This is a genomic window from Gilliamella sp. B2717 (assembly GCF_026536675.1).
Lineage (GTDB): Bacteria > Pseudomonadota > Gammaproteobacteria > Enterobacterales > Orbaceae > Gilliamella > Gilliamella apicola_I.
Genome location: NZ_JAFNNQ010000002.1, coordinates 196,216 through 241,650, shown reverse-complemented (window position 1 = coordinate 241,650; position 45,435 = coordinate 196,216). Strand labels below are relative to the sequence as shown.

At 36.9% G+C, this 45,435-nt stretch carries 38 protein-coding genes; 18 read left to right on the top strand and 20 right to left on the bottom strand.

From position 1 onward, the window contains the following. Positions 1–451 precede the first annotated feature (451 nt). A complete protein-coding gene (carB, locus tag J3U35_RS01145; protein ID WP_267358995.1) occupies positions 452–3,667 on the bottom strand; it encodes a carbamoyl-phosphate synthase large subunit in 3,216 nt (1,071 codons plus the stop codon). A gap of 1 nt (position 3,668) precedes the next feature. Further along, positions 3,669–4,829: a glutamine-hydrolyzing carbamoyl-phosphate synthase small subunit gene (gene carA / locus J3U35_RS01140; RefSeq protein ID WP_267358993.1), complete on the bottom strand. Its 1,161-nt coding sequence runs from the start codon at positions 4,827–4,829 to the stop codon at positions 3,669–3,671. A 268-nt stretch (positions 4,830–5,097) separates the two neighbouring features. Between carA and argF the strand changes: the two genes are divergently transcribed. After that, a complete protein-coding gene (gene argF / locus J3U35_RS01135) occupies positions 5,098–6,108 on the top strand; it encodes an ornithine carbamoyltransferase (RefSeq protein ID WP_267358991.1) in 1,011 nt (336 codons plus the stop codon). A 97-nt stretch (positions 6,109–6,205) separates the two neighbouring features. Further along, positions 6,206–6,709: a phosphatidylglycerophosphatase A gene (locus J3U35_RS01130; RefSeq protein WP_267358989.1), complete on the top strand. Its 504-nt coding sequence runs from the start codon at positions 6,206–6,208 to the stop codon at positions 6,707–6,709. A 109-nt stretch (positions 6,710–6,818) separates the two neighbouring features. On the opposite strand, the gene nadK is transcribed toward J3U35_RS01130, so the two are convergent. Next, on the bottom strand, positions 6,819–7,697 hold the full coding sequence (gene nadK / locus J3U35_RS01125) for an NAD(+) kinase (RefSeq protein WP_220216258.1): 879 nt from the start codon (positions 7,695–7,697) through the stop codon (positions 6,819–6,821). Positions 7,698–7,854: 157 nt separating this feature from the next. On the opposite strand from nadK, the gene grpE reads away from it, so the two are divergent. Beyond that, the gene (gene grpE, locus J3U35_RS01120; protein ID WP_065558494.1) at positions 7,855–8,439 is read left to right on the top strand and encodes a nucleotide exchange factor GrpE; all 585 of its coding nucleotides are present in this window, start codon (positions 7,855–7,857) and stop codon (positions 8,437–8,439) included. A gap of 93 nt (positions 8,440–8,532) precedes the next feature. On the opposite strand, the gene mobB is transcribed toward grpE, so the two are convergent. Further along, positions 8,533–9,039, bottom strand: a complete 507-nt coding sequence (gene mobB / locus J3U35_RS01115; RefSeq protein WP_267358986.1) for a molybdopterin-guanine dinucleotide biosynthesis protein B — start codon at positions 9,037–9,039, stop codon at positions 8,533–8,535. An 85-nt stretch (positions 9,040–9,124) separates the two neighbouring features. Between mobB and J3U35_RS01110 the strand changes: the two genes are divergently transcribed. Continuing rightward, the gene (locus J3U35_RS01110; protein ID WP_220216259.1) at positions 9,125–10,153 is read left to right on the top strand and encodes a threonine aldolase family protein; all 1,029 of its coding nucleotides are present in this window, start codon (positions 9,125–9,127) and stop codon (positions 10,151–10,153) included. Between the two features lie 24 nt (positions 10,154–10,177). On the opposite strand, the gene mobA is transcribed toward J3U35_RS01110, so the two are convergent. Then, on the bottom strand, positions 10,178–10,762 hold the full coding sequence (gene mobA / locus J3U35_RS01105; protein WP_267358983.1) for a molybdenum cofactor guanylyltransferase MobA: 585 nt from the start codon (positions 10,760–10,762) through the stop codon (positions 10,178–10,180). A 286-nt stretch (positions 10,763–11,048) separates the two neighbouring features. Here mobA and J3U35_RS01100 point away from each other — a divergent pair, with 286 nt between their 5' ends. Continuing rightward, the gene (locus J3U35_RS01100; protein WP_065558498.1) at positions 11,049–11,315 is read left to right on the top strand and encodes a YihD family protein; all 267 of its coding nucleotides are present in this window, start codon (positions 11,049–11,051) and stop codon (positions 11,313–11,315) included. A gap of 16 nt (positions 11,316–11,331) precedes the next feature. After that, positions 11,332–12,033 carry a DsbA family protein gene (locus J3U35_RS01095; RefSeq protein WP_267358981.1) on the top strand — a complete coding sequence of 234 codons (702 nt, stop codon included), beginning with the start codon at positions 11,332–11,334 and terminating at the stop codon, positions 12,031–12,033. Between the two features lie 156 nt (positions 12,034–12,189). Here J3U35_RS01095 and J3U35_RS01090 read toward each other — a convergent pair whose 3' ends face one another. Both J3U35_RS01090 and J3U35_RS01085 read right to left on the bottom strand, forming a co-directional pair. Next, complete coding sequence (locus tag J3U35_RS01090; protein WP_267358979.1) at positions 12,190–14,160, bottom strand: MacB family efflux pump subunit; 1,971 nt, start codon at positions 14,158–14,160, stop codon at positions 12,190–12,192. Position 14,161: 1 nt separating this feature from the next. Continuing rightward, entirely contained in the window at positions 14,162–15,358 is a 1,197-nt protein-coding gene (locus tag J3U35_RS01085; RefSeq protein ID WP_220216263.1) for an efflux RND transporter periplasmic adaptor subunit, read from the bottom strand. Between the two features lie 265 nt (positions 15,359–15,623). Between J3U35_RS01085 and J3U35_RS01080 the strand changes: the two genes are divergently transcribed. Continuing rightward, positions 15,624–15,878, top strand: coding sequence for a YfhL family 4Fe-4S dicluster ferredoxin (locus tag J3U35_RS01080; protein WP_065558501.1), 255 nt, complete (start codon positions 15,624–15,626; stop codon positions 15,876–15,878). 4 nt (positions 15,879–15,882) lie between these two features. On the opposite strand, the gene ispH is transcribed toward J3U35_RS01080, so the two are convergent. The 6 genes from ispH to folE all read right to left on the bottom strand — a co-directional run bounded on the left by ispH (position 15,883) and on the right by folE (position 22,578). Then, the gene (ispH, locus tag J3U35_RS01075; protein WP_267358976.1) at positions 15,883–16,830 is read right to left on the bottom strand and encodes a 4-hydroxy-3-methylbut-2-enyl diphosphate reductase; all 948 of its coding nucleotides are present in this window, start codon (positions 16,828–16,830) and stop codon (positions 15,883–15,885) included. A 1-nt stretch (position 16,831) separates the two neighbouring features. Beyond that, positions 16,832–17,302, bottom strand: coding sequence for a signal peptidase II (gene lspA / locus J3U35_RS01070; protein ID WP_267358974.1), 471 nt, complete (start codon positions 17,300–17,302; stop codon positions 16,832–16,834). Positions 17,303–17,407: 105 nt separating this feature from the next. Next, positions 17,408–20,215: an isoleucine--tRNA ligase gene (ileS, locus tag J3U35_RS01065; protein WP_267358972.1), complete on the bottom strand. Its 2,808-nt coding sequence runs from the start codon at positions 20,213–20,215 to the stop codon at positions 17,408–17,410. Positions 20,216–20,253: 38 nt separating this feature from the next. Next, a complete protein-coding gene (gene ribF, locus J3U35_RS01060) occupies positions 20,254–21,192 on the bottom strand; it encodes a bifunctional riboflavin kinase/FAD synthetase (RefSeq protein WP_267358970.1) in 939 nt (312 codons plus the stop codon). A gap of 199 nt (positions 21,193–21,391) precedes the next feature. Continuing rightward, entirely contained in the window at positions 21,392–21,904 is a 513-nt protein-coding gene (locus tag J3U35_RS01055) for a hypothetical protein (protein WP_267358968.1), read from the bottom strand. Between the two features lie 14 nt (positions 21,905–21,918). Continuing rightward, complete coding sequence (gene folE, locus J3U35_RS01050) at positions 21,919–22,578, bottom strand: GTP cyclohydrolase I FolE (protein ID WP_220216270.1); 660 nt, start codon at positions 22,576–22,578, stop codon at positions 21,919–21,921. 203 nt (positions 22,579–22,781) lie between these two features. Here folE and polA point away from each other — a divergent pair, with 203 nt between their 5' ends. The 6 genes from polA to asnB all read left to right on the top strand — a co-directional run bounded on the left by polA (position 22,782) and on the right by asnB (position 31,489). Next, positions 22,782–25,556 (top strand): DNA polymerase I, encoded by a 2,775-nt coding sequence (polA, locus tag J3U35_RS01045; RefSeq protein ID WP_267358966.1) that lies wholly within the window; start codon positions 22,782–22,784, stop codon positions 25,554–25,556. Positions 25,557–25,825: 269 nt separating this feature from the next. Continuing rightward, positions 25,826–27,256, top strand: a complete 1,431-nt coding sequence (gene gltX / locus J3U35_RS01040; RefSeq protein ID WP_065558509.1) for a glutamate--tRNA ligase — start codon at positions 25,826–25,828, stop codon at positions 27,254–27,256. A gap of 59 nt (positions 27,257–27,315) precedes the next feature. Further along, positions 27,316–28,926 carry an intermembrane phospholipid transport protein YdbH family protein gene (locus J3U35_RS01035; protein ID WP_267358964.1) on the top strand — a complete coding sequence of 537 codons (1,611 nt, stop codon included), beginning with the start codon at positions 27,316–27,318 and terminating at the stop codon, positions 28,924–28,926. Between the two features lie 14 nt (positions 28,927–28,940). Continuing rightward, entirely contained in the window at positions 28,941–29,126 is a 186-nt protein-coding gene (locus J3U35_RS01030; protein WP_065558684.1) for a YnbE family lipoprotein, read from the top strand. A gap of 112 nt (positions 29,127–29,238) precedes the next feature. Further along, positions 29,239–29,583 carry a YdbL family protein gene (locus J3U35_RS01025; protein ID WP_267358962.1) on the top strand — a complete coding sequence of 115 codons (345 nt, stop codon included), beginning with the start codon at positions 29,239–29,241 and terminating at the stop codon, positions 29,581–29,583. 232 nt (positions 29,584–29,815) lie between these two features. Beyond that, on the top strand, positions 29,816–31,489 hold the full coding sequence (asnB, locus tag J3U35_RS01020) for an asparagine synthase B (RefSeq protein WP_220216275.1): 1,674 nt from the start codon (positions 29,816–29,818) through the stop codon (positions 31,487–31,489). Between the two features lie 91 nt (positions 31,490–31,580). Here the strand turns inward: asnB and satP are convergent, their stop codons facing one another. Then, the gene (gene satP / locus J3U35_RS01015) at positions 31,581–32,159 is read right to left on the bottom strand and encodes an acetate uptake transporter (RefSeq protein WP_065558513.1); all 579 of its coding nucleotides are present in this window, start codon (positions 32,157–32,159) and stop codon (positions 31,581–31,583) included. 233 nt (positions 32,160–32,392) lie between these two features. Here satP and dnaK point away from each other — a divergent pair, with 233 nt between their 5' ends. After that, a complete protein-coding gene (gene dnaK / locus J3U35_RS01010) occupies positions 32,393–34,312 on the top strand; it encodes a molecular chaperone DnaK (protein WP_267358961.1) in 1,920 nt (639 codons plus the stop codon). Positions 34,313–34,435: 123 nt separating this feature from the next. Then, on the top strand, positions 34,436–35,572 hold the full coding sequence (dnaJ, locus tag J3U35_RS01005; RefSeq protein WP_220216276.1) for a molecular chaperone DnaJ: 1,137 nt from the start codon (positions 34,436–34,438) through the stop codon (positions 35,570–35,572). A 520-nt stretch (positions 35,573–36,092) separates the two neighbouring features. On the opposite strand, the gene grcA is transcribed toward dnaJ, so the two are convergent. Continuing rightward, positions 36,093–36,476, bottom strand: a complete 384-nt coding sequence (gene grcA / locus J3U35_RS01000; RefSeq protein ID WP_220216278.1) for an autonomous glycyl radical cofactor GrcA — start codon at positions 36,474–36,476, stop codon at positions 36,093–36,095. 203 nt (positions 36,477–36,679) lie between these two features. On the opposite strand from grcA, the gene ung reads away from it, so the two are divergent. Continuing rightward, positions 36,680–37,357 (top strand): uracil-DNA glycosylase, encoded by a 678-nt coding sequence (gene ung / locus J3U35_RS00995; RefSeq protein ID WP_267350237.1) that lies wholly within the window; start codon positions 36,680–36,682, stop codon positions 37,355–37,357. Between the two features lie 130 nt (positions 37,358–37,487). Here ung and J3U35_RS00990 read toward each other — a convergent pair whose 3' ends face one another. Continuing rightward, a complete protein-coding gene (locus tag J3U35_RS00990) occupies positions 37,488–37,847 on the bottom strand; it encodes a DUF805 domain-containing protein (RefSeq protein ID WP_267350239.1) in 360 nt (119 codons plus the stop codon). A 260-nt stretch (positions 37,848–38,107) separates the two neighbouring features. Here J3U35_RS00990 and upp point away from each other — a divergent pair, with 260 nt between their 5' ends. Continuing rightward, entirely contained in the window at positions 38,108–38,734 is a 627-nt protein-coding gene (gene upp, locus J3U35_RS00985; protein WP_065558519.1) for a uracil phosphoribosyltransferase, read from the top strand. 86 nt (positions 38,735–38,820) lie between these two features. Beyond that, complete coding sequence (locus tag J3U35_RS00980; protein WP_267358959.1) at positions 38,821–40,089, top strand: uracil-xanthine permease family protein; 1,269 nt, start codon at positions 38,821–38,823, stop codon at positions 40,087–40,089. A gap of 616 nt (positions 40,090–40,705) precedes the next feature. On the opposite strand, the gene lysS is transcribed toward J3U35_RS00980, so the two are convergent. The 4 genes from lysS to J3U35_RS00960 all read right to left on the bottom strand — a co-directional run bounded on the left by lysS (position 40,706) and on the right by J3U35_RS00960 (position 45,228). Beyond that, positions 40,706–42,220, bottom strand: coding sequence for a lysine--tRNA ligase (lysS, locus tag J3U35_RS00975; RefSeq protein ID WP_267358958.1), 1,515 nt, complete (start codon positions 42,218–42,220; stop codon positions 40,706–40,708). Between the two features lie 30 nt (positions 42,221–42,250). Continuing rightward, a protein-coding gene (gene prfB, locus J3U35_RS00970; RefSeq protein WP_324123825.1) for a peptide chain release factor 2 occupies positions 42,251–43,349 on the bottom strand; the annotation gives its coding sequence in 2 pieces (ribosomal slippage) (positions 42,251–43,273 and positions 43,275–43,349; 1,098 coding nt in all). 168 nt (positions 43,350–43,517) lie between these two features. Then, a complete protein-coding gene (locus tag J3U35_RS00965) occupies positions 43,518–44,144 on the bottom strand; it encodes a Fe-Mn family superoxide dismutase (RefSeq protein ID WP_267358957.1) in 627 nt (208 codons plus the stop codon). Between the two features lie 355 nt (positions 44,145–44,499). Beyond that, the gene (locus J3U35_RS00960; protein ID WP_267358956.1) at positions 44,500–45,228 is read right to left on the bottom strand and encodes a type 1 glutamine amidotransferase; all 729 of its coding nucleotides are present in this window, start codon (positions 45,226–45,228) and stop codon (positions 44,500–44,502) included. Positions 45,229–45,435 lie beyond the last annotated feature (207 nt).

Sequence of the window (45,435 nt, the reverse complement as noted above, 5' to 3'; positions counted from 1 at the left end):
ATTTGAACCAACGACCTTCGGGTTATGAGCCCGACGAGCTACCAAGCTGCTCCACCCCGCGTCAAAGAGGTCGCTATATTATAGTATTAAAATAATAAAGCAATACCTTTTTCGCGTAACTGCCCCATTTTTGAACACATTATCTATAAATAGACACTTTCTTTACTAAAATGTACACCTTCTCTTAAATTTTTTAGACAAAAATCACTTTGTTTTTTTAATTAAAAGCTAGGCTGCTATTTATTGCATATTAGAGTAATTGTTATTTATTCAAGCAAAAAAGGAAAAAAATGTCTAATCAATATCATGGATCATATTTGCGTGGAAAGGTTAAATTAACGCTACCATTTAAAAATACCCTTAATACTATATTTTAATAGTATTAAGGTTCTTGTTCTCAGCACATCTGTTAGCCACTATTTATTTTACAGGCTTACTTTTTACCCAATATTTATGCGTAAAGTGTTTGCAATGAAACAACATATTGTGCTGGATCGCAGTCTAATGCAACCGTTGTGGCGTAAGCGGCGTTCATCGTTGTATCATAGTGAACTTTGTACTGTATTGCACTACGACGCAGAATTTTCGATGCTTCAATGGCTGCTCGCCCTGATGTAGTATTAAGAATATAGCTATATTCGCCATTTTTAATATGGTCATGAATATTCGGGCGTCCTTCGTTTTCTTTTTTGACTATTTGGCATGGTATGCCAGCTTGTTGTAATGCCTTAGCGGTGCCAAAAGTCGCATCAATACTAAACCCATGCGCAATGAGTCGTTTAGCGATCGCTAACAAGCGAGTTTTGTCCTGATCACGAACTGATAAAAGCGCTTTCCCCGATTTTTTCATATTCGATAAACTACCTAATTGTGCTTTAGCAAAAGCTTCGGCAAAGGTTTTACCGATTCCCATTACTTCACCGGTTGAACGCATTTCTGGCCCTAAAATAGGGTCAACACCACTAAATTTATTAAATGGTAAAACCACTTCTTTTACTGAGTAATAAGGTGGAATAAGCTCACTGGTCATATTTTGTTTAGCAAGTGTTTGACCTGTCATGACCCTAGCGGCAATTTTGGCAAGTGGCAGTCCTGTTGCTTTCGACACGAATGGCACGGTGCGAGCAGCTCGAGGGTTGATTTCAATCAAATAAATTTGATTATCTTTGACGGCAAATTGCCCATTCATCAAACCTTTAACATTAAGTTCCAAGGCTAACTGTTTGGCTTGTTTGCGCAATTTGTCTAAAATGTCCGGACTTAATGTATAAGTGGGTAATGAACAAGCGGAATCGCCTGAATGAATACCCGCTTGCTCAATGTGCTCCATAATGCCGCCGATCATAATTTGTTCGCCGTCGGCAATCACATCAATATCAACTTCAATTGCGTCATCTAGAAAGTGATCAAGCAATACAGGCGCATTGTTAGATTCGCTGATAGCAGTTTTAAAATATCGCCTTAAATCGGATTCATTATAAACAATCTCCATTGCCCGACCGCCAAGCACGTAAGAGGGTCTGACCACTAATGGATAGCCAATCTGTTCGGCTTTAATGACGGCTTCTTCAATATCAGTTACAGTAGCATTAACCGGCTGTTTCAACTTTAATTTTTCAACAATGGCTTGAAAGCGTTGACGATCTTCAGCCTGATCGATTGCATCAGGTGAAGTACCAATAATTGGTAATCCTGCTGCTTCCAGTGCTCGAGCCAATTTAAGTGGTGTTTGTCCACCATATTGGACGATTATACCGTTTGGCTTTTCAACGTAGGCAATTTCTAGCACATCTTCCAATGTGACAGGCTCGAAATAGAGTCGATCTGAAATATCATAATCAGTTGATACCGTTTCAGGATTACAGTTAACCATAATGGTTTCATAACCATCTTCACGTAATGCTAGTGCTGCATGCACGCAACAGTAATCAAACTCAATACCTTGCCCAATCCGATTAGGTCCACCGCCTAATATCATAATTTTGGGGCGATGAAATTGTGGTTTGGCTTCGCACTCTTGTTCATAGGTTGAGTAAAGATAAGCCGTATCGGTTGAGAATTCTGCTGCACAAGTATCAACCCGTTTATAAACCGGATGAATATGGTATTGGTTTCGTCGATCACGAACGTCTTGCTCTTTAACATTCAGCAGTTTAGCGATTCGTAAATCTGAAAAACCTTTACGCTTAAGTTGCCGTAATGATTCTGAATTAAAGCTAGCGAATGATTGCGATTTTAGTTGGTTTTCAAGGCTGATAAGTTCTTCAATCTGCACTAAAAACCAGCGATCAATATTGGTTAATGTGAAGACGTCGTCTAAACTGAAACCGGCTCTAAAGGCATCCGCAATATACCAAATTCGTTCAGAACCGGCTTCTTGTAGCTCATAACGTATTTTATTGAGGTTTTTTTCATCATCATAATTGTCAATTTTCGGATCAAAACCACACGCACCGACTTCAAGTCCTCGTAGCGCTTTTTGCAATGATTCTTGAAAAGTGCGCCCAATCGCCATGACTTCACCTACTGATTTCATTTGTGTGGTTAAGCGATCATTACAACCGGCAAATTTTTCAAAGTTAAAACGTGGAATTTTAGTGACGACATAGTCGATCGAAGGCTCAAATGATGCCGGTGTTCTACCGCCTGTAATATCATTGGCGAGTTCATCAAGAGTATAACCGACTGCCAGTTTTGCGGCGATTTTAGCGATAGGAAAACCAGTTGCTTTTGACGCTAATGCGGATGAGCGTGATACCCGTGGGTTCATTTCAATGACAATCAAGCGTCCAGTTTTGGGATCGACCGAAAATTGAACATTTGATCCGCCTGTTTCTACCCCAATTTCACGAAGTACCGCTATCGAGGCATTACGCATGATTTGATACTCTTTATCTGTCAAGGTTTGAGCAGGGGCAACAGTAATGGAATCGCCGGTATGAATGCCCATAGGGTCAACATTTTCAATTGAACAGACAATGATGCAGTTATCATTTTTATCTCGCACAACTTCCATTTCGTACTCTTTCCAACCGATCAATGACTCATCAATCAGTAGTTCTTTCGTTGGTGATAAATCTAATCCTCGAGTACAAATTTCATCAAATTCTTGAGTATTATAAGCAATTCCACCACCGGTACCGCCCATCGTAAATGAAGGACGAATAATGCAAGGAAAGCCTACTTGTTCGAGTACGGTGTAAGCTTCTGTCAGTGAATGGGCAATACCCGAACGAGCCGTATCAAGACCAATTTTTTTCATGGCTTGATCAAAACGTTTGCGATCTTCGGCTTTATCAATGGCGTCAGCGGTGGCACCGATCATCTCAACATTAAATTGTTTTAAAATACCGCGTTTTTCAAGTTCCAGAGCACAGTTAAGGGCAGTTTGTCCTCCCATTGTGGGTAAAATCGCATCGGGTCTTTCTTGTTCGATAATTTTGCTCACCGTTGTCCAATGAATAGGTTCAACGTAGGTTGCATCTGCCAGTTCAGGATCGGTCATAATGGTGGCAGGATTGGAATTCACTAAAATAACCCGATAGCCTTCTTCACGTAGTGCTTTGCAGGCTTGTGCGCCTGAATAATCAAATTCACATGCTTGACCAATAACAATCGGGCCTGCGCCAATAATTAAAATAGTGTTGATGTCTGTTCGCTTAGCCATGTTATTGCTCCTGCTGGTAAAATTTAATTAACTCTATAAAGTGATCAAAAAGCGGGGCGGCATCATGTGGTCCAGGACTGGCTTCGGGATGTCCTTGAAAACTAAAAGCGGGTTTTTGATTATGATGAATACCTTGTAATGAGCCGTCGAATAGGGATTGATGCGTAACACGTAAGTGAGCCGGTAAACTGTGTTCATCAACGGCAAAACCATGATTTTGCGCGGTAATCATAACACGATCATGCTCAAGATCTTTAACCGGATGATTTCCACCATGGTGACCAAATTTCATTTTTATGGTTTTCGCACCACATGCTAGCGCTAACAGCTGATGTCCAAGACAGATGCCAAATATCGGAATATTGGTGGTTAAAAACTGCTTAATGGCATCTATGGCATACGTACACGGTGCTGGATCGCCAGGCCCATTAGATAAAAAGATACCATCAGGATGTAATGCTAAAACTTGTTCGGCACTCGTTTTAGCCGGCACAATGGTTAATTTGCAACCCCGTTCAACTAACATTCGTAAAATAGTTTGTTTAACACCAAAATCATAGGCAACAACATGATAGGGTAAAGCACTTTCAGGTTTTGGTGTTGGATGCTCATTTTGTCTTGTCCAAATGCCTTGCGTCCAACAATAACTTTTAGCACACGTTACTTCTTTAGCTAAATCAAGTCCGGTTAATCCTTTAAAATTGAGAGCTATTTGTTTGGTTGCTTCTGCATTTTCGAGTAAAGTCTGTTTATCTTTGTTCGTTACAATAACGCCATGTTGTGCGCCTTTTTCACGTAAAATACGGGTTAAACGGCGGGTATCAATATCGGCAATAGCAACAACATTGTGTTTTTTTAGATAACTGGAGAGATCTTTTTCACAGCGATAATTACTGGCTAATAGTGGCAAATCACGAACAATAAGTCCTTTTGCGTAAACTTGATTTGATTCAGCATCTGCATCATTAGTGCCCACATTACCAATATGTGGATAAGTTAAAGTAACTAATTGTTCACAGTAAGAGGGATCGGTCAATATTTCTTGATAGCCAGTCATTGAGGTATTAAAAACAACTTCGCCAACAGTTTGACCTTCAGCGCCGATAGATGTACCGATAAATTGTGAACCGTCTTGTAATATAAGGAGGGCATAAGTTTGCATGATTAAAAAGACCTTTAAGAATAAAAAATCATTATATATGAATAAAAATTCATTGCTATTAATCTTGAGAAGATAATATTTAGCCATTTTATTACACTTTTTTATACAAAAAAAGCAATATTATTAAAATTAATTGAATAATAATGTCTCATTTTTGAGACTTGTAACGAATCACATAAATTATCAAAGATATTATTATGTTTAGCTTGAAAGTGAATAATTATTCAAATAGAATGGCGTGAATAATAATCTCGATTAGGAGCTCGTCATGCACGGTTTTTATCAGCGCCACTTTTTACGTTTACTCGATTTCACCCCAAGCGAAATTAATCAATTAATCGATCTTTCTATTCAATTAAAGCACGCTAAGCAACAAGGCACTGAAAAAAAACATCTGGTGGGTAAAAATATTGCCTTAATTTTCGAAAAAGACTCAACCCGTACGCGCTGTGCTTTTGAAGTGGGCGCATTTGATCAGGGTGCCCAAGTGACCTATTTAGGTCCAAGTGGGAGCCAAATAGGCCATAAAGAATCTATTGCAGATACAGCCCGTGTATTAGGACGGATGTATGACGGTATTGAGTATCGAGGTTATGGACAAGATATTGTCGAAACTTTAGCGAAGTATGCCGGTGTCCCAGTTTGGAATGGATTAACCACCGAAGCACACCCTACACAGATTTTAGCTGACTTTATGACCATGAAAGAACATATCGGCAATCGGGCATTAAGCAGTGTCAAATTCGCCTATCTAGGTGATGCGCGTAATAATATGGGGAATTCGTTAATGGAAGGCGCAGCTTTAATGGGTATGGAGATTCGTTTAGTGGCGCCTAAAGCGTGCCAACCCGAATCGGAACTGGTCAAACAGTGCCAAGATATAGCAAAAACGACAGGCGCTAAAATCCTTTTAACAGAAGATGTTGCTGATGGTGTTAACGGCGTTGATTTTCTCTATACCGATGTGTGGGTTTCCATGGGAGAACCTAAAGACGTTTGGGATGAACGGGTCAAACTGTTAGCGCCTTATCAAATTAATCAAAATGTGATTAATCTTACTCATAATCCCGATGTGAAATTTATGCACTGTTTGCCCGCTTTTCACGATATGAATACCACCGTCGGCAAGCAAATGGCAGCGCAATATGGTTTAACAGATGGTTTAGAAGTGACTAACGATGTATTTGAATCTCGACACAGTATTGTTTTTGATGAAGCAGAAAATCGTTTACATACCATTAAAGCCGTAATGGTTGCAACGTTAACCAAAGACGAATAATATAATACTCATCAATAAAAATGCTAATTAACTATCAGCATTTTGCTATGTTTGCCGACGTTAAGTCGGCATCATTTTATCAAATTTAAAAGCAAACATGACAAAACAAGCACGTAATAAAGATTTTAAAAAACACTTAAAACTTACTAATCCGATCCATTTTTTAGCGGTGGGATTAGGAAGTGGCTTATCCCCAATTATGCCTGGCACAATGGGGTCATTAATGGCGATTCCGCTGTGGTTGTTATTTAACGAGTTACAACCGATTTTATATTGGATCTTTATTTTTGTGACATTTATGTTTGGCTGTTTTCTTTGTCAAAAGACATCAGATGATACACATACACATGACTCAGGGCATATCGTTTGGGATGAATTTGTTGGTATGTGGATAACGCTATTTTTTATCCCACAATATTCACTACTATGGATTGCGATTGCTTTTGTTGCTTTTCGAGTATTTGATATGGCAAAACCTTGGCCTATTCGTTGGTTTGATAAGCGTGTGCCCGGTGGTTTTGGTATTATGGTGGATGATGTGATTGCAGCGATTTTTTCATCCCTGACTGTTTATGTGTTGGCTTATGTGATTCCCTACTGATTTAAAATAACAGCATTTTTACCTTCTTGGTATGCTCGCAGGTTAAAATGATTCCCTGCGAGCCATGATCGATAATGATTTTCTGTCTAAAATTGGTTAGCTAAATGATTTAATACATTTTTTGTGACCAACCCAATTTACTGGAAAGGTTATTAAAATAATCATAATCTTTAGAATGAATTAAATTAAATTCATATCCAGAACGGCGAATAATAACATCATAGCTTGGTTTGACCGGTAAAATAATTTGGCTATCGCAAGCAATATTCAAATCTAATGCAGTGGTTGGAAACTTAAGATGGATAGGGTTATCACTTTTGATGACTAATGGCCTTACCGCCAATGAGTGTGGAAACATTGGTGTAATAATGAGTGCATCTAAGTGAGGCGCTAAAATTGGTCCACCAGCAGACAAGGAGTAGGCGGTAGAGCCGGTTGGGGTTGCAATAATTAAACCATCCGCACGCTGTGAGAATGCATTGCGTTCATTGATATACACATCGTAATCAATCATATGCGCAACCGTGTTGGGCGTAACGACAATTTCATTAACAGCAAAACCAGAATTGATGAGATTGCCATTATCATAAATTGAAACTTCAAGTAAAAAGCGAGGGTCATCGTCATATTCTCCGGCAATAACTGGACTTAACTGTTCCACGACTTGCTCATGCGAAATGTCGGTTAAAAAGCCCAAATTACCCCGATTCACGCCGATTACTCTAATTTTATAGTGTGATAAATAGCGAGCCGAACGCAACATATTGCCATCGCCACCAACAACAATAGCCAGATCAGCTTGTTCTCCAATCGTATCCAAATTGGCATAGACATTGGCTGGAAATTTAATAAATTCCGCTAATCGGTCTTCAACTAAAACACGAATACCTAATTTGATTAACCAATCATAAAGCACTCTGTGGGTTTCGATAGCGTCTAATTTGCGTGGAATGCCAACTAAACCAATACATTTAAATGGTGCACCCATAAAATATCCTTGTCATTTTTTTATTTAAGTATCATTGATTTTTTTAATTAAAAATAAAAAAATATATATTAACCTATAGAGATAACCTTGCAATAACAAAAATCGTCCCCATAATAACCTTAATTCACTAAGTTTTCGACTATATTTGGAGTACCTTATGACAGAGCAAGACAAGAACATGTCAGAAAATGAACCTAACATTGATGTAGCGGTAGAAGAACCAAAAGAATCAGAAGCACCAGCTGAACCGAATTACGAGGAGCAATTAAAAGCGAAAGATGCACGTATTGCTGAATTAGAACAGGCATTACAAATTGCGAAAAAAAATGAGAGTGAGGCGATGATTCGTGCCCGTGCTGAGATTGATAATGTTCGTAAACGTGTTGAACAAGACGTTGATAAAGCACGAAAATTTGCGTTAGAAAAATTTTCGAATGAACTGTTGCCAGTTATCGATAATTTAGAGCGAGCTCTAGAATCTACCGATAAAAATAATCCTGAACATCAAGCAACTGTTGAAGGATTAGAGCTTACCTTAAAATCATTTTTAGATACCGTCAAAAAGTTTGGGATTGAAGTGATTAACACAGTAGATTCACAATTAAATCCTGATGTTCACCAAGCGATTAGCATGGTTGAATCGCCAGATCATCAATCAGGTCAAATCGTCAATACCATTCAAAAAGGTTATACCTTAAATGGTCGTTTAATTCGTCCGGCAATGGTGATTGTTGCGAAATAAATAAGCGATTATGCTGAAATAAAAGGGAAATGAAGTATTTCCCTTTTTTGTTTCGGTTTGCTTAAAAAGATAGGTTAATACACCCTTTATCTTTTATTTATGCTGTTTTGGCAATGATAAATATCCTTTTATAAACTCAACAATTGGATCGGCTTGATTGATATCAAATACAGGTAGATGACTCTCTAATGGCTCATCACTGGCGATGGCTAAGGTATATTCGTCAATATACAGCTGAGGTTGATTTGTATGCCGATGACAAATAATTTTAGGTATTTTCTCTTCTTTAAATCCTTCAACCAAAACGATATCGACATGGCTAAATTGGTTAATCAGTGTCGATAAATCGACAGGATTGTTTGGGGTCTCTTCAATAAATGCATAGCGGTTATCACAAGCAATAATGGTTTGTAAAGAACCGGCTTTTCGCAGTTCATAACTATCTTTACCGGGAATATCCAGTTCAATATTATGATGCGCATGCTTTAACGAGCCAATGCGAAAACCCTGTTCGACCAATAAAGGAATTATTTTCTTTAGAAGGGTCGTTTTACCACTGCCACTATAGCCACTAATTCCAATCATTTTTGTATTGTTCATAGACTCTCTGCTTTATCGTGTTATATTGAAGATGCGATTAATATAACATCATATTAAAAAATGAAGGCGGAATAAAGGTAATGATATGTATGATTTTTTGAATGATTATAACCAAACAGTACATCCAAGCTTGTTAAAAAGCTTTGTTGAAACGACCAATAAAAAGTTAAGTGGCTATGGTTTAGATGAGTGCTGTCATCAAGCTAAAGAAAATATCAAAAAGCGTCTAAAATCGCCGAATGCAGATATACATTTTATGCCAGGTGGAACTATCACGAATTTAACGGTTATTTCGCATATTTTAAAACCTTATCAAGCGGTTATTGCGACCGAAAGTGGACATATTAATGTGCATGAAACAGGGGCGATTGAAGCAACAGGACATAAAGTATTAACGGTGAAAAGCCAAGATGGAAAATTGACGCCTGAATTGCTAAAACCCGTTTTGGCACATCATCATGATGAACATATGGTACAACCTAAATTAGTGTATATTTCAAACACCACCGAACTTGGTACTATTTATAGTAAGCAAGAGCTTAAAAAGCTATATCAATTTTGTCAAAATAATCAACTTTATCTGTATTTAGATGGTGCACGTCTGGCAATGGCATTAGCGGCTAAAGATAATGATCTAACCTTTCCGGATTTAGCTAAATATACCGATGTTTTTTATATAGGTGGCACGAAAGTAGGGGCATTTGCGGGTGAAGCATTGGTGTTTAATAACCTGACGATTAACCAAGATTTTCGATTTAGTATGAAGCAAAAAGGCGCAATTTTAGCTAAAAGTTGGATTGTTGCAGTACAAATGAATGCGTTGATGCAAAACAACTTGTATATCAAACTGGGTAAGCATAGTAATTATATGGCAGATAAACTGCAAACACTGTTTGAAAATGCTGGATTTTCATTCTTAAGTAAACCACAAAGCAATCAATTATTTGTTAGTGTGCCAAAACGATTAGCCAAGAAAATCCTTGCACATTATTCGGTCGATAATCTTGGGGCAATTGATGAGGCGCATATCGGGTTACGTTTTTGTACTTCTTGGGCAACACAGGATGTTGAAATAGACGATTTTGCTAAACACTTAACAAAATGGAATAAATAGCAGTTTAATCTAAAAATAAGAGATTTATTTTTTTGATTGAGTGAGTTGCTCAAGTATCTCAGGGGTATTAATATTGGTAAAACATGATGGTTTATCACTAAAATCGACAGCATAAGCATTGATTTGTTGTAAAAATAACATCAATTTACGCTCACCTTGTGCCAAATAAGCTTTAAGTGGGGTAATTATGGTTTTATGAATCAATAAAATGGTTGGATGATGATACCGCCCGTCAAAGGGATAAATAGCGTAATGTGTCGTGGTGTGTTGGGTTAAACGAAAGATTAAATCGTCAGGTAAAAAAGGCGTATCACAACTGACAAATAAATTCCAGTCGGTAGTGCTACGTAATAATCCACTGTAAATGCCGGAAAGGGGGCCATGATAACCCGCTAAATCATCAATGAAGGTAGGATAGCCTGCCTTTTGATATTGATTTAGATTGCGATTACAGTTAATCATGATGAAATCTGTTTGTGATTCAATACGATCAATGACATGTTGATAAAGCGGTTTACCATTTAGCTGTAATAATCCTTTATCGTTACCATTCATTCGGGTACTTTTTCCGCCAGCTAAGATAATTGTTGTAATAGGTAGTTTGCCCATAAAATGTCTCTGTTTCACATTGCGAAAAATCTAAATAGCATTACTATATAGCAAAATTAATTTAAGTTATAAGGGAAAATAGACTTATCACAATTATTTCATAGACATTAAATGGTATTGAAAGATTAGTCGATACCCATGACTTTTAACGTGTCGTTTGTATTTAATAAAAAGAATCGCTACTATTGTTTATGTTTCTGTGACAGAATTTATAGCGTTAAATATTTAACATTAATTTTATCTCATCATCTTCAATTAATTTGAAGTATACAAAAAGGTATGAATTATGAAATGTCATCGTATTGATGAATTAATGGAGTTATTACAGGCAGCCTGGGAAAAAGACTCAGATCTGAATCTGTTACAATTTCTTGCACAATTAGGGCAAGAAGCAGGTTTTGAAGGCGACTTAAAAGAGTTAAGTGATGAGGTTCTGATTTATCATTTAAAAATGCGTGACGCTGATAAAAATGAAGCTATCCCCGGTCTGAAAAAAGATTATGAAGATGATTTTAAAAGTGCCTTGTTAAAAGCGCGTGGCATTATTAAATAATAAGGAGAATTGACTAATGAAAAAGACGTTTATTGCTTTGGGAGTATTACTTTTTTCGGTAAATAGTTTTGCAGAGCAAGCCCCCGCAAGTATTGACTCTAAGGAAGATCAAACACCGACTATTACGGCACCATTAGCACCGATTGAAAAAGGTGTTCAGTATGTTGTACTACCGACTAATCCATCACCAGACAAAGAAGTGATTGAGTTTTTTTCATTTAATTGTCCTAGTTGCTACCGATTTGAAACAAAATATCATGGTGCACAACTTATCAGCAAGGATTTACCAGAAGGGGTAAAATTTAAACGTTATCATTTAGAGGATTTTGGGCCACTTGCCAAGGAACTTGCTCAAGCATGGGCGATAGCTAATGTACTTGGTATTCAAGATAAAGCTTCAGACGCTTTTTATCAGGCAATACAAGAAGAGCGTAGCATAAAAACTGCTGACGACATCAAAGCGGTATTTTTAACGTTAGGTGTGGATAGTAAAACGTTTGATGAAACGAAAGACAATTTTTTAGTTAAAGCTTTTATGGCACAACAAACCGATGCCATTAAAGAATTGAAACCAAACTCAATACCTTCTGTTATCGTTAATCGCAAGTTTTATGTCAATTCCAAAGGACTTAATATATCTGATGAACAAGCATTTATTAATGATTATTTAAGAGTGACTTCGTTCTTAGTCGGCTTAGATCCTAAAACCAAAAATTAAGCGAGTGTCATTGATTAAAACATCTGTTTTGAGTGCGATAAATTGTCATAGTATTTGAATGTAACATGATGACAATTTTTAAGGTTGTTATTTTAAATCCCTTTGCAATATCATGATTGCAGAGGGATTTTAATTTTAGGTGAGGTTTTATAAACGTTATTCTCGTTCTAAAGCATAAATCGGATCAAGTTTGGCGGCTCGTTTAGCTGGAAAATAACCAAAAATTATGCCAATGACACTTGAACAACTAAAGGCAGCGATAATTGAAATGATAGAAAAACGCATCGCAAAGGATGTGACAACATAATTGAAAATCCCACCAACCACAAATGATAATAAGATGCCTAATGTACCACCGATAAGACATACTAATACCGCTTCGATTAAAAACTGTTGCAGTATATCACTTGAACGTGCACCAACTGCCATGCGTACGCCAATCTCTCGGGTTCTTTCTGTGACGGATACTAGCATGATATTCATAACACCAATCCCCCCCACTAACAGTGAGATAAATGCAATGGTTGAAATTAATAATGTTAATACCCAAGCTGAGGAGTTAACGGTTTCACGAATGCTATCTGAATTAAAAATAAAAAAGTCTTTAACACCATGACGTTGTATCATGATTTTATTAATCGCTTGTTCAGCAATCGATAAATCAACATTATCATTGACCCTAACCGTAATACTTCTTAACGAGGTTTGTCCTACCATGCGATTAATGACTGTGGTGTAAGGAAGCCAGATGTTAAGGCTTTCATTATTACCAAAACCTTGTTGTTGTTTTGTGGCAACACCAATTATTCGTACCGGTAATTGACCCACCATCAGAATTTTGCCGATTGGATTTTCATTCTTAAATAGCTGTTTAACGGTATTTTCATCGATAACGGCATCTTGTGCTGACGAAGCAACACTGGTCTGATCAAACGCATTACCTTGGGTAATGTTATAACCACGAACGGCAAAAAATTGCTCTCCTACACCATTTACTGTCCCCGTTACAGCCAAATTTTTAACCCGAAAATAGACTGATGTTGCCAGATTTGGGGTCGTGCTATGTACAAAACTTTGTTTTGCTAAAAAGTCGGCGTCGGAGGAGCGTAAGGTGGTAATTTTATCTGCGTTGCGATCCCCAAATCCGCTTCCGGGATAAATTTCGAGTGTGCTTGTCCCTAACGAATTTATATTCGATAATATTTTTTGTTTTGTGCCTTCGCCTAAGGCAACCATTGAAACTACCGAAGCAATACCAATGATAATACCAAGCATGGTAAGAAAAGTTCGTAATCGTTGAGAAAGCATCGACAATATTGCCATATTAAAGGCATCTCGAAAACGATTGTACTTAGCTTGAAAGTTGTCTTGGGTTTTAGTCGTTTCGATCTGTTTGACTTGGCGATGATCCTCTTCTTCTGCGTGATAGTTAGGATTGATTGAGTCAGAGATAATATTTCCGTCACTGATTTCAATAATCCGTTCTGCACTTTGGGCAATATTGCTATCATGTGTCACAATAATGACGGTATGCCCTTGTTTATGAAGTTCTCGCAAGATAGCCATGACTTCTAAACCGCTTTTACGGTCAAGTGCGCCCGTCGGTTCATCTGCTAAAATAACTTGTCCGCCGTTTATTAAGGCTCGAGCAATACTGACACGCTGTTGTTGACCGCCAGATAATTGACTGGGTTTATTATTAATCTTATCTTCAAGCCCTAAACGGGTTAATATTTCAATAGCTCGTTTTTTCCGTTGTTCATTGGTGATTCCGGCATAAATAGCTGGGATTTCAACATTACCTTGTGCCGTTAAGGCGTTTAGCAAATGATAACGTTGAAAGATAAAACCAAAGTGTTCACGACGTAATTCAGCTAATTCATCAGGTGATAATTGATTGGTTGTTCGTCCTCCAATGGTATAGACACCAGAGCTTGGTTTATCTAAACAACCTAAAATATTCATTAATGTTGATTTGCCCGAACCAGACGCACCAATAATGGCAACCATTTCGCCAGCATTAATCGTTAGATTGATGCTTTTAAGCACTTGTATGGTTGAATCGCCAGCTGGAAATTCACGAACAATGTTTTCAAGTTTGATCAGCGGATTATTAGTCTTTGTCATATCAGAATCTTATCCTCGGCGTGCGTCCATTAGGATTGAATAATGCGCCATTGTCACTACCAATAATGACGACTTCCCCTTCTTTAAGTCCGGATTTGATTTCCACATTAATATTATTATTGATACCTAAACTGACTTCTCGTTCTTCAGCATTATTTTGTTGGTTAAGTACATAGACAATTGCTTTATTATCTGCCAAATTTTTTTGGATTGCTTGAGATGGGATTGCCAATACATCTTTTGCTTCAGATAAAACAATATAAACTTGGGCTGTCATCGAAATTCGTAAAATATGATCAGGATTATCAACATCGAATAATCCATTATAGTAAATTGCTGTTTTGGTGGTGGATGACGAAGAACTTAAACTTGATGAACTTTCCGTATTAATCGAATCTGGCGCAGGTTCAATGGCGCGTAATGTTAAACCGTCAAAACGTCTATTAGGTTCGCCTAATATGGTGAAATAGACGGGCATTCCTTTTTTTACATTAATGACATCCGCTTCCGAAATTTGTGCTTCAACGGTCATCTTATCCAATTGTGCAACTTTCACAATGGTTGGTGCACTTTGCACAGAGTTAACGGTTTGACCTTGATCAACGGGTATAGCGACAATTACGCCATCAATAGGTGATCGTATTTTGGTATAACCAAGATTCACTTTGGCTGTATCAACAGCGACTTGTGCACTGATGATATTTGCATCTAAGGCAGCGATATCGGCTTTGATTGCATCGAGATCGGCTTTGGCTGAATCTAAATCGGATTGAACGCCGACACCTTTATTGACGAGTTTTAATTGGCGATTATAAGTCAGTTGGTAATTAATTAAGTTGGCTTGTTTTGATTTACGTTGTGCTTCAAGGCTACTAAGCGAAGCTTCGGCTTGTTTCAAATCATTGCTTTGTTTTAAGTCATCAATTTCAGCAATCATGTCTCCTTGTTTAACTTGATCACCTAATTCAACATATAACTTTTTGATCTGACCCGAAACCTGCGCACCCACGCTGACTTGCTTGAAGGCGCTAATTGTTCCATCAGCCAGTACCGTTTTTTCAATATTAACTTTAGTCACGGGTGAGGTAATATAATTCACTGGCGATTGTGACGGAAAAACGATCAGCTTGATAATATAGAGAAGCACAAACAGAAAAATAGCAATCACTATATTTTTGAATTTAATTAACTTTAACAATATCTTTTCATCCTTTTATTCTATTCTTTAATCGTTTTAGCATTGTAGCGTAATAATATAAATGTTATTGATAACTATTCTTAATAAATTGTAATTATTATGAAAATAATACAGGCTAAATTATCTAATTTATATTGAAATATTTCAATAAATTCAAACTTATTTGGTCTATCACGAATATGATAGCTGTATTCTTTTTTAGAAATTAGGAAGGATTGCGCTATAATGGCGCAAATTTTTTGGAGATGATAAAGTTAATTGAGCAATGGCATTAAAAATAACCAGTAAATGTATTAATTGTGATATGTGTGAGCCTGAATGTCCTAACGAGGCTATCTCTATGGGGTTTGATACTTATGAAATCGATCCCAACAAATGTACTGAATGTGTCGGTTATTATGATCATTCAACTTGTCAGCGTGTTTGCCCCATTCAAAATGCTATTATTGCTGATCCTGAGCATGTCGAGACCCATGAACAGCTATTGGCAAAATTTGAGCAACTAAAACACACAAATTAACCCGTTAGTTTGTTTTTACTTCAATACGCAATTCTTTTGGAATTTCAAAGGTAATATTTTCTAAAATCCCGTCTGTTTCGATCAGTGATGTGCAACCCAAACTTTTCAAATGTTCAATAACCTGTTGCACTAAAATATCGGGCGCAGATGCGCCTGCTGTTACGCCCACCGTGCGAGCATTAGTTAACCATTCTTGCTCAATATCGGTGGCATAATCAATCAAATAGGCATTTTTACTGTTGCGTCTGGCAAGTTCAGCTAATCGGTTGGAATTGGATGAATTTTTTGAACCGACGACAAGTATCACATCTGCTTGGGATGAAAGTTGTTTTACGGCTTGTTGTCGATTGGTTGTGGCATAACAAATATCATTTTTACGCGGGCTACGGATTTTAGGAAATCGTACTTTTAAGGCAGCAATGATTTCCGCCGTATCTTCCACTGATAAGGTTGTTTGAGTGGTAAAGCATAGGTGATCTTCGTTTTTGACTTGTAATGTTTGAACATCATTTATCGATTCAATCAAATAAATACCACCATTAGGATTATTGTATTGACCTAATGTACCATCCACTTCAATATGCCCGGCATGACCGATTAAGACCACTTCTTCACCACGATAACTGGATCTTGCCACTTCCATATGAACTTTAGTCACTAATGGGCAAGTTGCATCAAAGATACGAAGTTTTCGTTTTTTTGCTTCTTCACGCACCGCTTTAGATACACCATGCGCAGAAAAGATAAGAATACTATCGTCAGGGACTTCGTCAATTTGTTCAATAAAAATTGCGCCTAGCTCTTTCAAGTTGTTAACCACATAGCGGTTATGCACCACTTCATGGCGAACATAAACAGGTGCACCAAAGAGTTCAAGTGCGCGTTCAACGATCGTGATAGCTCGATCAACACCAGCACAAAAACCTCGAGGGTTAGCTAAAATAATTTGCATGTTATTCGGTCTTTTGGGGTTTTTTATAACTACTTAGAATAAATAATCCAATACCGATACAAATCGCACAATCAGCAATATTAAAGGTTGGGTAGTGCCAGCTACCGAAATTTACATCTAGAAAATCAACCACAAATCCATGATAAAGGCGGTCAAATAGGTTGCCTAAAGCACCACCTAATATAAGTGATAGTGAAAAATTTTCTAATTTTTGCTGTCGTTTGTTACGATAAAGCATATACACAATGGCACCACTAATGAGTAAAGCAACGGCTGCAAGCATCCAACGTTGACCTTCAAAAATACTAAATGCAGCGCCAATATTTTGTACATAAGTAATCGAGAAGAAAGGCAACACGTTGATTGATTCATAAAGGTTGAATTTAGTTAGGATCCAAAATTTACTAGCAATATCAACAAAGAACACAATTGTGCTAATAATTAACCAGTAAAGTCCATTCTCTTTTTTCATAAAGTTCATGCTCATGATGATATTTCGCCGACTGTTGTCGGCGCTTAATGTAATAAGTGGCTATAAGCTATTGTCTTATAGCCGTGTTTATCTGTCATTCTATTGCTAGGCGAAATGTCTAACTTCACCCTTACCATGAATGTTTTCTTCACAGCGTTTACATAAATGTGTTGTTGGTTCATTATCAATGGTGTAATGCCAACAGCGAGGACACTTATCGCCTTGCGCTTTAGTGAGCTCGATTTTAAGGCCGGCTATATCACTTTGTACTGCCTGTTGTGGCGCACTGTCTAGTGGTTTCACGCTGGCTTGTGACGTGAGTAGTACAAAGCGTAATTCGTTCTCTAATTTAGCGAGTGCTGTGGCAATCTGATCGTCTGCATAAAGGGTAACAGCAGCTTCAAGAGAACCGCCAATCACTTTATCGTTACGACCTTGTTCTAGCACTTTGTTTACTTCGCTACGAATTGCTAGAATTTGCGCCCAATACTCACTATTTAATGTTTCATTATCGGATAAACTAAATAGTTCGTTATACCATTCATCTTCAAATACAAATTCTGATTTTTCGGCTGAAGGTAAATATTGCCAAATTTCATCAGCGGTAAAAGATAGTACCGGCGCTATCCAACGTACCATTGCTTGAGCAATATGATATAACGCAGTTTGGCAACTATGACGAGCAACGCTATCACTTTTGGCGGTGTACTGACGATCTTTAATAATATCTAAATAGAATGATCCCATTTCGATTGAACAGAATTGCATAATACGTTGTACGACTTTATGGAAATCATAACTTTCGTAAGCTTGGATAATTTGATCTTGTGCCTCTTTTGCCATGCTGACCGCCCAGCGATCCAGTACCACCATATCTTCAGGTTTGATCATGTCTTTAGCTGGATTAAAGCCGTTTAAGTTAGCCAGTAAAAAGCGAGCTGTATTACGAATACGACGGTAACTATCCGCTGCACGTTTGATGATTTCGTCAGAATAGCTCATTTCACCCGAATAATCAGTCGAAGCAATCCATAAACGTAGAATATCCGCTCCGAGTTTACCCATAACTTCTTGTGGGGTAACGATATTGCCTAACGATTTAGACATTTTTCGACCTTGACCGTCAACCACAAAACCATGCGTTAACACTTGCTTATAAGGGGCTTTGTTATCAATCGCTGTTGATAGCATTAATGATGACATAAACCAACCACGATGTTGATCTGAACCTTCTAAATACATGTCAGCTTCGTGCCCTTCAAACTCAGGGCGTACACCGACTACCGAAAAGAAAGTTGATCCTGAATCAAACCAGACATCAAGGGTATCTGGCACTTTGCGATAATCGTCTGCATCGGGGCCAAGCAAATCTTTGATATCTGCATCCCACCACGCTTGGATACCGTGTTGTTCAACTAATTTAGCGACTTTTTCAACCAGTGCTAGGGTATCGGGGTGTAGCTCTTCGGTCTCTTTGTGGACAAATAACGTCATCGGTACGCCCCATGTGCGTTGACGAGAGATACACCAGTCAGGGCGATTAGCAACCATTGTCTCAATTCGTGCTTGTCCCCAATCCGGAATCCAGCGAACTTGTTTAATTTCTTTTAATGATTGGGCACGTAAACCTTGTTTATCCATGCTAATAAACCATTGCGGTGTTGCACGATAAATAACCGGTGTTTTGTGACGCCAACAACATGGATAGCTATGTTCAATATTTTCAAAATGAAGTAGCGCATTGTGGTCTTTTAATATGTCGATCACAACTTTATTCGCTTTAAATACAAATAAGCCATCTAAACCTGCACCTGTGCCCGGTAAATAGCACCCATTGCCACCAACAGGGTTAGCAACTTCAAGCCCATATTTTTGACCAACTAAAAAGTCTTCCGCACCATGACCGGGCGCAGTGTGCACCGCACCGGTACCCGCATCAACCGTAACGTGTTCACCAAGTACAATGGGTTCATCAAAATCAAGGAAAGGGTGCTTAAAGCGTAATAGCTCAAGCGCATCACCTTTACAGCTGCCAAGAATTTTCCATTCTGAAATTTCGGCACGTTTCATGACGGATTCGACCAGATCAGTGGCTAAAATTAAGCATTCTTTATCGTTTATTTGTACCAGTTGATATTCAAACTCAGCATTTAAGGCAATACCTCGGCTAGCGGGTAATGTCCAAGGTGTTGTCGTCCAAATCACGGCATAAATAGTTAAATCGGTATGAACGCCAAATTTACTCGCAACAGCTTGGTTATCCACCGCTTTAAATTTTACATCTATAGCGGGTGAAGATTTATCATAATATTCTACTTCTGCTTCTGCTAACGAAGACATACAATCTGTACACCAGTAAACAGGTTTTGCCCCTTTGACTAAATGCCCGTTTTTGATGACTTTGCCTAACGCTCGAATAATGTTCGCTTCCGTATCGTAATTCATTGTGCGGTAGGGATTTTGCCAATCACCCAATACACCCATACGTATAAAATCAGCTTTTTGTAGTTCAACTTGAGAAGCAGCATAGTCACGGCAAATTTGACGAAACTCAGCCGGTGTCACTTTTACGCCTGGTTTGCCAACTTGTTCTTCAACTTTTTGTTCGATTGGCAGACCATGACAGTCCCACCCTGGAATATATGGGGAATCATAACCGCTTAAACCTTTTGATTTAATGATAATATCTTTGATAATTTTATTAACTGCATGACCAATATGAAGTTTGCCGTTTGCATAAGGAGGGCCATCATGCAAAATAAAGGCTTTTTTCCCTTTTTTTACTTGGCGGATTTTGCGATAAAGTTCTTTATCGTACCAGTTTTGCAACATTGCCGGTTCACGTTTGGCAAGATCACCTCGCATTGGGAAACCGGTTTCCGGTAAATTCAATGTATTTTTATAATCTGTCATGCTGATTTATTCCAGTTAATTTTGTTGATACTACTTTCTTAATTGGTTAATTGTGCACTGATCTTTTTCGCAGTGCAAACATCTTGTGTAATTTGTTCTTTTAACGCTGTTATAGAGTCAAATTTTTTCTCGTCTCGTAATTTTTCGAGGAAGGTGACGTCTAAATATTGTCCATAAATATCACCCGAAAAGTCAAATAGATTCACTTCTAAAATGGCTTTTTTTCCTTGAATAGTTGGTCTTATACCAATATTAGCAATGCCATAATAAGATTGTTGGCTACAACAATTTTTGACGTTAACTAAATAGACACCGTGTAAGGCTGGTTTTTTGCGGTGTAGTTGAATATTTGCCGTAGGAAAACCTAATTGCCTTGCTAATGCATTGCCATGAATAACACGCCCTTGAATGCTATACGGACGCCCTAATAGGCAACGAGCTAATTCAAAATCATTGTTGAGTAAAGCTTTACGCACCGCGGTACTACTAATTCGTAACTGATTCCAAACGTAGGTTGGCATGCTTTCGACAGTAAAATCATTTTTTTGTGCATAGTGTTCAAGAAGATGAATATCCCCTTTACGTTCAAACCCAAACCGAAAATCATCACCAATAATAATATATTTGGCCCGTAACTGATTTATCAACCACGCTTGAATAAAGTCATCAGCAGACATTTTGGCAAAGGTTTGAGTAAACGGAACAGCAATAATATAGTCGATACCGAGTTTTTCAATAAAAATCACTTTTTCTTGAAATGAGGTTAATCGGGAAGGGGCATTTTCCGAACAAAAAAACTCTAACGGTTGCGGTTCAAATAGCATAACCACGGTTGGTAGATTTAATTTTTTACCTTGGGTGATTAAATGGTTAATTAATTGCTGATGTCCTAAATGTATGCCATCAAAATTGCCCAATGTCAGTACGCACTGGGAAAATTGATTTTTTAAATTAGCAATACCGCGAATGATCTTCATGAAAATGTGTTATTTAACTGTGTAATTTAACTCAAGTAGCCGAGAATTATACCAATCTTTCTTGAAGATGCACGTAATATAAAGCTGATTTTCGGTTGTTTTGTATTTGAGTTTTAAGTTTTGATTATTGTTAAATATTCAATTCCCATACGATTGTTACAAAAATCCGCTGAATTTAGGTTTACGTCAATTTTGATTGTTACCAAAAAATCCGACAATAAGCCAGCTCATTTGCCCGTTTTTTATATTCAGCTTGTTGCGCTTTAGGAATAAAAAAACGGTTTTTTTCTATCTCTTCGCACTCTTTTACATCACGTTTAATTTGTTCTGCTTCTTCTTTTGAAATTCGAAAGAAAACTGTATTAAATATACCGATTTTTGAATAGTTATCACCATGAAAAGTCACTCTGTTTTCTAAACCAAAATTTCTTTCTGATGGATAAGCGAGTCCATCGAAATTGTCTTGGGGTTTTGTGACTTTTCGCATCGCAATGGTTTGATCATTACCATAAACATAGTTTTCATTGATAAAGTAATTATCCCCTTGTTTACTTATTTCAACAAGATTGGCATAGGTTGCAGTATATTTAAAATCGGGACCACCTTCTACCCAAAAACCAATAAATTTATCGTTATTATTAAAATTATCAGATTCCTGTTCAGAGCATGCTGTTATAAATAATACCATAAAAATGAGTGATAAAAATTTCATTGAATATCCTTATATTAATAGTGATGTAATGCTCTTAAAAATTCTTGTCTGGTACTTGGATTGGTTTTAAATCCACCACCCAGCGCGGTCGTGGTTGTCATACTGCTTGAATCTTTAATGCCTCTGGCTTTCACACAATAGTGAGTCGCATCGATTGAGACCGCCACATTTACCGTGCCAAGTAAGGTTTGAAGGGCAACAAGTATTTGTTGAGTTAATCTTTCTTGTACTTGTGGTCGCTGTGAAAAAAATTCAACAATTCGATTAATTTTGGATAAGCCAATAACTTTATCTTTAGGGATATAAGAGACAGTGGCTTTGCCGTCAATGGTGACAAAATGGTGTTCGCAGACACTGGTTAAGGTAATATCACGAACGGTGATCATCTCGTCGACTTGCATTTTATTTTCAATGAGTGTGATTTTGGGAAAATTTTCATAATAGAGTCCAGAAAAAATCTCATCAACATACATTTTAGAGACACGATGTGGTGTTTCGGCAAGACTGTCATCAGTAAGATCCAACTCCATTAATTTCATGATCTCACGAAAATGTTCTTCGATTTTTGCCTTGCGCTCACTATTATCCATTGCTAAACGACAAGAAGGGGTTTCAAGATTTTTAGCTGCCAGTGCATCTTTAACTTTTTGTGCAGCAAGACTTAACTGTGTCATTAATCGTATACTCAGGTTAAAAAAGATACAGTATTATATAATACTCATTTTGCAATATACAGTTTTTTAAGTTAAAACTTTCTATTAAAACATTGTGTAAATATGAAAGATTTTTACATTTTATTGTTGTAGATAATAAGAATATTGTTGTTAATTGGGGTATACTGTTAACCATTATAGCGAATAACCTTTGGGTAATACTAATGCCAAATAAAACACCAATTATCCTAATTGATGGATCTTCTTATCTCTATCGTGCTTTTTTTGCATGTCCGCCGTTAACCAATGCCAAAGGTGAGCCAACAGGGGCTATTTTTGGTGTCATCAATATGATCCGTAGTCTGATTAATCAGTACAATCCGACACATATTGCTGTTGTTTTCGATGCTAAAGGCGGCTCTTTCCGTAACGAAATCTATAGTGAGTATAAAGCCACACGTGAGGCAATGCCGGAAAATCTTCGTCCGCAAATTGAACCGATTCACACTATTTTAAAAGCTATGGGGCTGCCTTTACTCTGTATTGAAGGTGTGGAAGCGGATGATGTGATTGGTACACTGGCAAGGCAGGCTGAAAAAGAGAATCTGGACGTTTTAATCAGTACCGGTGATAAAGATATGGCACAGCTTGTCAGTGATAAAATTACCCTGATTAATACCATGAATAATACGGTGCTTGATCCGAAAGGCGTGATGGAAAAATTTGGTGTGCCACCCGAAAAGATTATTGATTATTTAGCATTAAGAGGCGATTCGTCTGATAATATCCCAGGGGTTCCGGGAGTAGGTGAAAAGACGGCCCAAAGTTTATTAACTGAATTTAACAGTGTTAAAGATATCTATCAACGTTTAGATGATATTGAAAAATTATCAATCCGTGGCGCAAAATCGTTAAAACAAAAATTGATTGATAATCAGAAAGAAGCCGAATTGTCTTATTTGCTGGCAACGATTAAAACCGATGTGCAATTAGATTTTACTAATGAACAGCTCATGTCGAGCGATATGGATGTTAATGCATTAAACGAATTATTTGCTTATTATGGCTTTCATCGTTGGCAAAAAGAGTTGATATCGGGCAGTTTTTTAAAAAATCAAAAAGCATCAGCGGTCAATGTGAACCAGAATATGCCGTTATTGGCGCAAGAACATTCATCTGCCAAAAATAAGCAGACTGATTATCAATGCATTTTGACTGATAAACAATTAGAACAGTGGGTAACCAAATTATCCCAAAGTCAACAATTTGCCTTCGATACTGAAACGGATAATGTCGATCATGTGCATGCTAAATTAGTCGGGATTTCGCTCAGTATCACGCCGCATGAAGCTGCTTATATTCCACTTGCTCATCAATATCTTGGTGTTCCCGAGCAGTTACCGCTTGATAGCGTGTTGGCGAAATTAAAGCCAGTGCTAGAAAATCCGAAGATTAAAAAAATCGCGCAAAATGCTAAATTTGATTACAGCGTACTGGCTAACTATGGTATTAAAGTACAAGGTATTGCCTTTGATACCATGCTTGAATCGTATGTACTAAATAGTACAGAAAGACACGATATGGATAGTATGGCTAGTCGTTATTTGAATCATAAAACCATCACTTATAATGAGCTAACCAAGCAGGATAAAAAACAAGTAACTATTGATGCTATTGATGTTGAAAAAACGACACAATACGCAGCAGAAGATGCAGATATCACGTTACAATTACATGAAAAACTGTGGCCAGAGTTAGAAAAAGATTCAAAATTAACTAAACTGTTTACTGATATTGAAATGCCTTTAGCCATTGTGTTGGCTGAAATGGAAAGAACAGGGGTATTGGTTGATGCTAAACAGTTAAATGATTATTCCCATGAACTTGCCAAACAGTTAATGGCGACGGAAGCCGAACTTCAATCATTGGCCGGTGAAAAATTTAATCCTGCTTCGCCAAAGCAGATTCAAGCAATTTTATTTGATAAGCATCAATTGCCCGTATTGAAAAAGACGCCAAAAGGTGATCCGTCAACCAGTGAAGATGTGTTGAGTGAATTGGCTAATGAGTACGAATTACCGCGTATGATTCTATTTTATCGAGGACTGGCCAAGCTTAAAAATACCTATACAGATAAATTACCTTTAATGATTAGTCCAATCGATCATCGTATTCATACAAATTACAATCAAATTGGGACAGTAACAGGACGTTTATCTTCCAATGATCCAAATTTGCAAAATATTCCGGTACGCAATGAAGAAGGGCGTCGAATCCGCCAGGCATTTATTGCACCAGAAGGGTATAAGATTATTTCTGCTGACTATTCACAAATTGAATTACGCATCATGGCACATCTATCGCAAGATAAAAGTTTACTCAACGCGTTTGCCCATGACAAAGATATCCACCGAGTGACGGCGAGTGAAGTGTTAAGTAAACCTGAATCAGATGTGACGTCGGAAGAACGTAGACGCGCTAAAGCGGTCAATTTTGGTTTGATTTATGGAATGAGTGCTTTTGGTTTATCAAAACAAATCAATATTCCTCGAAAAGAGGCGCAATTTTATATCGATCGCTATTTTGAACGTTATCCGGGGGTACAAACTTACATGGAAGAGACGCGTCAATTGGCAGCACAGCAAGGTTATGTCGAAACCTTATCTGGTCGACGTTTATATCTGCCTAAAATCACCTCGACTAACGGCATAGAAAAACGAGGAGCCGAACGAGCAGCAATTAATGCGCCAATGCAAGGTACAGCGGCGGATATTATTAAAACTGCGATGATAAAAATGAGTGATTGGATTAACAATCAACCGTCTGGCAATATTAGAATGGTGATGCAAGTACACGATGAATTAGTGTTTGAAGTCAAACAAGAATTGGTTGATAAGTACAGTGCGCAAATCAAATCCATTATGGAAAATTGTTATCAATTATCTGTGCCATTAAAAGTCGATGTTGGCGTCGGTGATAATTGGGATGAAGCACACTAATTTTTCATCAGCATTAGTAAATTATAAGATGTTTACGGTTTTAGATTTAAATGCAAGCTTAAGCTTAAACATCTTGAAAATTTGTGATCGATTTTAAGGCGTGAATAGGCTATTGCTCAAACCTTTTAGCGTGTTAGAATAAGTAACGAAACTGAATTTATATCAAAATGTTATTATTCTGGTTAGTTAGTTAACCGAATTGAATAAAAGAGCGCGGTTAACGCTTTTTTCGTTTACGTGCTCTTTTTTATTATTATTAGGATTATTTCATGAAAATTAAAACCCGTTTTGCACCAAGCCCAACCGGTTATTTACATGTTGGAGGAGCACGTACTGCGCTCTATTCTTGGCTTTATACCCGTCATGCACAAGGTGCATTTGTCTTGCGTATTGAAGATACTGATCTAGAGCGTTCAACGCCAGAAGCCATTGAAGCGATCATGGAGGGAATGAATTGGTTAGAATTATCATGGGATGAAGGTCCTTATTTCCAAACTAAACGTTTTGATCGCTATAATCAAGTGATTGATGAAATGCTCGCTAAAGGAACAGCTTATCGTTGCTATTGCTCAAAAGAACGCTTAGAAAAACTGCGTGAAGAGCAGATGGCGAAAGGCGAAAAAGCCCGTTATGATGGTCATTGTCGTTGTGATGAAGTCCAAAAACAACATAACCATAGTGAACCGCATGTTGTCCGTTTTGCCAATCCGATTGACGGTGTTGTCGTATTTAACGATTTAATCCGTGGCCCTATTGAGATTGCCAATAAAGAGCTTGATGATTTAATTATTCGACGAACAGACGGTTCACCAACTTACAATTTTTGTGTTGTGGTGGATGATTGGGATATGGAAATTACGCATGTGATTCGTGGTGAAGATCATATCAATAATACACCTCGTCAGATTAATATTCTCAAAGCATTAGGCGCACCGCTTCCTGAATATGGTCATGTATCCATGATTTTAGGAGATGACGGGCAAAAATTATCTAAACGTCATGGTGCGGTGAGTGTTATGCAATACCGTGATGATGGCTACTTACCGGAAGCTTTACTCAATTATTTAGTACGCTTAGGCTGGTCACATGGTGATCAAGAGATATTCTCCGTGCCTGAAATGATTAGTTATTTTACATTAGATGCAGTAAGCAAATCTGCTAGTGCGTTTAATACTGAAAAATTATTGTGGTTAAATCATCATTATATTAATCATTTAGATGCTGATTATGTCGCTCAACATTTAGTTTGGCATATGAATCATCAAGGCTATGATTTAACACAAGGCCCGGATTTAATCACAATTATTAAATTGTTTGGTGAACGTTGTAAAACACTTAAAGAAATGGCGGAATCATGTCGTTATTGTTATCAAGATTTTGATGATTTTGATGCTGATGCGGCTAAAAAACATTTGCGCCCCGTAGCTAAAGAGCCGTTAGAACTCATCAAAGCTAAAATTGGTGCAATTGCTGATTTTGACTGGCAAATTGATAAAATTCATCATGCTATTGAAGCCACGGCGACTGAACTTGATGTTGGAATGGGTAAAGTGGGGATGCCATTGCGTGTTGCAGTAACAGGAATTGGGCAATCGCCATCCGTGGATGCAACGGTATTTGCCATTGGAAAAAAACGAACATTATCTAGAATTGATAAAGCATTAGCTTATATCGCACAGCGAGAACAGTCACCAGCGTAATATTATTGCATTGCCGAGCAACACTCGGCAATAAACCTTGCTAAGTAGAGAGTTTATTTATGGCTCGCTTGAAAAAACGCTATTGGTTTTCATTTATTTTTATGCTGATTATTTCATTGCTAGGTCTGTTTGGATGGCATTATTGGTTGTCTTTTAAGCAAAAAAATCAGTTAACCTTAGATTGGCATGGCTTTAATATTAGTTTGGATGGGCTATCATTTGATACTTTTACCGTTTCTCAGCAATCACAATTATCCTTAACGGCAAAAAATTTGCATGTTTCGTGGTCAAATCTATCAGCAGAAAATGTAGATATCTATTGGCAGCCCGTTAATGCTAAAGTAGAGAATATTAGCGATCATGGAGTTGATGGCGAGGCTGATCATCTTGATCGATCTGAATTTGATACCTCATCTTTTTCATCAATGTTGTATTGGTTACCTAAAGCTATTCATATTCATTCGTTGCGTTTTTATCAAAACAAAGTGCCTTTGTTTGATATCAAGCTAGATATGAATAAACAGCCACAAGCTATACAGCTTGAGTTATCCACCAATACCCAATATGCTGCAAAGTTATCGACTGTTTTACAATTTAATGAAGCCGATTCCCGTATTGAGATTCAACATGGCATGTTAACGACCTCATTAGCTCAATTTGGCATACAAAATGGCGATTTATCCTTACCGTTTAAAGGATCGATAACTCAAAAACAGCTTACTCTAACCAATTTGAATGATGCGTCATTTAGCTTAAAAAAAGCGAATGTTTCGGAAGATTTCATTATTAATGATCTAAGAGGAAATATCCGCTTTCAAGTTCAGTCACTGCTTCCATTTCAATTGAATCAAACCTCAGCGACAGGTCAATTAACGATTAGTGAGTTTAATGGTCTTTATAAAAATAGTGAGATTAAATCGGCAACAGGTAATATTTATCTTTCGGTTAACAACAATAATTTTACGCTTTCCACATCTGATTTACATATCCAAGAAATCAATCTTGGCATCGGTTTTGAAAAAGTTAATGTTGCTGGCGCTTATTCATCAACTTTAACTGCTCCGACAAGAGGCATCATTACGTGGAAAAAATTACAAGCGAGGCTATTTTCTGGTCAGCTGTTTGTTGATAAAGGAAAATTGAATTTAACCAGATTGCCTCAACAAATTAATGTCAGACTAAAACAAATACAGTTAAAAGATGTGTTAGCCAAATATCCGGTTGAAGGGCTTGCCGGTAATGGGGCGATAGATGGCATCTTACCAATTACATTAAGCGAAGTTAAAAACAACAATGAGCTATCATATAAGTTGGTAATTAAAAATGGTCAACTAGTTTCAACTAATCAGGGTGAATTACAGTTTGAAAATTCAGCGCTAAAAGATTATGTAAAAAATAATCCAAATATGAAAATACTCACTGATATTCTTAAAAATTTTCATTATACTAAGCTATCGAGTAAAGTTGATTACGCTAATGATATTGCTAAGTTAGGTCTGACTATTCAAGGAAATAATTTAGATGTGCAAAATGGTAAAGCGGTGAATTTAAATATCACGCTTGAAGAAAATATCGCTAAATTAATGACCAGTTTACTCTTATCAGACCAAATTAGTGAACCGATTCGTAAACGAATTGAAGCACGATTGAAAAAAAATCATGATAAATGAAAGAGGCTATTTTTATGATACGGAATGTGATTGCAGTCATGGTAGTGAGTAGCGTATTAATGGGATGCTCACCGACGGTTAGAGTTCAGGCTCCCAATGAACCAATAAACATAAATCTAAATGTTAAAATAGACCATGAAATCAACATAAAGGTTGATAAAGCGTTAGACAATGTAATTAATAAATCTGGTTTATATTAATTATTTATTGAAGATTCACGATTATATTTTGGTTGGCGTTGTCAAAAGTGAATTAAAAGTGTAAATCACTTTGGCGTTAATGAAATATAAAGTATTTATTAAAGGGGTTATTATGACTATTTATAAAAAGTTAACGATTGCATTATTAACAGCAACTTTATCTTTACCCGTGTTTGCATTAAATTTAGATCAAGCGATTAACGCATTAAGTCAAGCAAAAGCGAGTGGTTTAGTGGGCGAACAAGAGGATGGTTATTTAGGTGTAGTTAAAAACGAAAGCAATGCAAGTGAAATAGCGCAACTCATTAATCAAGCGCGTAAACAAGAATATCAAAAAGTTTCTGCTGAAAGTAACGTTCCTTTGAACGAAGTTGAAGTGAGAGCGGGAACAAAAGCTCAGGAAAAAACACCTGCTGGACAATTTATAAAACAACAAGGTCAATGGAAAAGAAAGTGATGATGTTATAAAGTCGTTAAGTTCTTTTTGCAACGATAGGAAAAGTATCACGACTTGGGACTTTAATTGTTTATAAATAGTGTGTATGCTGTCTACCTTTATTATTTGCGCTTTAAGCTGGGTAAGAATAAAGGGCAAAGTAATTTAAAATAAAAAAATTTTTTCAAATTTTCATATAGTTATTTTTACGTACAAATAGTATCGCGTTTGCGATTTTAAGTGGAGAAAATCAATGTGTTCGATTTTAGGTATTCTTGATATTAAATCAGATCCGGAACAACTACGAACAAAAGCATTAGAACTATCAAGTCTACAGCGTCATCGTGGGCCGGATTGGTCTGGTATTTTTGCTTCTGATAAAGCAATTCTTGCTCATGAACGTTTATCAATTGTAGATGTTAATACAGGATCTCAACCGCTTTATAATAAAGATAAAACTCTCGTTTTAGCGGTGAATGGCGAAATTTATAATCATCAAGAACTCCGAAATCAGTACAAAGATCGCTATGAATTCCAAACAGGTTCTGACTGTGAAGTTATCTTAGCGCTCTATCAAGAAAAAGGAATTGATTGTCTTGATGAACTACAAGGTATGTTTGCCTTTATTCTTTATGATATTAATAAAGGTACTTACTTTATTGGTCGTGATCACATTGGTATTATCCCAATGTATATGGGTCACGACGAAAATGGTACATTCTATGTCGCCTCTGAGATGAAAGCGTTAGTACCCGTTTGTAAAACGATTGAAGCTTTTCCTCCTGGATGCTATTTATCGAGCACTGAAGGTGAAATTAAAACCTACTATAAACGTGATTGGATGGATTACGAAAATGTCAAAGATAATAAAACAGACATTAATGCGCTTCGTATAGCATTGGAAGAGTCTGTTAAAAGCCATCTTATGTCAGATGTGCCTTATGGCGTTTTATTATCTGGTGGGCTTGATTCTTCCGTTATTTCGGCAATCACTAAAAAATTCTCAGCGCGTCGTGTTGAAGATCATGAAAAATCTGAAGCTTGGTGGCCACAATTGCATTCATTTGCAGTGGGTTTAAAAGGTGCGCCAGATCTTAAAGCAGCACAAGCGGTTGCCGATCATCTTGGTACAGTTCACCACGAAATTAACTTTACTATTCAAGAAGGTATTGATGCCATTCGTGATGTCATTTATTTTATTGAAACTTATGATGTCACAACTATCCGTGCTTCTACGCCAATGTATTTAATGGCAAGAAAAATTAAAGCAATGGGTATTAAAATGGTGTTATCTGGTGAAGGTGCTGACGAAGTATTTGGTGGTTACCTCTATTTCCATAAAGCGCCAAATGCTAAAGAGTTCCATGAAGAAACGGTGCGAAAATTAGCCGCGTTACACATGTATGATTGTGCACGTGCTAATAAAGCGATGGCGGCATGGGGCGTTGAAGCTCGTGTTCCATTCCTTGATAAGAAATTCTTAGATGTGGCAATGCGCCTTAATCCGAAAGATAAAATGTGTGGTAGTAACGGAAAAATGGAAAAACACATTGTTCGTGAAGCATTTGAATCTTATTTACCTGCGTCTGTGGTTTGGCGTCAAAAAGAGCAATTCTCTGATGGTGTTGGTTATAGTTGGATCGATACTTTAAAAGAGATCGCAGAAAGCAAAATCACGGATCAACAATTGGAAAATGCAAAATTCCGTTTCCCTTATAATACGCCAACGTCGAAAGAAGCTTACATGTACCGAGAAATTTTTGACGAGCTATTCCCGGTTGAAAGTGCAGCACATTGTGTGCCGGGTGGTCCAACTGTTGCTTGTTCTACGGCAAAAGCGATTGAATGGGATGAGTCATTCAAAAATCTTAATGATCCATCAGGCCGTGCGGCAGTAGGTGTACATAATGATGCTTATAAAAAATAAGCGTTAAATGTTGTTATTCATTGATATAAAAAAACGGGGAAATTACCCCGTTTTTTATTGCTCTCATCACTTGTTTTAATAACAGCGACAATTAGTGAGCAGCGCCTTTAGGTGCACCAATTGGTAAAATAGTGCGTCCGTATTGTTCGTTAAGTACTTCAGCCATTGCTAAATAAATCGCACTTGCACCACAAATAATCCCTTCAAAGCCTGCGATATGAATGATGCTGTGATTACCAGAAATATTACCAATTGCTAATAAAGCAAACAGGACAGTTAAACTAGCAAAAACAAATTGTAATACTCGATTACCTTTTAACGTACCGATAAACATGAATGCGGTGAAAATCCCCCATAATGCGAGGAAGATACCAACAAAGGTTGCATCGGTTGGTGCTGTTGCTGGTGAGGTTGGTAAATACCAAATGCCAACAAGCGCAATCCAAAAGAAACCATATGAAGTAAACGCTGTTGTCCCAAAAGTGTTACCTTTGCGAAATTCTAAAATTCCAGCGATCACTTGTGCTAGTCCACCATAAAAAATACCCATAGATACGATTGCTGTCATCACAGGGAAAAATCCCGCATTATGAATATTCAATAAAATGGTTGTCATACCAAATCCCATTAGTCCTAGTGGACCTGGATTTGCAAGTTTAGTTTGTTCCATAAGGATCCTATAAAATGTGTCTTAATAAAAAAAGAGCGGCAATAATAAGTGTAGAAAACTTTATAATCAAGATTTATGCAAAAATAATTTTTCATTCCCCCCCTTGATATTAATAATAATGTTCCCATCTATGTGGAAACACTAACATTTCTTTGACTAAATTAAAGACTTGAAAATCACAATTTCAGTCTTATATATAAGAAATAAAATACAGGTTTTGAGGAGAAAAGATTATGGGTAAAATTATTGGTATCGATTTAGGTACAACAAATTCATGTGTTGCAGTAATGGATAATGGTCAAGCTAAAGTTTTAGAAAATGCTGAAGGTGACCGTACAACCCCGTCGATTATTGCTTACACACAAGATGGTGAAATTTTAGTCGGTCAACCAGCAAAACGTCAGGCAGTAACAAATCCACAAAATACATTATTTGCAATTAAACGTTTAATTGGTCGTCGTTATGAAGATGCTGAAGTACAACGTGATGTGGGTATTATGCCATATAAAATTGTTAAAGCTGATAACGGCGATGCGTGGGTAGATGTAAAAGGTCAAAAAATTGCGCCACCACAAATTTCTGCTGAAGTACTAAAGAAAATGAAGAAAACTGCAGAAGATTATCTTGGTGAGCCAGTAACAGAAGCGGTTATTACCGTTCCAGCTTATTTTAATGATGCTCAACGTCAAGCAACTAAAGATGCGGGTCGTATTGCTGGTCTAGATGTTAAACGTATTATTAACGAACCAACAGCTGCTGCACTTGCTTATGGTTTAGATAAAGATGTGGGTAACCGCACAATTGCAGTCTATGACCTTGGTGGTGGTACATTTGATATTTCAATTATCGAAATTGATGATGTCGATGGCGAAAAAACATTCGAAGTATTAGCAACTAATGGTGATACTCACTTAGGTGGTGAAGATTTTGACTCTCGTTTAATTAACTATTTAGTTGATGAGTTTAAACGTGAACAAGGTTTCGATCTTAAAAATGATCCACTTGCAATGCAACGTTTAAAAGAAGCTGCAGAGAAAGCAAAAATCGAATTGTCATCAGCGCAACAAACGGATATCAACTTACCTTATATCACAGCTGATGCATCAGGCCCTAAACATTTAAATATCAAAGTGACACGCGCTAAACTTGAATCTTTAGTCGAAGATTTAGTTAAACGCTCAATGGAACCAGTGAAAACAGCATTAAAAGATGCAGGTCTTACTGTTTCTGATATTAAAGATGTAATTTTAGTTGGTGGTCAAACCCGTATGCCAATGGTTCAAAAAGCGGTTGCAGACTTCTTTGGTAAAGAACCACGTAAAGACGTTAACCCTGACGAAGCAGTAGCAGTAGGTGCTGCGGTACAAGGTGGTGTATTAGGTGGTGATGTTAAAGATGTATTATTACTTGACGTTACACCATTGTCTTTAGGTATCGAAACGATGGGTGGTGTAATGACTACCTTAATTGAGAAAAATACGACTATTCCAACTAAACATAGTCAAGTGTTCTCAACGGCTGAAGACAACCAATCTGCGGTAACGATTCATGTATTACAAGGTGAGCGTAAACGTGCTGGTGATAATAAATCACTAGGTCAATTTAACCTTGATGGTATTCAAGCTGCACCACGTGGTATGCCACAAATTGAAGTGACCTTTGATATTGATGCCGATGGTATCTTACATGTATCAGCAAAAGATAAAAATACTGGTCGTGAACAAAACATTACCATTAAAGCTTCTTCAGGTTTAAGTGAAGAAGAAATCCAAAAAATGGTCAATGATGCGGAAGCGAATGCTGAAGCTGACCGTAAGTTTGAAGAGTTAGCACAAGTACGTAACCAAGCAGATCACCTTGTTCACTCAACTCGTAAACAAGTGACTGATGCAGGCGATCAATTATCTGCTGATGATAAAAAAGCGATTGAAGATGCGGTAACTGCATTAGAAAATGCTGCTCGTGGTGAAGATAAAGCTGAAATTGAAGCTAAAATCAATGTGTTAATGGAAGCATCAAAAAAATTACTTGAATTAGCTCAACAACAAGCTCAAGCAGATCAATCTGCAGGTCAAGCAAATAATGGTAGCGCTTCGGCACAAGATGATGTTGTTGATGCTGACTTCAAAGAAGTTGATGATGATAAAAAATAATCGTTAACTAAAATGTTTTTTAATGAGTTATTTCAACGAGTTTTAGACATGTAACACATTAAACGGGCGCGAGGTAACTCAAGCCCGTTTAGTTGTTTATGCAATAAAAAATAAAGGTTAATTATGGCGAAGAAAGATTATTATGAAACATTAGGCGTGAGTAAAAGTGCCAGTGAAGCTGAGATAAAAAAAGCCTATAAACGCCTAGCCATGAAATATCATCCTGACAAAAATCAGGATAATAAAGCTGAAGCAGAAGCGAAATTCAAAGAAGTTAAGGAAGCTTATGAAGTATTAACCGATTCGCAGAAGAAAGCGGCTTATGATCAATATGGTCATGCAGCCTTTGAACAAGGGCATGGCGGCGCAGGCGGCGGTGGTTTTGGTGGCTTCGGTGGTTTTGGCGGAGGTTCTGCATTTGATGATATCTTTAGTGATTTCTTTGGTGGTGGTCGTGGACGTAGTCAAACTTCCTCACGCGGTGCGGATCTGCAATATAATATCTCGTTAACACTGGAAGAAGCTGCTGCAGGCGTCAGCAAAGAGATAAAAGTACCGACTTGGGTAACTTGTGATGTTTGTCACGGACAAGGAACTGAAAAAGCTTCAGATGTAATGACGTGTGAAACCTGTCATGGTGCAGGTGTTGTACAAATGCGACAAGGCTTTTTTGCTGTGCAGCAAGAGTGTCCAACCTGTCATGGTCGGGGTAAAGTAGTAAAAAATCCATGTAAAAAATGTCATGGTGAAGGACGAGTTCAGAAAACTAAAACGCTTTCTGTAACGATTCCTGCCGGAGTTGATACCGGTAGTCGTATTCGACTTTCTGGAGAAGGTGAAGCAGGTTTAAATGGTGCACCAGCTGGTGATTTATATGTTCAAATGCAAATTAAACCACATGCTATTTTTGAACGTGATGGTACTAACTTACATTGTGAAATTCCAATTAATATTGCTTTAGCATCGCTAGGTGGAGAAGTAGAAGTACCAACACTTAATGGTAAAGTAAGCTTAACTATCCCTGCTGAAACACAAACAGGTAAAGTGTTCCGCTTACGAGGTAAAGGCGTTAAATCGTTACGTGGAAGTTCAATTGGTGATCTTTATTGCCATGTGGTTGTTGAAACACCAGTTAATTTAACCAGTAAACAGAAGGAATTGCTTAAAGAGTTAGGTGAAAGTTTTAAAGCCGATAAAAGCTCTAAGCACAGTCCAAAAGAGAAAAGCTTTTTTGATAAAGTGAAGAAGTTTTTTGGTTAAAAAGACGGATTTAGCTATAAACGAGATTAGTTTTGCTAATCTTGTTTTTTTATGCTTTTATCTTTGATTTTATTAGATGCTATTACCATAATGTTTAAACATACTCTTTATTATCTACTTTTCGCTGTTTTAAGCGATATATCTTCTCAAATTTAGTAGTACAGCTGTATAAATGCTATTAATAGGTATCCTTCAAAAAAGAATTAAATCTATTGAGATATCGATCGATCTGATTAAATAGAAGTTGCAATTAATGCAACTTTAGAAACTAATAAAAACAGAATTCATTGCCAGAATATAGTTAACAGTTGTTAGAAGTAGGTTGTTGCTTGGTAAAGATGAGGTATTAGCCATTTATCTTGCTCAGTATATCGCAAGACAAAATAAGATGCTTTCTATATATTTAATGTGATTTCGTTCCAGTTTGATCACACGATTGAGGCTGGGTTGATTGAGCTGATAAATAACAGATAAAAATAAACCCAGTAAGTACTGGGTTTTATAATGTGTTATCAAAAAATTACATTTTAGTTGTAAATGTACGAGCGATAACGTCGCGTTGTTGTTCTGCTGTTAATGAGTTAAAACGTACAGCATAACCAGAAACACGAATAGTTAATTGTGGATATTTTTCTGGGTGTTGTACGGCATCTTCAAGTGTTTCACGACGAAGTACGTTAACATTTAAATGTTGTCCACCTTCAACTTTGATAGTTGGTGCAATATCTAAAGGAATTTCACGATATTCAAACTGACCAAGTTCAGCTGTTGGAATAACTTGATCTTCTTTATATACTGATTTAGCTGCGACACAACGCGCTTCATTAGTTGAGTCATCTAATAACCAAAAAGAATTAAGAAGTGCTGAGTTGTCAGCTTTAGTAATTTGGATACCTGTAATCATTTTAAAACCTCCTATGAGCGTTATTGCCCCTAAAATATTAGGGTTAATATAACACTTATATAATTTGATTAAAGTCAAAAAAAGCTATTAATACGATAAGCTGTACCTTTTATTTAACTTTTAGAGCACTATAGGTTATGATGAGTAAAAATGAGAATTTCTCAGCAAGATATATTCAGTAATTTTTACGGCGTGGACAAACTATGACAACACAATTAACATGGCATGATGTTATTGGTACTGAAAAAGACAAACCTTATTTTCAAAAAATCATGCAATTTGTTACCGCTGAGCGTAATAGCGGTAAAATCATTTATCCTCCTCAACACGATGTATTTAATGCATTTCGTTTTACTGCTTTTAATGACATCAAAGTTGTCATTTTAGGTCAAGATCCTTATCATGGACCGAATCAAGCACATGGACTTTCCTTTTCCGTGTTACCGGGAGTTAAACCTCCTCCTTCATTATTAAATATTTATAAAGAGTTATCTACCGATATTCCTAGTTTTCAGATCCCTTCTCATGGTTATTTAGCATCTTGGGCGACTCAAGGGGTACTTTTGCTTAATACAGTATTAACGGTGGAAGCTGGTCAAGCTCATTCACATGCCAAAATAGGTTGGGAGACTTTTACCGATAATGTTATAGCGGCTATAGACAAACATCTTGAGGGAGTGGTGTTTTTATTATGGGGATCACCTGCGCAAAAAAAAGGGCAATTTATTAATCGGCAAAAGCATCATGTATTAACTTCTGTGCATCCTTCACCTTTATCAGCCCATCGTGGATTTTTAGGTTGTAAACATTTTTCCAAAGCTAATGATCTTATTGTGCAACAAGGTAAAGCAGCTATTGACTGGCAACCTAAATTACCTTGAAATTAGACATAATTATATAAATTATTGGGTTTTTTTAAAGCGATTTAGAAGTGAAGTTAAACTAAAAATAGTCAATACGATAATGTGTTGTTAATATTCTCATCAGGTTAGCTGATGAGAATAAAAAAACTTACTGAATCCCTTTAGGATTTTCGCCATATTGGTTGCTACCAGGTGTTGAATCTGTAGCTAAAAAGACGATTAAAATAATACCACCAACAAGAGGAATAAGAGCGATCAACATGAGCCAGCCTGATTTATTTGTATCGTGTAAACGACGAGCAGTTACAGCAAGATTAGGTAATAAGCTCCCAAATGCAACAATAAGATATAAGATAGCGCTTAAAGTTTCAGAAATAAAACCTATCACACTAAGATTCACAGCTTGTATAATTAATAAGAATAAAATAAACATCCAGTACTCTTGACGACGAGCACGGCCATTAAAATTAACATAATTTTTTGTAAAACAATTAATAAACCAATTCATCCTATTTCTTTCCTATAAAATTTAATAATTAACAATTAAAAACCACCTTATTAAGGCGGCTGGTTATTCTAATCAAAAAAATTACATAAAACAAATTTTTCATCAATTTTATACTTTTTACATATTATTATCTTTTTTAGTTTTATAAAACTTAGCAATTTAATTTGAGTTTTCTCTCGCTTCTATCTATGTTAAAATCACCCCTCAGTGGTTATTTAAAGTGACCAAAATCTTTCAGCAAAATAACACTGAGGCCCCCCATGAAAATAGTTGAAGTTAAACACCCTCTTGTACGTCATAAAATCGGTTTAATGCGCGAACATGATATTAGTACTAAAGACTTTCGTGCGCTTGCCAGCGAAGTTGGTAGTTTATTAACTTATGAAGCCACGGCTGACTTACCTACTGAAAAAGTGACCATTGAAGGTTGGTGTGGACCTGTTCAAATTGAGCAAATCAAAGGTAAAAAAATAACTGTAGTACCAATCCTGCGTGCCGGTTTAGGTATGATGGATGGTGTGCTTGAGCATGTGCCTAGTGCTCGTATTAGCGTCGTTGGGTTTTATCGTAATGAAGAGACCCTTGAGCCTGTCCCTTATTTTCAAAAATTAACGTCGGACATTGCGGAACGAATGGCTTTGGTTGTTGACCCTATGCTAGCAACGGGTGGTTCAATGGTGGCGACGATTGATTTATTAAAACAAGCAGGGTGTAAAAATATTAAAGTATTAGTTTTAGTGGCTGCACCTGAAGGTATCAAAACATTAGAAAAAGCCCATCCAGATGTTGAACTCTATACAGCATCCATTGATGAACGGTTAAATGAACAAGGTTACATTTTACCAGGGCTTGGCGATGCTGGAGATAAAATATTCGGCACTAAATAAAATTTCATTTTTTAAACCGGCTAAGCCGGTTTTTTTATGCATAAAAAATGAGGTTAAAAGATTAAGTTGAAGTGGAGATGATCAACATGTCAAATAAAATAAATGATAAACAAAAATATAAAGCGTCACAGGAGAAAGTTGCTTGGCAAGATATTTTTACTGGTGCACAAATGCTCTTTGTTGCTTTTGGTGCGTTAGTGTTAGTGCCACTATTAACGGGTTTAAATCCTAATGTCGCATTGTTTACAGCGGGTATAGGCACATTATTGTTTCAACTCACCACGAAAGGCAAAGTACCGGTATTTTTAGCTTCCTCATTTGCCTTTATTGCACCGATCTCTTTTGGTGTAGCTCAATGGGGGATTCCTGCAACTTTGGGGGGATTGGTTGCAGCAGGATTTGTGTTTATGTTTTTTGCTTTATTAGTCAAACTAAATGGCAAACATGTTATCGATCGTATTTTACCGCCAGTGGTAACTGGTCCTATTATAATGGTCATTGGTTTATCTCTTGCGCCTGTCGCAGTGGGTATGGCAATGGGTAAAGATAGTGGCCTTCAGGTTAAGGATTATCAATTAATTATGATTTCAATGTCCTCATTATTGACTACGCTGATTGTGGCAATTTGGGCAAAAGGGTTTTTCAAACTTGTTCCAATTATTGCAGGTATTGTCGTTGGTTATGTGATGTCTTGGATAATGGGTATTGTCAACTTTCAACCGGTTATTGATGCACCATGGTTTAAGATACCGGATTTCACTTTTCCTGAATTTCATTGGCAAGCTATTTTATATATGATACCTATTGTTATTGCACCAACGATTGAGCACGTTGGTGATATTATGGCGATTAGTTCTGTTACTGGCAAAGATTATACTCGTGAACCGGGATTACAACGCACACTTTTGGGGGATGGATTAGCAACTTCAACCGCAGGCTTTTTTGGTGGCCCGCCTTGTATCACCTATGCAGAAGTGATTGGGGCCGTCACCTTAACACGAAACTTCAAAACTCGTGTAATGACATGGGCAGCAATTTGGGCGATTTTAATGTCATTTATTGGTAAAATCGGCGCATTTTTGAGTACTATCCCAACTGTTGTCATGGGCGGAATTATGGTGCTTTTATTTGGTTCGATTGCATCCGTTGGCATTAATATATTAATCAAACATAAAGTTGATCTTTCTGTTTCGCGCAATATGTGTATTGTTTCATTAGTGTTGGTGTTTGGTATTGGTGGGATGATTTTTGATTTTGGTTCTTACGCATTGCAAGGGATAAGTTTATGTGGCATTTTAGCTATTTTATTAAATTTAATCTTACCTTATCCGAGCAAAACAGTAAAAACTGATTAAGATTAATAGATATCACGGTTAACGAATTAATCGTTAACCGTGGTAACTAAAGCTAAAGAAAGGGTGTGGTATTTTCATAAAATATATCATTCATTTATCAATGAAAAGTGAGTAGACACTCACTTTTTTTAGTCTCTGGTTAATGACATGTTATTCGTCGTTTTTCTTAATCGATAAGAAACTTATCCTAATTTTACATTAAATAAAGTTTAATTTTTAGTCCTGATTTTATCACGATGAATGACTATGTTGAGTCCCATTTCTGTGGTTGGTAAGTGATAACTTATTTAATTTTGTAGATTTTAAGAAAGTATCATTATTTTTCTGTATTTTATTTATACTGATTCAATTTAAAAAATATTGAATTGTTGAAATACGCTTGATTAAGATGAACTCACATTTTTAGTTGCATGAAAAACATTATTCAGTTTGTCTAGAAAAGTCAGTAATGGCTTACTTATTTAATAATCAATTGATAAATATAATATTGTATCTATTTTGGGAGTGGTGGTAAGTTAAATTAAAAAATATTATTTAGATATATAAGAGATATTTGCATTGGAATAAAAAACTCACTTATTTATTGAGATAAGTGAGTTTTTAATAGTAGAGTATCTTATTTTATTGGACGCATGGTTGGGAATAAAATGACATCACGAATAGTATGACTATTCGTAAATAGCATCACCGTTCGGTCAATACCAATACCTAATCCTGCTGTTGGCGGTAAGCCATGTTCTAAAGCCGTAATATAATCTTCATCATAGAACATTGCTTCATCATCACCGGCATCTTTTTGTGACACTTGATCAGCAAAACGTTGAGCTTGGTCTTCCGCATCGTTAAGTTCTGAGAAGCCATTGCCAATTTCACGCCCACCAATAAAGAACTCGAATCGGTCTGTAACAAATGGATTTTCATCATTTCGACGAGCCAGTGGTGATACTTCAGCAGGATATTCGGTAATAAATGTCGGTTGAATCAGATTAGCTTCAGCAACCTCTTCAAAAATTTCAGTCACAACTCGACCAAGTCCCCAACCTTTTTCAATTTTGATACCTACTGCATTAGCAATAGCACATGCTTTATCAAAATCATCCAAATCAGCATTATTGGTTTCTGGACGATAATGACAAATAGCTTCACGCATTGTCATTTTAATAAATGGTTTACCAAAATCGAAGGTATGTTCACCATATTGAACAACGGTATTACCCGTTACAGCGATTGCCAGACGGCGGAATAATGCTTCAGTTAGCACAATCAAATCTTTATAATCAGCATATGCCATATACATTTCCATCATGGTAAATTCTGGATTATGTCTTGGCGATACCCCTTCATTACGGAAGTTACGATTAATTTCAAAGACACGCTCAAAACCACCGACAACCAGACGTTTTAAGTAAAGTTCTGGTGCGATACGTAAGTACATATCTAAATCAAGGGCATTATGATGCGTAATAAAAGGTTTCGCTGACGCCCCACCAGGAATAACTTGCATCATCGGTGTTTCAACTTCCATAAAGTGATTTTCAAGCATGAAATTGCGAATTTCAGTTACCACTTTTGAACGAGCGATAAACGTATTTCTCGACTCTTCATTTGTGATGAGATCCAAGTAGCGTTGACGATAACGCATTTCTTGATCTGCAAGACCATGGAATTTATCCGGTAATGGACGAAGTGCTTTAGTTAATAAGCGAATTTCTTCACAGTGAATAGAAAGTTCGCCAGTTTTAGTTTTAAATAAATAACCTTTAGCACCGACAATATCCCCTAAATCCCATTTTTTAAATTGCTCGTTGTAGTAATTTTCGGGAAGATCACCACGCGTTACATAAAGTTGAATTTGCCCAGCAACGTCTTGTAAAGAGACAAAAGAAGCTTTACCCATTATACGGCGCATCATCATTCGACCGGCAACAGTGACAGTAATTTTATTCTCAATTAATTCTTCGTTGGTTTTATCGTCATACAATTTATGAAGATCACTTGAAATAGCATCACGACGAAAGTCATTTGGGAAAGCAATGCCTTGCTCGCGAATATTTGCTAGTTTTTCACGACGTATAGTTAACTCGTTATTTAACTCTTCAATATGGTTTTGTTGCTCTTGCTGTGTTGACATAATTTTACCTTTTATTTATCACCAAGCAGTTTATAAACCTGCTTTTAAGCTTTCTTCAATAAATTGATCTAAATCACCGTCTAAAACGGCCTGAGTGTTGCGTGTTTCAACGCCGGTACGCAAATCTTTGATTCTTGAATCATCAAGCACATAAGAACGGATTTGACTACCCCAACCGATATCCGATTTGTTCTCTTCCATCTGTTGCTTTTCAGCATTTTTCTTCTGCATTTCAAGCTCATACAGTTTCGCTTTTAACTGTTTCATTGCTTGATCTTTATTACTATGCTGAGAACGATTATTTTGACACTGGGTAACAATTCCCGTTGGTATATGCGTAATTCGAACAGCAGATTCGGTTTTATTGACATGCTGTCCACCAGCACCTGATGCCCGATAGACATCAATACGAAGATCGGCAGGATTGATATCGATATCAATATTATCATCAATTTCTGGATAGACAAAAACAGAAGCAAATGATGTATGACGGCGATTACCCGAATCAAAAGGACTTTTTCGTACTAAACGGTGGACGCCTGTTTCGGTACGTAACCAACCGTAAGCATAGTCGCCTGATACTTTAATGGTCGCCGATTTAATTCCTGCAACATCACCATCAGATACTTCCATGACTTCTGTTGTAAAGCCTTTAGATTCTGCCCAGCGTAAATACATTCGCAGTAACATTTCAGCCCAATCTTGTGCTTCAGTACCTCCAGAACCTGACTGAATATCTAAATAACAATCTGCGCTATCGTAATCGCCTGAAAACATTCGACGAAACTCTAGCCCAGCCAGTTTTTTTTCTAACTGTTCAAGCTCTAGATTTGCTTCATCAAACGTATCTTGATCGTCGGCTTCAATGGCAAGTTCAAGCAGACCTTCAGCATCGTCAAGGCCTTGAGTTAAAGAATCTATTGTATTGATGATTTCATCAAGCGTTACCCGCTCTTTGCCTAACGCTTGTGCTTTTTCGGGATCTGCCCAGACTTCAGATTGTTCTAATTCGGCATTAACTTCTTCAAGTCGCTCTTTTTTTAAATCATAGTCAAAGATACCCCCGAATTACATCAGTGCGCTCGGTAAGTTCGGCTATTTTGGATTTTATCGGATTAATTTCAAACATGTATTATTTAGTTCGGTTTTGCGATTTTCAATTAATCGCCCATTGTAGCGGATTTAAGTATAATTTAGCAATTGCCAATTTGCAGATACGATGATTGGAAATTAATACCAATAAATAAAAATGACGCATTAAGCGTCATTGATAATTGAGTAACTATACTAAAAACAGTTATTTTTTTGCTTGAGCGTATAACTCAGCAACTTTATCCCAGTTAATTACATTCCAAAATGCACCAATATAATCAACACGACGATTTTGGTATTTTAAGTAATATGCGTGTTCCCAGACATCTAATGTTAAAATAGGCGTACCTAAAACACCTGAGAATTTTTCGCCCATGACAGGAGAATCTTGGTTTGCGGTTGAAACTACTTCAAGTTTACCATTTTGTAACACTAACCAAGCCCAACCAGAACCAAAACGAGTGGCTGCTGCGTTTGAAAATTTTTCTTTGAATGCGTCTACAGAACCGAAATCTTTTTCAATAGCTGCTTTAAGTTCACCTTTAAGCTCGGTACCAACTTTAAGTAATTCCCAAAATAGGGTGTGATTAACGTGACCACCCACATTGTTTTTGATACCTGTTAGTTTATCAGCTGGCACTTTATCTAAATTTTTAAGTAAAGTTTCAGGACATAATTCTTTAAGTTCTGCCGGTAAAGTCTCTAAGAGCGCATTTGCATTATTGACATAAGTTTGATGATGTTTGTCATGATGAAGATGCATCGTTTCCGAGTCAATATACGGTTCTAATGCGTCATAAGCATAAGGTAGAGGTGCAAGAGTGTAAGCCATGAAGATACTCCTTTCAAAAATTAGATATTCGTTATTGCTATATTTTACAGAGTATACGGTCAAATTGCTTATCTCACAATCTATTGTTTGAATAGTTCAGAACTATTTAATGATTGGATAATCAATAAATCAAATTGCCTAATTGACAAAGCCCTCCACCAATATCTTTCCCAATCTTACCATTATGCAAAGAAAGACCTTCTAAAAAACTTACGATTTTCCATCAGTTAATTTTACGTTTTAAGATTAAATACTCTTTATCTAATTTTAACCTCAATTTACTTCGTTTTTCGGGGTTGTCTACTTTTAATATTTTGCATAATTTCGAACAACCAACCATGAACGATAATAGAATTTAATTTGTAGAAGCAGACAGATAGTATTGACTTAGCTTATCCAAAAAAACAAAGAGTTTATAATTCATTTTACTATAATCATGTAGGCGTAATTTTTCCTCTGTATCAACAAAACGATATTTAGCCGCTTGACTAAGGTCATTTTGCGAATGGGCAATCAACTTTTCAACTACCTCATGGGTTAACTCCATATGACATTGGAAACCATAAACCAATTTGCTATAAGCAATAATTTGCCGAGGACAGCCTTCACTATGAGCAATAATTTGCGCATTTTGCGTTAAACCTGGCATATCATTGTGCCAGTGACCTACTGCTAGCGTATCGCCGAAATGAGAAAAAAGCGGATTTTTTTTGCCTGCTTCCGTTAAGGTAATGGGGAATTTACCGATCTCTTTTTCAGGACTATGCTCGAAATGAGCACCTAGCGCTTCGCCAATTAATTGGGAACCAAGACAAACGCCAATCACGATTTTATTCGCTTTAATTGCTGATAAAATGAAGGTTTGTTCTGCTAATGAATCAAAATGGGCACACTCTTGTTTCGTTGTAGCAGGGGATTGTGGGCCGCCCATAATAATAAGAAAATCAATGTTATCTATCCTTTCAGGAAGTGGCTCGCCCAGATAAACTCTTGAATAGGTAACCGTATGAAGATGTAACTTAGCCCATTGTTCATAAGCACCTGGTGCTTCAAACTCTTCATGAAGAATAAAATGGATATGCATGGATAAAAATTTCCTTTCTTATTAATTTAACAATAACATTATAGATAAATTTTAAACATTTAAAGTGTTATCAAAAGTATTATGGGTCACAATTTTTTTAAAATATTATTAACCATTTTACTTTAAACACAATATTAAAATTTGAAAAGGAGTGTAATTTGTCGGAAATAAAAAAAACCTGCTATAAGCAGGTTTTAATAATTCGGT

Excerpts from the sequence above, each read along its gene's own strand:
- asnB (WP_220216275.1), top strand. The coding sequence starts at position 29,816 with ATGTGTTCGATTTTAGGTATTCTTGATATTAAATCAGATCCGGAACAA.
- ileS (WP_267358972.1), bottom strand. The coding sequence starts at position 20,215 with ATGACAGATTATAAAAATACATTGAATTTACCGGAAACCGGTTTCCCA.
- polA (WP_267358966.1), top strand. The coding sequence starts at position 22,782 with ATGCCAAATAAAACACCAATTATCCTAATTGATGGATCTTCTTATCTC.
- J3U35_RS01030 (WP_065558684.1), top strand. The coding sequence starts at position 28,941 with ATGATACGGAATGTGATTGCAGTCATGGTAGTGAGTAGCGTATTAATG.
- J3U35_RS00990 (WP_267350239.1), bottom strand. The coding sequence starts at position 37,847 with ATGAATTGGTTTATTAATTGTTTTACAAAAAATTATGTTAATTTTAAT.
- J3U35_RS00980 (WP_267358959.1), top strand. The coding sequence starts at position 38,821 with ATGTCAAATAAAATAAATGATAAACAAAAATATAAAGCGTCACAGGAG.
- J3U35_RS01100 (WP_065558498.1), top strand. The coding sequence starts at position 11,049 with ATGAAATGTCATCGTATTGATGAATTAATGGAGTTATTACAGGCAGCC.
- J3U35_RS01055 (WP_267358968.1), bottom strand. The coding sequence starts at position 21,904 with ATGAAATTTTTATCACTCATTTTTATGGTATTATTTATAACAGCATGC.
- carB (WP_267358995.1), bottom strand. The coding sequence starts at position 3,667 with ATGGCTAAGCGAACAGACATCAACACTATTTTAATTATTGGCGCAGGC.
- folE (WP_220216270.1), bottom strand. The coding sequence starts at position 22,578 with ATGACACAGTTAAGTCTTGCTGCACAAAAAGTTAAAGATGCACTGGCA.
- J3U35_RS00960 (WP_267358956.1), bottom strand. The coding sequence starts at position 45,228 with ATGCATATCCATTTTATTCTTCATGAAGAGTTTGAAGCACCAGGTGCT.
- carA (WP_267358993.1), bottom strand. The coding sequence starts at position 4,829 with ATGCAAACTTATGCCCTCCTTATATTACAAGACGGTTCACAATTTATC.
- J3U35_RS01035 (WP_267358964.1), top strand. The coding sequence starts at position 27,316 with ATGGCTCGCTTGAAAAAACGCTATTGGTTTTCATTTATTTTTATGCTG.
- dnaK (WP_267358961.1), top strand. The coding sequence starts at position 32,393 with ATGGGTAAAATTATTGGTATCGATTTAGGTACAACAAATTCATGTGTT.
- grcA (WP_220216278.1), bottom strand. The coding sequence starts at position 36,476 with ATGATTACAGGTATCCAAATTACTAAAGCTGACAACTCAGCACTTCTT.
- ung (WP_267350237.1), top strand. The coding sequence starts at position 36,680 with ATGACAACACAATTAACATGGCATGATGTTATTGGTACTGAAAAAGAC.
- J3U35_RS01090 (WP_267358979.1), bottom strand. The coding sequence starts at position 14,160 with ATGACAAAGACTAATAATCCGCTGATCAAACTTGAAAACATTGTTCGT.
- J3U35_RS00965 (WP_267358957.1), bottom strand. The coding sequence starts at position 44,144 with ATGGCTTACACTCTTGCACCTCTACCTTATGCTTATGACGCATTAGAA.
- upp (WP_065558519.1), top strand. The coding sequence starts at position 38,108 with ATGAAAATAGTTGAAGTTAAACACCCTCTTGTACGTCATAAAATCGGT.
- gltX (WP_065558509.1), top strand. The coding sequence starts at position 25,826 with ATGAAAATTAAAACCCGTTTTGCACCAAGCCCAACCGGTTATTTACAT.
- J3U35_RS01080 (WP_065558501.1), top strand. The coding sequence starts at position 15,624 with ATGGCATTAAAAATAACCAGTAAATGTATTAATTGTGATATGTGTGAG.
- lysS (WP_267358958.1), bottom strand. The coding sequence starts at position 42,220 with ATGTCAACACAGCAAGAGCAACAAAACCATATTGAAGAGTTAAATAAC.
- argF (WP_267358991.1), top strand. The coding sequence starts at position 5,098 with ATGCACGGTTTTTATCAGCGCCACTTTTTACGTTTACTCGATTTCACC.
- grpE (WP_065558494.1), top strand. The coding sequence starts at position 7,855 with ATGACAGAGCAAGACAAGAACATGTCAGAAAATGAACCTAACATTGAT.
- J3U35_RS01095 (WP_267358981.1), top strand. The coding sequence starts at position 11,332 with ATGAAAAAGACGTTTATTGCTTTGGGAGTATTACTTTTTTCGGTAAAT.
- mobA (WP_267358983.1), bottom strand. The coding sequence starts at position 10,762 with ATGGGCAAACTACCTATTACAACAATTATCTTAGCTGGCGGAAAAAGT.
- J3U35_RS01130 (WP_267358989.1), top strand. The coding sequence starts at position 6,206 with ATGACAAAACAAGCACGTAATAAAGATTTTAAAAAACACTTAAAACTT.
- J3U35_RS01025 (WP_267358962.1), top strand. The coding sequence starts at position 29,239 with ATGACTATTTATAAAAAGTTAACGATTGCATTATTAACAGCAACTTTA.
- nadK (WP_220216258.1), bottom strand. The coding sequence starts at position 7,697 with ATGGGTGCACCATTTAAATGTATTGGTTTAGTTGGCATTCCACGCAAA.
- dnaJ (WP_220216276.1), top strand. The coding sequence starts at position 34,436 with ATGGCGAAGAAAGATTATTATGAAACATTAGGCGTGAGTAAAAGTGCC.
- ispH (WP_267358976.1), bottom strand. The coding sequence starts at position 16,830 with ATGCAAATTATTTTAGCTAACCCTCGAGGTTTTTGTGCTGGTGTTGAT.
- satP (WP_065558513.1), bottom strand. The coding sequence starts at position 32,159 with ATGGAACAAACTAAACTTGCAAATCCAGGTCCACTAGGACTAATGGGA.
- ribF (WP_267358970.1), bottom strand. The coding sequence starts at position 21,192 with ATGAAGATCATTCGCGGTATTGCTAATTTAAAAAATCAATTTTCCCAG.
- lspA (WP_267358974.1), bottom strand. The coding sequence starts at position 17,302 with ATGAAAAAAGAGAATGGACTTTACTGGTTAATTATTAGCACAATTGTG.
- J3U35_RS01110 (WP_220216259.1), top strand. The coding sequence starts at position 9,125 with ATGTATGATTTTTTGAATGATTATAACCAAACAGTACATCCAAGCTTG.
- mobB (WP_267358986.1), bottom strand. The coding sequence starts at position 9,039 with ATGAACAATACAAAAATGATTGGAATTAGTGGCTATAGTGGCAGTGGT.